Origin of the sequence: Nocardiopsis flavescens, from assembly GCF_900141985.1 — a bacterium.
In the GTDB taxonomy this organism is placed as follows: domain Bacteria; phylum Actinomycetota; class Actinomycetes; order Streptosporangiales; family Streptosporangiaceae; genus Nocardiopsis; species Nocardiopsis flavescens.
In genome coordinates this window covers 1-57671 of sequence record NZ_FQZK01000008.1, presented here as the reverse complement: position 1 = coordinate 57671, position 57671 = coordinate 1, and the positions used below count along the sequence as shown (strand labels likewise).

Below are 57671 nucleotides of genomic sequence, written 5' to 3'. Positions count from 1 at the left end.
CGACAGCCCGGCGCTGCGCCTGCTGTTCGACACCGGCAACGGCGTCGCCCACGGCTACGACGGCCCCGCCATGCTGCGCCGGATCGCCCCGCACGTGGCCCACGTCCACATCAAGGACGCGGTCCGCACCCCCGGCGGCGACACCGCCTACGTCCCGCCCGGCCGGGGCGAGGCCGGGGTCGAGGAGTGCCTGCGGATCCTGGCCGGGCACGGCTACCGGGGCGCCCTGTCCATCGAGCCCCACCTGCACCTGCGCCCCCACCTGCTCGCCCGCGGCGGCGACCCCGGCCGCGGCGACGTCGCCGCGTTCGTGGACTACGGGCGGCGCCTGGAGGAGCTGGCGCACCGCGTCTGGAGCGCGGAGGGGGTCCGGTGACCCTCACCGACGGCGACCTCTCCCTGCTGATGCGGCTGCTGGAGACGCCCACCGCCGGCCCGCTGGAGGTCGGCCCGGGCGGTCCGCGCCCCCGCCTGCGCCAGGCCCAGGACGACTACGCCCGGGCCGCGGCGCCGCTGGGCTTTCGCACCGTGCACCACGCCCCCGCAGGCCCCGGCGACCTGCGCCCGCCCGGGGTGCCCGCCGCGGTGCGCGAGGCCGCCGCCGACCCTGGCTTCCTGGAGTGCCAGCCCAGCCTGGTGCTGCGCCTGGGGCCCGACACCGTGCCGCACGGGCGCACCGCCATGTTCAACGTGCACCTGGACACCGTGGCGGGCGGCCCGCCCGCATCCCGCGAGGGGGACCTCGTCCGCGGGCGCGGAGCCGTCGACGCCAAGGGGCCCGCGGTCGCGCTGCTGGCGGGGGTGCGCGCCGCCCTGGAGCGCTCGCCCCGCCTGGGCCGCGACACGGCGGTCCTGGTCCAGGCCGTCGCGGGGGAGGAGGGCGGCGCCATGGGCGTCCTGGGCACCCGCCCCCTCGTCGCCCGCGGGTACACCGGCCGCCTCAACGTGTTCTGCGAGCCCACCTCCGGGCGGTACCTCACCCGCTCCACCGCGTCCATGACCGCCCGGGTGTCGGTGCGCGGCGACGACGCGATCGACGACCGCCCCCACACCGGGCACAACGCCTCGGTCCTGCTGGGGTTCCTGGCCCACCGGATGGGCCGGGCCCTGGACGCGCACGCCCGCGACGGGGCGGTGTGCGTGGCCGGACTGCACACCGGCACCCTGCACAACCGGGTGTACGGCAGCGGGGACCTGCTGTTCAACCTCTCCTACGCCGACGCCCGCGCGGGCCGGGACCTGGAACGGGCGGTGGCCGGCGCGTTCGACACCGCGCTGGAGGAGTTCACCGCCTCCTTCGCCTGCACCGCGCTGTTCGCCCGCACCGCCGCCGACGCCCGCGCCCTGACCCGCCTGGACTGGCCCAAGCGGGGGCTGCCGGTCCTGGACGACCGCGACCCCTGGGGCCGCGGCCTGCTGCGCCGCGCCGGGGTGCCGCCCTGGCCGGCGGACGAGCCCGCCTTCACCTGCGATGCCATCTGGATGGCCGGGGTCCCCGACGCCTGCACGGTCGTGCTGGGCCCGGGGGACCTGGCCGCCGACGGGGCGCACGGCGACGCCGAGCGCGTCCGGCTGTCCGACCTCGACGGGTTCGCCGACACGGTGGCCCGCCTGCTGACCGCCTTCACCGACGAGACGAACGGAGACCGGTGACCACCCTCTCGCACGAACCGCCCGGGGCCGCCCCGGCGGGGCCGCCCGTCCTGGCCGACCACGACTCCCTGCTCTCCTTCCTCACCGCCGTCTTCCGGGACCGGGGCCTGCACCCGGAGCGGGCCGCCGCCTCGGCGCGCGCCCTGTGCCACGGAGACCTGACCGGGATGGACTCCCACGGGGCCGCCAACCTCACCCGCCTCTACCTGCCGCTGCTCGACGAGGGCCGGGCCGACCCGCACGCCGAGCCCCGGGTCGTCACCGACCTGGGGGCCGCCGTGCTGCTCGACGCCCGCCGCGCCCTCGGGCTGTGGTCGGCCTCGGAGGCGATGGAGCTGGCCGCCTCCCGCGCCGAGCGCCACGGCGTCGGCGTGGTGGCGGTGCGCGGCGGCACCCACCTGGGCTGCGCCGGGTACCACGCGCTGCGGGCGGTCGAACGCGGCATGGTCGGCCTGGTCGCGAGCAACTGCGGCGGGCAGCGCATCGCCCGGCCCCCGGGCGGGGCCGCGGCCCTGCTGGGCACCAACCCGCTCAGCGCCGCCGCCCCCGCCGGGGGGCACCCGCCCTTCCTGCTGGACATGAGCACCACGGCGGCCCCCACCGGGCGCATCCGCCAGGCCGCCCGGGAGGGGCGGCCGGTCCCGGAGGGGCTGCTGTGCGACGACCGCGGAGCCCCGGTCACGGACCCGGCCGAGTTCGACGCGGGGCGGGCCCACCTGATGTGGCTCGGCGGGGAGCCCGGACGGTACAAGGGGTTCGGCCTCGGCCTGCTGGTGGAGGTGCTGTCCGCCGTCGTCTCCGGCTCCGGCCGCGGCCCCGCCCCGCAGGCCCTGGCCGGGGACGGCGGTCCCGGCGGCAGGGACGACGACATCGGCCACCTCCTGCTGGCCCTGGCCCCCGACGCCCTGCGCGAGGGGGCCCTGGGGGACGCGCGGGAGCTGTTCGGCACGGTGCTGGACTGCCCGCCCGCCGACCCCGCGGCGCCGGTCCGCTACCCCGGATGGCACGAGTACCACCTGGCGCGCGAGCGGCGCGAGCGGGGCGTCCCCCTCGCCGCGGGCCTCTACGCCGAACTCGCCGACCTGGCGGGGCGGACCGGCCTGGCCGCCCCCCTGGTCCTGGGGGAGGTCCGATGAGCCCGCTGCGCGTGGGAGTGGTGGGGCTGGGGGTGATCTCCCGGTTCCACCTGGAGGCGCTGGCGTCCTCCCCGGAGTGGGACCTGGCGGCCGTGTGCGACCTGGCACCCTCCCGGATCGCGTCCCCGCCGCCCGGCGCGGTCGGCTACACCGACCACGTCCGGATGCTGGAGCGGGAGCGGCCGGACGCGGTCGTGGTCACCGCGCCCAACGACGTGCACGCCCGGATCTGCGCGGACGCGATCGCCGCCGGCGCCGCGGTGTGCGCGGAGAAGCCGCTGGCCCTGGACCTGGCCGAGGGCGAGGCCCTGGACGCCCTGGCCCGGGAGCGGGGGGTGCCGCTGTTCACGGCGTTCCACCGCCGCTACAACTCCCGGTTCGCGGAGCTGCGGGAGCGGGTCGCCGGCCGCACGGTGACGGACGTGACCGTGCGCTACCTGGAGCGGATCGAGGAGCACGCCGGGGACGACACCTGGTACCTGGACCCGTCCCGGTGCGGCGGCGGCTGCGTCGCCGACAACGGGCCCAACGCCTTCGACCTGGTGGAATCCCTGCTGGGCCGGGCCGAGGTGGTCGGGGCCCGGGTGGAGCGCGACGCCGCGGGCGTGGACCGGCGGGCGGACATCGCCCTGGCGGCCGGGCCCGCTCGGGCCCGGGTGCTGCTGGACTGGTCACACCCCGGGGAGTGCAAGGACGTCGAGGTGCGCACCTCGGACGGGCGGGTGTGGACGGCCGACCTGCTGGCCGGGCGCCCCGCCTTCAAGGAGTCGCTGTGGCACGAGTACGAGGGCGTCGCCGCCGACTTCGCCGCCCGGGTGCGCGCGTGGCGGACCGGCGACGGCGCCGGGGTGTCGGCGCTGCGCCTGGTGGACGAGGCCTACCGCGCCGAGCGCCGGGAGAGGGTGGCGGGGTGAACCCGTACGAGGACGGGGCCAAGCGCCCGGTGACCGCCGTCCTGGTCAAGGTGCTGGTGCACCGCAGGACGGACCGGGGCATGCGGGTGGAGCCGTTCGCGAGCCGCTGCGTGCGCGCGGGCGAGGTGCACGAGCTGGTCGCCACCGACCACACCGAGACCGCGGAGGGGGCGCGGATCGACCGCGTGGGGTTCCTCGGCTTCGCCGAGATCACCGCCGCAGGGGTCCTGGACCGCGGCGACGAGGTGTGGATCGGCCCCCGCCGGGTGGGCGTGGTGCTGGGGTTCGACGCCTGCCACACGCCCAACCACTACAACGTCCTGATCCACGCCGACCCCGTTCCCACCGGACGCGACCTGGAGCTGCGTCCCGAGGAGCGCGTGGTCTTCCGGCAGGGGAGTGCGCGGGCCGTGGCCGCCCTCTTCTCCGCGCCCTTCGCAGAAAATGTCGAAGAATGTCCGATATAAAGTTTTGCGAATTTCGATGATCTTCCTTGGGAAGGTTTTTGCCGGTCCCTTGCGGGGGTAATATGAGAAAGGGATCGGGCGCCCGCTCGGGAGCCTCTCGATTCTCCTTTGGGGCATTCCCCTTTCCTTTCCAATTCCTTTTTTCAGGAGAGACCATGAGCGTCGCCACCAAGGCCAACGGCCGCCTCGAAGAGCGCTTCAACCTCTGGGACCACAACGGCAACGGCGTGATCGAGCGCTCCGACTTCGAGCAGGAGATCCAGGGCATCCTCGACCGCTTCGGCGCCGACCCCCAGGGTCCGGGCGCGGCCGGCCTGCGCGCCGCCTACCTCGGCCTGTTCGACCGCCTCGCCCGGGCCGCCGGCACCGAGCAGATGAGCAAGGACGACTTCATCAGCGCCGCCGAGAGCGAGATCGTCAGCCGCGGCAACGCCGGCTTCTCCGAGGTGCTCCAGCCCACCATCCAGGCCATCATGGGCATCGCCGACACCGACGGCGACGGCGAGATCAGCCCGGTCGAGCTGGAGCGCTGGTTCGCGGCGATCGGTCTGAGCGCCGACCAGGCCGGCGAGGCCTTCAGCCAGATCGACACCGACAACGACGGCCACCTCAGCGTCGGCGAGCTGGTCGCCGCGGTGCGCGACTACCACCTCGGCAAGAACGACATCCCGCTGCTGGGCGTCTGAGCCCCCTCGGGCGCAGACCTCCTCCCGGCCCGGCCGCACCCGGGTGCGGCCGGGCCCCGCACCCCCCTCCCCCGCCCCCTGCCTGGACGGAGCACATGAAGTCGACACTCACCTCCCCGACCTCCGGAGAACGGGACGGGGAGATTTCCGCCGTGCCATTCTTCGACCAATCGGAAACCTTTCGAAGAATATGGCCGGAGATCCGGAGTAATTGTATTCGGGTCCTGGACGACGGAAAATTCTCGCACGGTACCGCGGTCGCGGACCTCGAACGCGCACTGGAGCGGTACACCGGCGCCCGCCACGCCGTCGGCGTCAACTCCGGGACCGACGCGCTCGTCCTGCTGCTGCGCGCCGCCGGGCTGCGCCCGGGCGAGGAGGTGATCGTCCCCGCCTACACCTTCGCGGCCAGCGCCACCGCCGTCGTGCACGCCGGGGGCGTCCCCGTCTTCGCCGACATCGAGGAGCACGGGTACGGCATCGACCCCGACTCCGTCGCCGCCGCCGTCACCGACCGCACCCGCATGGTCATGCCGGTCCACCTCTTCGACCGCCTCGCCGACCTGCGCGGGGTGCACCGCGTCGCACGGACCCACGGGCTCACCGTGGTGGAGGACAGCGCCGAGGCCGTCGGCATGCGCGCCGGCGGCGCCCACGCCGGGCTCTCCGGGGCCGGCGGCGTGCTCTCCTTCTTCCCCGCCAAGACGCTGGGCGCCGTCGGCGACGCCGGGGCGCTGCTCACCGACGACGACGCCGTCGCCGAGACCGCGCGGATGCTCCGCCACCACGGCCGCTCCGGGCGCACCCTGGCCGCCTTCCCCGGCATCTCCAACCCGACCGTCGTCACCGGCGGCAACAGCAAGATGGACGACCTCCAGGCCGCCGTCCTGCTCGCCAAGCTCGACCGCCTGGACACCGACATCGAGCGCCGGGCCGTGCTCTCGCGCCGCTACGACGACCGCCTGCGCGGCCTGCCCGGCGTGCGCTCCGTCCCCGGCGACCTCCCCGTCCGGCCCGGCGAGAACCGGGTCGTCTACGTCCACCTCATCGAGGTCGACGACCGCGACGGCCTCGCCGCCCGCCTGGCGGACGCGGGCATCGGCACCGAGGTCTACTACCCCCGCCCCCTGCACCTGCAGCCCTGCTTCGCGCACCTGGGGTACCGGGCCGGCGACCTGCCCCGGGCCGAGGCCGCGTGCCGCTCCGCCCTCGCCCTCCCGCTCTACGCCGACCTGTCCGAGAGCGCCGTCGACCGCGTCTGCGACGAGATCGCGCGCCACCTCACCGGGGGGTCCCGATGACCGTGACCGCCGAGCGCCCCGCCGTCCCGTTCTTCGCGCCCGACCTCTTCGAGGCCGACCGCGAGGCCCTGCTGGAGGCGCTGTACGAGGTCGGCACCGACCCGGAGCAGAAGTTCATCCTGGGGCGGCGTACCGCCCGGTTCGAGGACGCGCTGCGCACCCGCCTGGGCTCCGCCGACGCCGTCGCCTGCTCCAGCGGGACCTCCGCCCTCACCCTGGTCCTGTCCGCCCTGGGCGTGGGCCCCGGCGACGAGGTGATCGTGCCCGCCTTCGGGTGCGCCCCGCTGGCGAGCACCGTCCTGTCGGTGGGGGCCGTCCCGGTCTTCGCCGACATCGACCCGGCCACCCTCACGCTGGACCCCGCCCGCGCCGAGGAGCTGGTCACCGACCGCACCCGCGCGCTGATGCCCGCGCACATGTTCTCCTTCATGGCCGACATGCCCCGCCTGCGCGACCTGGCCGCCCGGACCGGCCTGCGGCTCGTCGAGGACTCCGCCCTCGCCCAGGGCGGCGTGCTCCGCGGCACGCCCGCCGGGCGCTGGGGGGACGCCGGCGTCTACTCCTTCGTCCAGGTCAAGGTGTTCGGTATGCCCGGGGAGGGCGGGATGGTGCTCACCGACGACGCCGCCCTCGCCGGACGGGTGCGGATGCTGCGCAACCACGGCCAGGACGGCCGCAACCGCTTCCTGCACCACCACGTCGGCCACAACAGCCGGTTCGACGAGGTCATGGCCGCCTTCCAGCTGCACCGCCTGGCGGGCCTGGAGGAGCGCGTGGCCCGCCGCACCGCCATCTGCGACCACTACTCGCGGTCCTTCGCCGACCTGGCCGGGGCGGGCGTCACCGCGCCCCCCGCCGGCGGGGACGGCCGCTTCCCCTACGTGTACACGCTGCTGTGCGAGGACCGCGACGGACTGCGCGCCCACCTGGCCGCCGCGGGGGTGGACACCCACGTCTACTACCCGCGGACCCTGCCCGAGCAGCCGGCCTTCGCCCCGTACGCCCCCGCGGCGGGGGCCCCGCCCCGCGCCCGGGACGCGGCGCGCCGCAACATCTCCCTGCCCCTGTACCCGCACCTGGCCGACGCCCGCGTCGAGCAGATCGTCTCCGCGGTCCGCGCGTTCGCCCTCGGGAGGAAACCATGACCGACCACATGACCGCGCCGCCCGCCCCGGCGGGCGCCCCCGCGACCGCGCCCGCGCGCCGCCCCGGACCCGGCGTCTACGCCCGGCTGGCCAAGCTCGACATCGTCGACTACTACATCGGCCTGCCGCTGGTGTTCGCGATGACGCTGCCCCTGCTCGGCCCCGGCCCGGACACCCTCGGGTTCCTGCTGCTGGTGCTGCTCGCCGAGGTGGCCGTGGTGGCCGCCATGGTCTCCTTCGACGACGTCACCGGGTACCGCGACGGCTCCGACGCCGCCAACTACGGCTCCGACGCCGCCCGCCGGCGCCTGGCCCGCAAGCCCCTGGTGGCCGGGACCCTCACCGAGCCCCAGGCGCTGCGCTTCGGCCGCGCGGCCACCGTCGCGAGCGTCCTGCTGTGGACGGCCGTGGTGGCGCTGGCCCCGCACCGGCCGCTGTGGGCCGTCGTCGGCGCCGCGCTGTGCCTGGTCGCCTCGGTCCAGTACTCCTGGGGGCTCAAGATCAGCTACCGGGGCTTGCAGGAGGTCTTCCTGGTCGGCCTGGGCGTGGGCTGGGTCCTGGTGCCCTACGGCCTGCTCGTCGGGCACGTCGACGGCTTCGTCGTCGTGCAGGCGATCGTCTTCGGCGGCGGCCCGATGATCTTCGGCCTGTACTCCAACACCAACGACGCCGACGGCGACCGCTCCGCCGGGCGGATCACCGTCGCCGCGCGGGTCTCCCCGCGCACCAACGCGGCCTTCATCATCGGGATCACCCTGCTGGAGACGCTGCTCGTCACCGGCTCGCACCTGCTCGGCATCGCCCCCTGGTGGTTCCCGGCGGCCCTGCTGCCCGTCATCGCCCTGCGGGCCGTGCAGCTCTACACCGGGTTCGTCCTCGGGGACATCCTGCGCGCCCGGCGCACGGCCATCCACACCCACCGGGTCACGGTGGTGCTGCTCATCGCCGCCAACCTGGCCGCCCCGATGCTCCCGGCCACGCCGTGGTGACCGGCACCGACGTCATCGTGGTGGGCGCAGGGCCCGCCGGACTGGCCACCGCGCACCTGCTCGCCGCCGCCGGGCACGGCGTGGTGGTGCTGGAGGCCGCCGACGCCGTGGGCGGGCGGATGCGCACCCTGCGCGCCGACGGCCACCTCATCGACACCGGCGCGGAGATGATCCCGTCGGCCGACGCCTACCCGGCGACCTGGCGGCTCATCCGCGCCACCGGCCTGGACGCCGACCCCGGCGCCGTCCCGCTCGTGCGCGACGCCCTGTCGGTGTGGTGGCGCGGCCGGGCCCGGCGCCACGCCGGGCGCCCCCTGGGCCTGCTCACCGGCATGGGGCTCTCGCCCCGTGCCCGCCTGGACCTGGTGCGCCTCCAGCTGCGCCTGGCCCGGGCCGGGCTGGACCCCGAGCACCCCGAGCGCGCCGACCCCGGCGGGGAGACCGTCGCCGACCTGCTGCGCGACCACCACCCCCAGCTGCGCGAGCGGCTGCTGGGCCCGCTGGCCGCCGGGTTCTTCGGCTGGACCCCGCGGGCCGCCGCCGCCCCCTTCGCCGCCCACCTGTGCGCCGCCGGCAGCACCGCCACCTGGCGCACCTACCGCGACGGCATGGACACCCTCGCCCGGGCCCTGGCCGAGGGGCTCGACGTGCGCACCGGCCACCCCGTCACCGGGGTGAGCGCCGGCCCGGACGGCGTGCGCGTGGACTCCCCCCGGGGGACGCTCACGGCCCGGTCGGCGGTCCTGGCCGTCCCCGCCCCCGTCGCGGAGCGCCTGCACCCCGGCGCGCCCCCCGTGGAGCGCGCCTACCTGCGGGCCTGCGGGTTCGCGCCCATGCTCCGGCTGTCCGCGCTGCTGGACGCGCCGGTGGCGCCGCGCGGCGCGCCCCGGGGCTTCGCCGTCCTGGTGTCCGACGACCCGCTGCTGGGCGTGGTCACCCTCGACCACGCCAAGCACCCCGGCCGGGTGCCGCCCGGCCGCGGCATGATCTCGCTGATCACCCGCCCGGAGGGGACCGGCGCCCTGCTGGACGCCCCCGACGAGGAGGTGGGCCGCGTTCTGCTCGCCCGGGCCGAGCGCGTCCTGCCCGGTGTGACGGCGCGCGTGCGGCGCACCGTCGCGCACCGCTTCCGCCACGGGCTGCCGCTGCCGGGCCCCGAGGCGCTGGCCGCCCGGCCCGCGTTCACCGGACGGCCCCCCGCCGCCGTCGAGTACGCCGGGGACTGGACCTCGCTGCGCCCGTGCAGCGAGGGGGCGGTGGCGTCCGCGTTCACCGCCGCCGAGCGCACGGCGGCCTTCCTCGCCCAGACCCGCGAACCGACCCTGATCGAGGCATGATGCTACCGAGCAAGCCCCTCCACCTGGGGACCCTCTTCGACGACCTGGTCGAGCGGGGGTCCACCACCGCGATCCGGCTCAGCCGGCCCCTGGACGCCGCCCCCGAGGCCGGCCTGGAACTCGACGTGGCCGGCGCCGCCGGCCTGGTGCGCCGGTTCGCCGGGTGGTTCGCCCGGGCGGGCGTGCGCCCCGGCGACCGGGTGGCCATCGTCAAGCGCAACCACTGGGACTACGTGCTGCTGGCGTGCGCCGCCGCGCGGCTGGGAGCCGTGCCCGCCTCGCTGTCGGGCCACCTCGCCCCCGAGACCCTCGACACCCTGCTGCGGCGCCTGGGCCCCGCGCTGCTGGTCACCGACGCCGACCTGCTGCGCGCCGCCTACGCGGCCGGCCGCGACCTCGGCGGCCGGGCCTCCCGCACCCTGGTCGTGGACGGCGGTGTGGAGGGCACGCTGTCCCCGGCCGACGTCCGCGGCGGCACGGCCCCGCCCCCGCGCCGCCCGCACCTGGACGCGCCGCTGGCGGTCATGCACACCTCCGGCACCACCGGGACCCCCAAGCTCGTCGTGCACACCACCCGCACCCTCATGCGCAGGCTGGCCGGGTTCGAGGCGCACCGGTGGCCGGTCCTGGGCAGCCGCCGCGACGACACCGTCGCCACGTCCATCTCCTTCGCCCACGGCCGGGCCCTGGCCTGGACCGCGGCCGTGCTGTGGCTGCGCCCCGCGGCGGTCTCGCTCATCACCGACCCCGACTGGGACGAGGCGGGGCCGGCGCTGCACCGGCACCGGCCCACCACCCTGGAGGCCCAGCCCGCCACCCTGGCCCGCTGGCAGCGCCGCCTGAACCGGGAGGCGGCGGCGTTCGAGCGGGTGCGGCTGTTCGTCAGCACCTTCGACGCCGTGCACCCCTCCACCGTGCGCGCGTTCCTCAACGCCAGCGGGCGCCGGGCGCCGGTGTGGATGCAGGGCTGGGGGCAGAGCGAGACCGGCCCCCTGACCTTCCGCTTCTTCACCCGGCGGTCCCTGTCGGGCAGCCAGGACGTCGACCCCACCACCCGCGACCTGGGCCGCCCGGTGCCCGGCCGGACCCGGCTGCGCGCCGTCGACCCCCGTACCCTGCGGCCCCTGCCACCGGGGGAGACCGGCCTGCTGTACTGCCGCACCGAGGCGCTGTGCACCGGCTACGTCGGCGAGGAGGGCCGCTGGCGCGGCAAGCTCCTGGGCCAGTGGTGGAACACCGGCGACCTGGGGTCGATCGACCGCACCGGCGCGGTCCGGCTGGTCGACCGGGAGGTGGACTCCCTCGCCGAGGGCGGCTGCCTGGAGATCGAGGACGTCGTCGACGAGCGCCTGCCCCAGGTGCTGGAGTGCGTCGTGCTGGGGGTTCCCGACGGCCCGCCCGTCCCGGTCGTGGTCGTGGAGGGCGCGCCCCTGGACCCGGGGGTGTGGAAGGAGGCCGTGGCCGACCTGCCGGCGATGGCCGAACCCGTGGTCATGGGCTGGGACGACCTGCCCCGCACCGGCACCGGCAAGGTCCGGCGCGGGACCCTGCGCGAGCACCTGGGCCTGCCCCGCACCGCCGCCGGGACGGGACGCTGGACGTGACCGCCGCGACCGCGGCGGCCCCACCGCTGGCCGGTACCGCCGTCCGGGCGGCGGGGGACGCCCCGCCGCTGCGGGTCGCGGTCTCCCGGCTGCGGGCGCTGGGCTGCGCGGTCGAGGAGGAGCCCGGCGGCACCGCCCCGCCCGGCCTCGCCGGGCGGCTCCGCCTGGAGGGGACGGGCGCGGGGTGCGACATCGCGTGGTCGGAGCCCGGCGCCGGCCTGGAGGACGAGCGCGCCGTCCAGGCCGCCTGCGGCCTGGCCCACCTGCACGGGCGGGCCCGGGGCGGCCCCCGGTTCCTGCCCGTGGACTACGCGTCGGTGTGCGCCGGGGTGCTGGCGTCCCAGGCGGTCGCGGCGGCGGCCCTGGCCCTGGACCGGGGCGGGCACGCGCTGCGGGCCTCGGTGTCGGTGGCGGGGGCGGCCCTGCTCGCCGTCGCCCCCTACGCCGCCGCCGAGGCCGCCGCGCGCCGGGAGAGCGCGCCCGGCCCCGGCACGGGCACCGTCCCCGGGCAGCCGCCGCCGTTCCGCTCCGCCGACGGGGTGCGCTTCGAGGTCGAGACCCTGGACGCCGACGCCTGGCTGCGGTTCTGGGAGGCGCTGGGCGCGCCCCGGGAGGCCATCGCCGCCGGGTGGGCGCCCTTCCAGCGCCGCTTCGCCACCGCCGAGTGCCCCCTGCCCGCCGCCCTGTTCGCGGTGCCGGCCGCCCTGCCCTTCGCCGACACCGCCCGCACGGCCCGCGCCTGCGGGGTGGGCGCGGTCCCGCTGCGCCCGCCGGAGGAGGTCCGCGAGCGGGCGCCGGAGTCGCCGTGGCGGCTGGGCCCGACCGGGCCCGCCGGGGCCCTGCCGCCCGTGCCGCCCCCGGGGCGGGGACCCCTGGCCGGACTGCGGGTGGTGGAGGCCACCAACCGGGTCCAGGGACCGCTGGCCGGCCTGCTGCTGACCCTGCTGGGCGCCGACACCGTGCGCGTGGAGCCGCCCGGCGGCGACCCGATGCGCGGCGTCCCGCCCCTGGCCGGCGGGCTCTCCGCCCGCTTCGCCGCCCTCAACCACGGCAAGGGCGCCGTCGAGCACGACCTGGGCACCGCCGCGGGGCGCCGCGCCGCCGCCGCGCTGGCCGCCGGGGCGCACGTGTTCCTGTACAACTGGCCGCCCGGCCGGGCCGAGCGGTTCGGCCTGGGCGCCGACGGCCTCGCCGCCCGCGCCCCCGGCCTGGTGCACGTCCACGCCGACGGGTGGGCCGGGGAGGAGCCCGCGCCCGGCACCCCCGCCACCGACTTCCCGGTGCAGGCCCACGGAGGGGTCGCCCACCTGCTGGCGGACGGGGCCGGGCCCGCGCCGTCCCTGGTCACGCTCACCGACGTGCTCGGCGGGCTGCTCGCCGCCGAGGCGGCGCTGGCCGGGCTGCTGCTGCGTTCCCGCGCGGGCACCGGGGCCCGCGCCCGCACCGCCCTGGTGGACGCCGCCCGGCTGCTGCGCGCGGCCGGCCGGGGCACCGCCCACCTGCCCCGGACCGGCACCCCCGCGGCGGCCGACCCGGTGGCCGCGGCCGCGGCCTTCCCCGCGGCCTTCACGACAGTCCACGGGGTCGCCCTGCCCCGCGCCCCGTGGACGTTCGCCCCCGCGGGCGGGGGGAGCGGCCGGTGACCCGGCCGCCCCGCCCCGCTCAGCGGGGTGCGGGCCCCGCGCGGCCCGTGTCCCCACCGCCCCGTGCGCCCCGCGGAACCGCCGCGCGGGCGCACCGACTGGAGGAACGATGACCTGGACGTCCTCGACGGGACTGACCCTCACCGACCTCGTCCCGGCGATGCTGCGCGCCCGCTGGGTGCGGGAGGGCCCGTGTCCCGGGCGGGACCTGTACTCCCTGTTCCTGGACCGGGTGCGGGAGGACCCCGGCCGCGAGGCGGTGGCGGACGCGCGCGGGAGCGAGGACCGCGCCGGGCTGGCGGCGCGGGTCGGCCGGGCCGCCGCCCTGCTGCGCGCCGCCGGGTGCGGCGAGCGCGACGTCGTCGCCCTGCTGCTGCCCGACGGCCGCGACGCCCTGGCCGTCGAACTCGCCGTCGCCGCGCTGGGCGCGGTCTCCCTGCCGGTGCCCCACGGCCGCTCCGCCGCCGACGTGTCCTCCCTGCTCACACGGTCGCGGGCCGCCGCGGTGGTCACCGACCGCGAGGACGTGCGGGGCGCGCCGGTGCTGCGCGCGCGGCCCGGCGCCCTGGACCCGGACGGCCCGTACGCGGACGCGCGGGTCCCCGGGCCGGCCGCCCCCGACGCGGACTCGCCCGCCCGCATCCTCGTCTCCTCGGGGTCGGAGGGCGAGCCGACCATGATCGCCTACGGACACAACGCCATGGCCGGGGGCCGCGGCGCCTACGCCCGGGCCGTCCTGGGCGGGGGGGACGTCCGCCTGCTGCTCCCGGTCCCGCTGGCCTCCTCGTTCGGGTCGCTGGGCCTGGTGTCCCTGGTGCGGCTCGGCGCGACGCTCATCGTCCCGGGGGAGTTCGACCCCGACGCGCTGCTGCGCTCCGTCGGCCTGCACCGGCCCACCCACCTGGCCGGGGTGCCCACCATGCTGCGGCGGGTCGCCCTGGCGCGGGGGGAGGCCGACACCTCCTCGCTGCGGGCCCTGGTCTCCAGCGGCGCGCCGCTGCACCGGGAGGTGCGCGACCTGTGCGAGGAGCGCTTCGGGCGGCCCGTGGTCAACGTCTACGGGTCCACCGACGGGGTCAACTGCCACACCGCGGACGATCCCGCCGCCTGGGAGCCGGGGGTGGCCGGGCGGCCCGACCCGGACGTGTGCTCGATCCGGGTGTGCGACCGGCTGGGGCGTCCGCTGCCGCCGGGGGAGACGGGGGAGATCCTCGCCCGGGGGCCGATGACGCCCCTGTGCCACGTCGCCGACCCCGTGCTGGACGCGCGGCGCCGCACGCCCGGGGGGTGGGTGCGTACCGGCGACCTGGGCCGGATCGATGCCGACGGCACCCTGCGGGTGGTCGACCGGCTGCGCCGCAGCGTCATCCGCGGCGGCGTCACGCTCTTCCCCGCCGAGGTGGAGCGCGCCCTGACCGCCCACCCCGCCCTGGCCGAGGCCCAGTGCGTGCCGGTGCCCGACCCGGACCTGGGCGAGCGCGTGTGCGCCTGCGTCTGCCCGCTCCCGGGGGTGGACCCGCCCTCGCCCGGCGAACTGCTCTCCCACCTGCGCGAGGGGCACGGCGTGGACGTGCGCGCCCTGCCCGAGCACGTGGTGTTCCTGCCCGCCCTGCCGCTCGGCCCCACCGGGAAGGTGTGCACGGACACCCTGACCCGGATGGCCGCCGACGCGGTCCGCGGCCGACCGACCCTACTCTCAGGAGGCCTCCGATGACGGACACCGCCACCGCCGTACCCGGCTACGTCTTCGACAACCACAACAGGAACGCGCACGACCAGCACCGCTTCCTGGCCGCCGCCTACGACCCGCTGACCACCCGCAGACTCGCGGAGACCGGGGTAGGGCCGGGCTGGCGCTGCCTGGAGGTGGGGGCCGGGGGCGGCAGCGTCGCCCACTGGCTGGCCCGCCGGGTCGCCCCCGGCGGCTCGGTGACCGCCACCGACGTCAAGCCCGACCACATCGCCCCCGCCGAGGGCCTGGAGGTGCTGCGGCACGACATCGTGCGGGATCCGCTGCCCGAGGGCGCCTTCGACCTCGTGCACTCCCGCCTGGTGCTGCTCCACCTGCCCGAGCGGCTCCGCGTCCTGGACCGGCTGGTGCGCGCCCTCAAGCCGGGCGGCGTGCTCCAGCTGGACGAGTTCGACATCACCTACGGACCCTCCCTGCTCATGCCCGACGCTGGCGCCCGGGCGCTGTACGAGCGGTTCCTGGACGCCAAGGTCCGGCTGATGGAGCGGGCCGGGGCCGACCCGGCCTGGGGGCGCGGGGCCGCCGAGGCCATGCGCCGGGCGGGGCTGGTGGAGGTGGACGCGCACCCGCACCTGGAGCAGTGGGACGCCGGCTCCGCCGGGGTCCACCTGATCTCGCACCACACCCGCCACCTGCGCGACGCGTTCGTGCGGGAGGGGATGACCGACGGCGAGCTGGCCCGGGTGCGGGACCTGCTGGCCGACCCCTCGTTCCGGGCCTGCTCCTGCGTGACCTACTCCGTCCAGGGGCGCAAACCCCTGTGAGGCGCGGGCCGCAGGCCGGCGGCCCGCCTTCCGGTGCGGTGCGCACCGCGGGCCCCCGGGCCGCGGCGCGCGCCGCCGCGCGCCGGGTCAGCGCACCGGTGGGTCCGGGCGCGGCCCGTCCTCCAATGCCCGGTCGACGAGGTGCCCGGCCGCCCCGGTGTAGGCGGTCGGGTCCAGGAGGTCGGCGATCCGCTCCGGGGACAGCGCACCGGCGGTCGCCTCCGCCAGCAGGTCGGCCGGGCGTGTGCCCCCGGCGGCCCGCTGCGCCAGTCCTCCCGCCACCTCCCTGGCGGCGGCCCTGCCCAGCAGCGGAGCCAGGGCGGCGGCGACGCGCTCGGTCACCACCGCCCCCGCGGTCCGGTCCAGGTTGGCCCGCATCCGGTCGGCGTGGACCACCAGGCCGCCGGCGAGTTCGGCGCAGGCGTGCGCGGCGCCGCCCGCCAGCCGCAGGCAGTCGCGCAGCGGCCCCCACTCGGCGTGCCAGGCGCCGGCGGACCGCTCGTCCTCGCACACCGCGCACTGGTGCAGGACCGACGCCAGGGCCGGGACCCTCAGCGCGGCCGAGCGGATCAGCGTCGCCAGCACCGGGTTGCGCTTGTGGGGCATCGCGGACGACGCGCCCCGCCCGGCCACCGGCGGTTCGCCGACCTCGCCGATCTCGGTGCGGACCATGACCTGCACGTCAGCGGCGATCTTGCCCAGGGCCGAGGCCGTGCAGGACAGCGCCGATCCCAGGTCGGTCACGGGGGTGCGCAGCGCGTGCCAGGGCAGCGCCGGGACGTCGAGCCCCGTCTCCCGCGCGTACGCGGCGGTCAGCCGCTCGGCGTACCCGCCGGGATCCTGCCCGCCCGCGTACTCCAGGTATCCGGCGAGCGTCCCGGCGGCACCGCCCAGGGAGACCGGCGTGCGCACCGCGCCCAGCCGCTCGGCGGCGTCGCGCACGGACTGCCGCCAGCCGGCCGCCTTGAGCCCGAAGGTGGTGGGCACCGCGTGCAGGGCGAGCGTGCGCCCCGCCATCGGCGTGTCGCGGTGCGCGCGGGCCAGCTCCTCCAGGGCGTCCGCGGTGCGTCCGAGGTCGGCGACCACGAGCCGCACGGCCCGCGAGCACACGAGCATCGCCGCCGTGTCGAAGACGTCCTGGCTGGTCGACCCGCGGTGCACGTACTCGGCGGCCTCGGCGTCGTGCTCGGCCACCGCCCGGGTCAGCGCGCCCACCACGGCGATCACCGGGTTGGCGCTCTCCCGTGAGGCCAGCGCGATCTCCCGGACGTCGAGGCGGACGGAGCGGGCGACCGCGGTGACGGTCTCCGCGGCGTGCGCGGGCACCGTGCCCAGGCCCGCCTGGGCGCGGGTGAGCGCGGCCTCGGCCTCCAGCAGGGCGCGCAGCCACGCCGTGTCGCCGACCGCCTCCTCCACGGGGGTCCCCGCGTACACGGGGGAGAGCAGGCCGCTGTCGGGGCTCGGGTTCACGGGTCGGCCTTCCGTTGTGCGGGGGCGAGGGCCAGGGCGGCGCGGGCGATCGCGTCGGCGTCGGCCAGGGTCACCGAGTCCGCCCCGGGGCGGGCACCGACCGCCGTCGCCCAGTGCGCGCCCTCGGTGGGGACGCCGAAGGCGAACCGGCGCGGGTGGGCCCGCCCGCGGGCGTCGACCAGCCGCTGCGGGCGCCCGGTGACGTCCAGGCCGCCGCTCACGTGCGCGGGGCCCCCGGGGGTCGGCACCCGGTGGGGCGCGCCGGCGCCGGTCGAGGTCAGGTGCCGCAGCAGGGGGTCGGCCGTACGGCCCAGGTCGGGTTCGGGCAGGCGGGCCTCGACGAGGACCCGGGCGGTGACGCTTTCCCCGAGGGACGAACGGGCGGTGAACCCGGTCGCGTGCGCGCCCACGCGCATCCCCGGACCCAGGACGTCGAGTACCCCGGCCTCGATGAGCGCGGCCATCTCCTCCACCCGCGACAGCGGCGGGCCGATGGACAGGTGCGCGTTGAGCGGGGTGAACCACCCGTAGAGGTCGTCGCGGTGCGAGGCGCCGGTCAGGCCCCGGTGGTCGACGGCCCCCCGGATCTCGTTGCGCAGGTCGCGCAGCACGTCCAGGGCGGCCTTGACCGGGTCGTCGACGTTGCCGCCCCGGGCGGAGGCCGCGTCCCGGCGCAGGTGGTCCAGCAGCCGGGCGCGGTGGGAGGCGGGGCCGCCGCCGGTCGGAGAGGGGCGGCAGAGGCGGTTCCAGTCCCAGCGCCCGGTGATCCCCGCGCGGGACAGGACGTCCTCCCGCCGCTCGCGGGTGGGCGCGGACGCGTAGGCGTCGGCCAGGGACGCGCCGTCGCCTCCGCGGCGCGCCGCCAGCGCGCCGTAGTGGACGGCCTCGACCTCCCGGGCGATGAGCGGCCACAGGTCCGCCCGCAGGCTCAGCGGGCCCTGGGCGCGTTCGCGCAGGCCCAGGACGCGCCCGGGGGGCAGCAGCCGGGGCCGGTGGCGCGCCGAGGGGCCCTTCTGGTCGCGCCCCCGGGCGCGGTGGGGGATGCCGCGCCGGGAACCCGCCACCAGGCGGGGTTCGGCACCGCAGGGGCGGTACACCAGCCGGCCTCCGCGGCGCTCGTAGACTCCTCCGCGGCCCTCGGTGAGCAGCGCCATGTGGTCGAAGAAGGCCAGTCCCAGGCCCCGGAGGATGACGGTCTCGCCGGGGGCGACGTCCGACAGGTCGGTGTCGGCGGGGTTGGCCGGCGGCACGTGGAGCCGCCCCCCGGCCCCCGCCGGGGCCGCCTCCCGCGGATCGGGGGATGCGTCCGTGTGCCCCTGGCACAGGACGACCGCGTCCAGCCCGGCCAGCCTGCGGCCGTCGTCGAGCACCAGCACCTGCGGGCCCGCGTCGCCGTGCAGGGCGACCGCCCGGGCCCGGTGGACGTGCACGCGTACGTGTGCGGGGGCGCGGGCGACCACCCGGGCGAAGACGTCGGTGAGGTAGCGGCCGTAGAGGGCGCGCGTCGGGTACCCGTCGGCGTCCGGGGCGTCCCCCCTGCCGCGCGCCCACGCGTGGAGGGAGGGGCCGGGCTCCACCGGTCCCGCCATGGTGAGGCCGGCGTCGGTGAAGGCGGTGACCTGGGCGGCGACGGTGTTCATGAGCAGGTGGGGCGACTGGTCCACGCGCCAGACCCGCCCCGCGCCGGGCGGGTACGGGTCGACGGCGTGCAGGGCCACGGTCCGGTGGTGCGCGCGGGCGTTGGCGACCAGGCGTTCGAGGACCGCCAGCCCGCGCGGCCCCAGGCCCACGATGGCGAGCGCGAGCTCCGCGGTGTCGTGCGGCATGGTGGCTCCGCCGTCAGCGCACCGGCGGGGCCATGGCGGTGCCGACCCCCAGGCGGTTGTAGAGGTTGACCAGGCCGACGGAGGTGATCAGGGCGACCATCTCGCGCTCCGTCAGGTGGGCCGCGGCGGCGTCGTGGACCTCGTCGGTCAGACCGTGCTCGCCGAGCCGGGTGAGGGAGTCGGTGAGGTCCAGGACGGCGCGCTCGACGTCGGTGAACAGGTCGCCCGCCTCGCGCCAGGCCGCCACGAGCGCCACCCGCTGCGGGGAGTTCCCCGCCTCCAGGGACTCGCGGCCGTGCAGGTCGACGCAGAAGGCGCAGCCGTTGAGGACGGAGGCGCGGAGCTTGACGAGGCCGTGCAGGCCGGGGTCGAGCACGCCGTCCAGGACCGCGCCGAGGCGGACGAGTTCGGCGTAGGCCTCGGGGAGGTGGTGCGCCATCTGCGCGCGGGCGGTGCCCATGGTGTTCCTCGTGCTTCTGTCTCGGGGGCGCCGGCGGGGGCCGCCGGGCACAGGGAAGTTACCAAGGGTGACAGTGGCGGCGCGCTGGGTTTCCGAATGGTCGCTTGTGCGGCGTTCGGGTGGATCGGCGGTCGGGAGGGCGTGGGCTTGCACGAAAGTGAACCGTGGTTCATTATTAACATGAATGCTAGTTCACTTTAGGAGGCCGCCATGGCGGAGAAGAAGGTCGCGCTCGTGACGGGCGCGTCGTCGGGCATCGGGCGGGCCGCCGCCCTCGAACTCGGGCGCCGCGGGTTCGCCGTCTACGGCGGGGCGCGCCGGGTCGGCCGGATGGCCGACCTGCGCGCGCAGGGCGTGCGACCCCTCGCGCTGGACGTCACCGACGACGCGTCGGCCCGGGAGGCGGTGGCCGCCGTCGCCCGGGAGGCCGGGCGCCTGGACGTCCTGGTCAACAACGCCGGGTACGGCTCCTACGGGGCGGTGGAGGACGTCCCCCTGGAGGAGGGGCGGCGGCAGTTCGACGTCAACGTCTTCGGCGCGGTCCGCCTCACCCGGGCGGTGCTCCCGCTGATGCGGGAGCGGGGGAGCGGGCGGATCGTCAACGTCACCTCGGTCGGGGGGCGCGTCCACACGCCCCTGGGCGCCTGGTACCACGGCACCAAGTTCGCTCTGGAGGGCATGAGCGACGTGCTGCGCCTCGAACTGCGGCGGTTCGGCGTCGACGTCGTCGTGGTCCGGCCCGGCGGCACCCGCACCGAGTGGGGCGGCATCGCCGCCGAGCACCTCCTGGCGACCTCCGGCGACGGCGTCTACGGGGCCCAGGCGCGCCGCCTGGCCGCCGGGATGATGACCGGGTCCGCCGCGGAGCGCGTGCCCGAGCCCGCGGTGGTGGCGCGGGCGATCGCCGCCGCCGCGACCGCCCGCAGACCCAGGACAAGGTACGCGGCCGGGTACATGGCGCGGCGGATCCTGCTGTTGCGCGGGCTGCTGCCCGACCGCGCCTTCGATAGGCTCGTGGACAGGGCCCTGGCCGGAGCCTGACCGCCCGCCGCGGGCGGCGGGGACGGGGCCCGCAGAGCCCGGAGAGGGGGCGCGCGATGCGCGCGGACGCACGCCGCAACCTGGAGCGCATCCTCGACGCCGCCCGCGAGCAGATCACCGCGCACGGCCCCGACGTGTCCATGCAGCGGATCGCCCGCGCCGCCGGGGTGGCGGTCGGCACGCTCTACCGGCACCACCCGACCAAGACCCACCTGGTCCAGGCGATCCTCACCGAGCACTCCGCGGCCATCCTCGCCCGGGCCGAGGAGGCGGCGCGGTCGGCGTCCGCCCCGGGCGAGGCGATGGCCCGGCTGGAGGAGATGCTCGCGGACCTGCTGGAGGAGGCCGCGCGCAACCGGGCGGTCAAGGAGGCCGCGGCCGCCCTGGGCGCGGGCCGGGTCACGACGGAGCAGGAGGAGCGCGGCCGGACGGCCGTCGCCTCGCTGCTGCGCGCCGCCCTCGCCGACGGCGACCTGCGCCCGGGCGTCACCGCCGACGACGTCTACCTCATCATGGCCGCCGCCCCCGCCTCGCTGGACGGGGCGGCCCGCCGCCGCTGGCTGGAGATCGTCCTGGCGGGCATCGGCACCCGGCGCACCACCCTGGAGCCGTGAGCCCGCGGGCCCCCGGGGCGGTCCTCAGGCCACGGGGGCGCTCCGCTCGGCGCGGCGCTTCTCCATCCGCCAGACGATGAGGACGCCGATGACCTCGGCCAGCACGAACAGCAGCATGTAGGGGCCGCCCGCACCGGCCGAACGGTCCTGGCCGATTCCGCCGCCGGAGGAGAACACCGCGCCGATCCCCATGGCGAAGACGTTGTTCACCACGTGGAAGGCGATGGCTGGCTCCAGGCCCCGCCCGATCAGGGCCATGACGGCGGTGCCCCCGGCGAGGCCGAGGTAGTGGACGAACATCCACGGGTCGGCGCTGGTGTGCAGCAGGGCGAACAGCAGGCTGCTGAGAACGATCCCGGCCACCAGCGCCGGCCGCGCCGCCCGGAACCAGGACCCGTAGGAGGCGGTCAGCGCGCCGCGGAAGACGATCTCCTCGGCGGCGGCCTGGAACGGGGTCGTCAGCAGCACCACCGCGAGCAGCGCCACGGTGGTCCCGGTGACCGCGAACGCCGAGAGCGGGGACGGGTTGACGAGATGGACCGCGAGGTTCACCACCACCATGAGCAGGGCGAAGATCCCCGTGTAACCGAACAGGCGGCGCCGGCTGAACGCCCGGCCCACGGTGAGGAGGTCGGACCAGGAGACGCCGGCCGCCTTGGACATCACCAGGAGCACCACCGGGACGATACCGATGATCGCCAGGTTGGTCGCCAGGTACGTGAGCGGCGTCAGCGTCCTGTCCTGCGGGTCCTTGCCGAGCAGGCCGATCTCGACCACGGCCGCGGCGCCGGTCAGCAGCAGTTGCAGCAGGTACGTGGCGGCGACGACCGCCGCGGTCAGCAGCACCGGGACCCACCAGCGCATGCGCAGGTGCGCGCCGAAGGGCCGCGTGCGGTCTACGTGTCGGTCGTGTCGGTCGTTCGTGTCACGGATGGGAACACACCTTCGCATCGCACTCGGAGTCGGTCGTCGTGTGCGCGGCGACGCACGGTGTCGGTCCGGTTCCGCCGCGCTGACGGAATGCGTGTCCTCACACGGGCCAGCTAAACCACCGCGGCACGTTCCGGGGCGTACGGGACACGGCGGACGGCCCGTGTCCGGCCGCTCCGCGCGCCGCCGACCCGCGGCGGGGCGCGCACGCCGGCGGCGGTCCGTGGCCAGGGGGCCGGGCCCTGCCCGACGCGCACCCGACCCGGGGTCCGCGCTCCGCGCCGCCTGGGCCCGTGCGGCCCGGTCCCGGTCCCGCCGGCGGCTAGGAGCCCTCGGCCCGGGGCTCGGCCGCCACCGCGGTCCCGGCCCCGTCCCCGTACTCGCTGGCGGCCCAGGAGGCCAGCAGGCTCATCCGCTCGGCGGACGGGGAACCGGGCTCGGCCGCGTAGATCGTGAGCGTCAGCCCCGGTTCGGCCTCCATCTCCAGCCCCTCGTAGGCCAGGGTCATTTCCCCGACCACCGGGTGGTGGAACGTCTTGAACCCGGTGCCGTGCCGGCGCACGTTGTGCGCGCCCCACAGGCGGCGGAACTCCTCGCTGCGGGTGCCCAGCTCCCCGACCAGGTCGTGCAGCTCCTTGTTGCGCGGGTCGCGCCCCGCCTCGGTGCGCAGGAGCGCCACCGTCACCTCGGCGAACATCTCCCAGTCCGGGTAGAAGTCGCGCGCCCTCTCGTCCAGGAACGTGAACCGGGCGATGTTGGGCGGCGACCCCGGCATGGCGAAGGTGTCCTTGTAGAACGCCCGGGCGAGCGTGTTGGCGGCCAGGAGGTCCATCCGCCCGTTGCGCACGAACGCGGGCCCCGCGGTGACCGCGTCCAGCGTCCACTGCAGGCTCGGGTGCGGCGTCCAGCACCGGGGGTTGCGGCGCCTGCGCGGCCGGGCCACCGGGCTGGCCGCGTGGGCGAGGTCGAACAGGTGCGCGCGCTCCGCCTCGTCCAGGCGCAGCGCCCGCGCCAGGCTCTCCAGCACCTCGGGCGAGGCCCCGCTCAGGGAGCCGCGCTCCAGCCGGGTGTAGTACTCCACGCTGACCCCGGCCAGGGTCGCGACCTCGCTGCGGCGCAGGCCCTGCACCCGGCGGTTGGTCCCGGAGGGCAGCCCGACCTCGTCGGGCGTCACCCGCGCCCTGCGCGTCGTGAGGAACTCCCGGACCTCGGCTCGGTTATCCATGCACCCACGGTAAACCGCAGGTCGGGGCCGAAGGAGTCCCTGACGGTACCCCCATCGGCCGGGACTCCCTCACGCGCGGCGGCCGTGGTGTGGTGGAGGCGCAACCGAGCGAACGAGGATGAAGAGGACATGCGCGCTGTCGTCATGCACGCACCCGGGGACGTCCGGGTGGAGAACGTGGCCGATACCGAGATCATCGAGCCCACCGACGCGGTCATCCGCGTCACCGCCGCCTGCATCTGCGGTTCGGACCTGTGGCCCTACCGCGGGATCGAGGAGGTCGACGGGCCCGCGCGGATGGGCCACGAGTACATCGGCGTCGTCGAGCGGGTCGGCCCCGCGGTCCGGGACATCGGGGTGGGCGACTTCGTCGTCGGCTCCTTCGTGGCCTCCGACAACACCTGCGAGATCTGCGAGGCCGGGTTCCAGTCCCGCTGCGTCCACCAGGTGATGATGGGCGCCATCGGCACCCAGGCCGAGTACGCCCGCATTCCGCACGCCGACGGCACCCTGGTCAAGGTGCCCGGGGAGCCCACCGAGGCGCAGGCGCGCAGCCTGCTGGCCGCCTCCGACGTGCTGGGCACCGGCTGGTTCGCCGCCGTGGCCGCCGAGGCCGGCCCCGGCAAGACGGTGGCGGTGGTCGGCGACGGAGCCGTCGGGCTGCTGGGCATCCTGGCAGCGAAGCGCCTGGGCGCGGAGCGGATCATCGCCATGTCCCGCCACGCCGACCGGCAGGCGCTGGCCCGGCGCTTCGGCGCCACCGACGTCGTCGAGGAGCGCGGCGAGGCCGGCGTGGCCAGGGTCAGGGAGCTGACCGGCGGCTACGGCGCCCACTCCACGATCGAGGCCGTGGGCACCCAGGAGTCCATGATGCAGGCGATCCACTCCACCCGCCCGGGCGGGCACGTCGGCTACGTCGGCGTCGCGCACGGGGTGGAGCTGGACGGCATGGACCTGTTCTTCTCCACCGTGAGCCTGCTGGGCGGGCCCGCGCCGGTGCGCCGGTTCCTGCCCGAGCTGGTCGGCCTCATCATGTCCGGCGAGATCGACCCCGGGGCGGTCTTCGACCTCACCCTCCCGATCGAGGAGGCGGCCGAGGGCTACCGGGCGATGGACGAGCGCCGCGCCACCAAGGTGCTGCTCACGCTGTGACCGGTGCGCGGTGCGGCCCCGGGACGCGTCCCGGGGCCGCACCGCCGTTTCGGCGGACCACGTTGACCCTACATATCAACGAACGTTAGTTTGTTGGTATGTCCTCCGACTCCTGTGAACTCCTCTGCCTCGACCTGCCCCAGGCCGAGGCGGTCCGCGCGCGCGTGCCCGCCGGCGACCACATCCGGCCCGCCGCCGAGCGGGCCCGGGCCCTGGCCGACCCCACCCGGCTGCGCATCGCCCGCGCGCTGGCGGTGGGGGAGGAGCTGTGCGTGTGCGACCTGGCGTGGGTCTGCTCCTCCTCGCAGAACCTGGTCTCCCACCACGTGCGGCAGCTGCGCACCGCCGGCCTGGCGGCGTCGCGGCGCGACGGCAAGCTCGTGATGTACCGGCTCACCGACACCGGGCGGGCCCTGCTGGCGCTGCTGCTGCCCGAGGCCGAGGCCGCACCCGCGCCAGGGGAGGGCTGAGCCGTGTCCGACCTGTGCTGCGGTGACAACGGCGTTCCCGGGCCCTCCCGGAACCGCCGACCGCCGGATCCCGTGCCCGCTCCGGGTGCCCCGGCCGCCCCGGGGCGGGGCCCGGCCCCGGCCGCCTGTTCCTGCTGCGCGGACGGTGGCGGCGGCCACGGCAGCCCGGTCGCCGTTCCGGCTCCGGGTACCGTCGGCCCCGGTGGGGACGGTGGCAGCGGTCCGGGCCGTGCGCCCTCCGCCGCTGACTCCTGCGACGACGGCCGCCGCGCGGACGATGATCACGGTCGTGTCGCCGTCGGGTCCGCCGCTGCCGCCGACGACGGGTGCGGCGACCCCACCTGCGGGGCGCCCGCCGCCGAACCGGAGGAGGCACCGGGCGCCTGGTGGGACTCGGCCGCCCTGCGCTGGGCCGCTGCCGCCGGGGTCCTGTGGCTGGCCGGGCTGCTCGCCGGGTGGCTCACCGGAGCCCCCCTCCTCGCGACCGCGCTGTTCGCCGCCGCGGTCGCCGCCGGCGGGCGGACCTTCGTGCCCGGCACCCTGCGGGCCCTGGCCCGCGGAAAACTGGGCGTGGGCACCCTGATGACCGTGGCCATGGCCGGCGCCGTCCTGCTGGGCGAGGTCGGCGAGGCCGCCATGCTCGCCTTCCTGTTCTCCCTGGCCGAAGCCCTGGAGGACCACGCCGTGGCCCGCACCCGCCACGGCCTGCGCGCCCTGCTCGACCTGGTCCCGGCGCGGGCGACCGTGCTGCGCGGCGGGCGCGAGACCGCCGTCGCCCCCGCCGACCTGCGGCCGGGCGACGTGCTCCTGGTCCGCCCCGGGGAGCGGATCGCCACCGACGGTACCGTCCGCGCGGGCCGCTCCACCGTGGACACCTCCACCGTCACCGGCGAGTCCGTGCCGGTGGAGGCCGTCGCGGGCACCGCCGTGTTCGCCGGGACCGTCAACGGCGGCGGGGCGCTGGAGGTGGAGGCCACCGCGGCGGTGGCCGACAACTCCCTGTCCCGGATCGTGCACATCGTCGAGCGCGAACAGGCCCGCAAGGGCGCCGCCCAGCGCCTGGCCGCCCGGATCGCCCGCCCGCTGGTGCCCGGGGTCCTGGTCGCGGCGGCGCTGATCGCCGTGGCGGGCTCGGTGCTCGGCGACCCGGCGGTGTGGATCGAGCGCGCCCTGGTCGTGCTGGTGGCCGCCTCCCCGTGCGCCTTCGCGATCTCCGTCCCGGTCACCGTGGTCGCCGCGGTCGGTGCCGCGAGCCGGTCCGGCGTGCTGGTCAAGGGCGGGGCGGCCCTGGAGGCATTCGGCACCGTCCGGGTCGTGGCCCTGGACAAGACCGGAACGCTCACCCGCAACGCCCCCGCCGTGGTGGCGGTCGAGCCCGCCCCCGGGCGCACCCGCGACGAGGTGCTGGACGCCGCGGCGGCCCTGGAGGCCCGCAGCGAGCACCCGCTCGCCGCCGCGATCCTGGCCGCGCGCCCCGACCCCGTGCCCGCCCGCGACGTGGAGGCGGTGGTCGGCAGCGGCCTCACCGGGACCTCCGCCGAGGGGATCCGCCTGCGGCTGGGCCGCCCCGGCTACCTCGACCCCGGGCCCCTGGCCCCGGCCGTGGCCCGGCTCCAGGAGGAGGGGGCGACCACCGTCCTGGTCGAGGCCGGGGGAGAGGTGGTCGGCGCCGTCGCCATCCGCGACGAGCTGCGCCCCGAGGCCGTCGGGGCGGTCGCGGCCCTGCACCGGATGGGCGTGCGCACCGTCATGCTCACCGGCGACAACGGGCGCACCGCCCGCGCCCTGGCCGCGCGGGTCGGCGTCGGCGAGGTCCACGCCGACCTGCGGCCCGAGGACAAGGCGGCGCTGGTCGCCGGGCTGCGCCGCCACGGCCCGGTCGCGATGGTCGGCGACGGCGTCAACGACGCCCCGGCCCTGGCCGCCGCCGACACCGGGATCGCCATGGGGGCGATGGGCACCGACGTCGCGATCGAGACCGCCGACGTGGCCCTGATGGGCGAGGACCTGCGCGCCCTGCCCCGGGCCCTGGCGCACGCCCGCCGCTCCCGGCGGATCATGCTCCAGAGCCTGCTGCTGTCGGGCGGCATCCTGCTGGTCCTGGTCCCGCTGTCGGCGCTGGGGGTGCTCGGGCTGGCGGCGGTCATCCTCACCCACGAGCTGGCCGAGGTCCTGGTCATCGCCAACGGCGTCCGCGCCGGACGCCTCCCCGTTCGGGGCCGTGGAGCCGGGGACGCGGGACCCGCCGGGGCCGCCCGGGCCGTCGGCGCCCCGGCATCCTGACGCCGCGCGGGCCGGGTCGCTCGCGCCCCGGCCCGCGCGGGTCTCGGCCGGGGCGCTCGCGCCCTGCGGAGCGCGGTGCCGGGCCGGGTCGGCCGGGTCGTCCGGCAGGTGTCAGCCCGCCAGCCGTTCCGCGGCCAGCAGGACCGCCGCCGCGATCATCGCGCCGCCCGAGACACGGCCCACGGCCCGCGCCGCCCGCGGGCGCGCCGCCAGCACGGCCCGGGAGGCGTGGCCCACGACCAGGTAGACGACGGCACAGCCGAGCACGTGGACCGCGCCCAGGGCGAGGATCTGGACCGGGACCGGCCAGGGGGCGCCGGGGTCGGTGAACTGCGGAAGCAGCGCCAAGAACAGCAGGAAGACCTTGGGGTTGAGCCCGCTGACCCCCAACCCGCGGACCGCCCACCCCGCCCGGGGGGCGCCGTCCGCGTCCGGGGCCGCGCTCGGGACCGGGGGGCGCCGTCCGCGTCCGGGGCCGCGCTCGGGACCGGGGGGCGGGCGACCATGCCCGCCCCCAGCCAGAGCAGGTAGGCAGCGCCCGCCAGGGTCAGCGCCGACAACACAGAGGGGGAGCCCGCCACCAGGGTGCCCACCCCGGCCGCCACGACCAGGGCGGCCAGCAGGTGCCCGGCCAGCATCCCGGCCACGGCGGGCACGACGGCACGCCCGTGCAGCCCCGCCGCGACGGCGTAGGCCCAGTCGGCCCCCGGGGTCATCACGAACAGGACCGACACCCCCCAGAACGCCGCCACCGTCGCCGAATCCATCGCTTTGCCGCCTCCCCTGCCCGCGCCGGCCCCGGTCCGGGCCCGCTCTCACCTGGGAAGATTAAGGCGAAACACGCGCAATGTGCTTGCGACTTCTTGCGCTGAACGGCGATTTCAAGGGAAGATCTCGCGTATGGACGAGGTTGACAGGAAGATCCTTGCGGAGCTCCAGCGCGACGGGCGGCTCACGGTCACGGAACTGGCGGAGCGCGTCCGCCTCAGCGTCTCGCCCTGCCACCGCCGGGTGCGGGCGCTGGAACGGTCCGGGGTGATCAGCGGCTACCGCGCGCACCTGGACGCGTCCGCGCTGGGACTGGACTTCTCCGCGTGGGTGTTCGTGACGCTGCGGGAGGGGGACCGCGCGGCGGTGGGCGCCTTCGAGGAGGCCGTCGCCGGGGTGCCGCAGGTGGTCCAGGCCCAGCGGTTGTTCGGGGAGCCCGACTACCTGATCCGCGTGGTCGCGCGGGATCTGCCCGCCTTCCAGGCCCTGTACGACGAGCACCTGTCCGCGCTGCCCGGGGTAGGGCGCCTGACCTCCACCCTGGTCATGAAGGACCTCATCAGCGACCGCCCCCTTCCGCTCGGCCCCTGACCCGCCGCTCCGCGCTCCGGCCGCGCGGGCCGCCCCGGCCCCGGCCGTGCGCGGCCGGGGCCCGCCCGGTCCCTACCCCACCGGCTTGAGGGAGTGCACCAGGGAGAACAGGTCCTTGGGGTCGTCCGGGTCCGCCACCAGGTCGATGAACGCCTGGAGGTCCGTCCCCTCGGTGGAGTCCCGCAGGAACCGCAGCGCCGAGAAGTCGGCGATGGCGAAGCCGACCGAGTCGAACACCGTGATCTCGTCCCCGCTCTGGCGCCCCTCCTCCTCGCCCGTGAGCACCTTCCAGAACTCGACGACCGGGAAGTCCGGCTCCATCTGCTGGATCTCGCCCTCGATGCGGGTCTGCTCCGGGTACTCCACGAACACGCGCCCCCGCCGCAGGATCTCCGCGTCCAGCTCGGTCTTGCCCGGGCAGTCGCCGCCCACCGCGTTGACGTGCACCCCGGGCCGCACCTGGGCGGAGCCCAGCACCGTGTTGCGCGCCTTGTCGGCCGTGCAGGTGGTGACGACCTCCGCCCCGGCCACCGCCTCGTCGACGGAGGCGGCGTCGGTCACCCGGAACCCCAGCGGCTCCAGGTTGCGGCGCAGCTTGCCCACCGCCGCCGGGTCCACGTCGAACACGCGCAGCTCCTCGATGCCCAGCGCGGCGCGGAACGCCAGCGCCTGGAACTCCGCCTGCGAACCGGCCCCGACCATGGCCATGCACCGCGCGTCCGGGCGGGCCAGGGCCTTGGCGGCCATGGCCGAGGTCGCCGCGGTGCGCAGCGCGGTCAGCAGCGTCATCTCCGCGAGGAAGGTCGGGTAGCCGTTGTCCACGTCGGCCAGGACCCCGAACGCCGTCACCGTCTGGAACCCGCGGGCGGGGTTGAAAGGGTGCCCGTTGACGTACTTGAACGCGTAGGTCTCGTGGTCGGAGGTCGGCATCAGCTCGATGACGCCCAGGGGCGTGTGGCTGGCGATGCGGGGGGTCTTCTCGAAGTGGTCCCAGCGGCGGAAGTCCTCCTCCAGGTAGGCGATCATCCCGCCCATGAGGCGTTCGACGCCCTCGCGCCGGATCCACCGGGCCATGTTCGCGACATCGACGAACTGCGTCACTTCACTGCTCCTTACGCGGTGCCCGCCCGCGTGCGCCGCGGCGGCGATCCGTTCGTGTACAGGGGATTCGTGTACTGGGGAAAGAGGGGGCGCGCAGGTCCGGAGGGGCGGACCCCCGTGCCGGAGTGCGGCCGGCCCGGCGGGCCGGGCGGCGGGCGCTCAGGCGCCGGCGCCGCCCCTCCCGCGCACCGGCGGGGCCGCGACCGTGAACCGGTCGCGGTCCAGCACCTTGTCGCTCAGGCCCGCCCGGGCTCGGTACTCCCCGGTGAAGCCCAGGGACGCGTCCGTGGTCCCCGCCGCGCACAGCGCCGAGAGCGCCTCGTCCGCGGACAGCTCCGTGTAGCCCCGCGCGTCCGGGGCCCGGTCCGCGAACCGCTCGGCCCGCTCCCCGCCCAGGAGGTCGGCGGAGATCCTCGCGCAGCGCCGGATCAGCGGGACCGAGGCCGGCGAGGGTCGCACCGTCCACGTGTGCTCCCCGCGGACCGGCGTCGTGGTCAGGACCGTGCGCAGGCGCCGGGCGGCGAGCTGGGCGGCGTGGAGCATCACGACGCCCTCGGCCCCCGGGCCGACCGGCAGGACGAGGCGGGTGACGCCCCGGTCGTTGACCGCGGCGAGCAGCTCCTGCGGGTCGGGCGGGACGACGACCTCCTTGCTCTGCGGCCACACGTCCAGCGGGCTGTGGCGCCCGGTGAGGCCGCCCACGTGGAAGACGAAGAAGTCGGGGTACAGGTAGAAGTCGCTCTCCGCGGCGCGCATTTCCTCGTAGAACGCGCCCACGCAGGCCAGCAGCAGGGGCGCGGCCCGGAGCACGTCCCCGGGCTCCAGCGCCACGACGCCCAGGCGGTCCTGCGCGGTGAACCCCGGGAGGAGGTCGGCGAACCCCGCGGGGGCGCCGTCGCGGGTGTAGCCGAACTCGCCGGTCCGCAGCAGGTCAGCCGTGTGCATGGGCCTGCTCCCCGCTGTTCTTCTCCGCGGTCTCCAGCTTGAAGGTGACGGGGTATGCGGGGTCGGAGACGGCCGGGCGGTCGAGGCCGAACGCGTCGATGGGGTACGGGGTGGTGCCCTCCGTCTGGAGGTCGGCCAGGATGCGGCCGACGAGGCTGCCGAACTTGGCCGCGTGCCCCGCCCCGTTGAAGACCGCCACGTGCGGGTGGTCCGGCAGGGTGTCCAGCAGGAAGCCGCGGTCGGGGGTCATGTCGTAGACGCAGGTGCGGTGGGCCAGGGCAGGCCCGGCGGACCCGGGCAGGTGCTCGCGCAGGAACGCGGAGAGCAGCTCCCCCTCCACGTCGTCGCCCTCGAAGACCCGGTCCCCGCTCTCGATGAACCGGCTGCGCATGTCCCGGCCCAGCTTGGTGGCGGCCTCGCCATAGACCGGGAAGCCGTAGTAGGTGTCCGCTCCGCCGTGGTGGATCCAGACGGGGTGCCGCTCCGGGGTGAAGTCGCCCAGGTTCGGCCCGCTGAAGTAGCTGACCTGCTCCTGGGACAGGGTGAGGGGGAAGTCCAGGCCCAGGTCGGACATCAACGCGCCCATCCAGGAGCCGGCCGCCACGACCAGCCGGTCCGCCCGGACGGTCTCCGGGTCCCCGTCCGCGGTGCGGACCCGGACGCCGACGCCGTCCGCGGACAGCTCGACGCCGTCCACCGTCCCGGTGCGGAACTCCACCCCCGCCGCCAGGGCGAGGGAGGTGTGCGCGCTCACCGCGCGGCGCACGTCCAGGATGCCGGCGTCGGGCTGGTAGATGCCGCCGGTCTCGTCGGAGACCCGCCACTGCGGGAACCGCCGCCGGATGTCGTCCGCGGTGAGCCGCTCGTGGTCGAAGCCCAGGTCCTCCAGGACGCGCCGGGACCTCTCGATGTAGTCGTGCCCGGCCGTCCCCGCCTCGGCCAGGTCCAGCCCGCCGGTGGTGGTGACCAGGGGCAGGCCGCTCTCCCGCTCCACGTGGGCCCAGGCCTCGTACATGGCGTCGGTCAGGCCCGAGTACGCTGCGGAGGGATACACCCGCCGGATGATCCGGGAGTGGTCCCCGAAGGCGCCGTAGGGGTGGAGCATGCCGAACCGGTCGAGGACGAGAACGCGTTCGGCCCCCTGCCTGCTCAGCCAGTAGGCGGTGGCCGATCCGACGGTTCCGGCGCCGATGACGATGTGGGAATACCCCTTCGACATGGAAGCCCCCTGTTCTGCGCTGTCTGCACGTATGGACCCGGGTCCATGTTCTGCGGGGCCGTGCCGGGTTTCGACCTATAGAGATCGAAGGTTCCCCGGAGGCCGTGCGACAGATGTAGGAAAGCCCATGTGGGACTTTCAACGTCTGCCCGGTGCGCGGTACCGGCGGCGTTGATTGGATGGGGCGCATGGTTCACGGCATCACCGTCGACGGCTGCAACCCCAGCAACTGGGACGACCCCGGTGTGTACGACAGCCTCGCCCGCGGAAGGGTCACGGCGCTCAACGCCACGATCGCCATCTGGGAGGGCTTCGAGGAGACCGTCGACGCGACGGCCGCCTGGCACCGGCGCTTCCGGGAGCGGGCGGACACGCTGCTCCAGGTCAGGGGCAGCGCCGACATCGTGCGCGCGCATGAGACCGGCCGGACGGGGATCATCCTGGGCTGGCAGAACATCGCGCCCATCGGCAACGACATCGAGCGGCTCGAAGCCTTCCATGTGCTCGGCGTGCGCGTGGTGCAGCTCGCCTACAACGTCCGCAACCTGGTGGCGAACGGGTGCTACGAACCCCACGACGAGGGGCTCAGCCTCTTCGGGGTCAAGGCGGTGCGCAGGCTCAACGACCTGGGCGTCCTCGTCGACCTCTCCCACGTGGGCGACCGGAGCGCGCGGCACGCGATCGAGGTCTCCGAGGCCCCCGTCGCCTTCACCCACGCCCAGCTCCGCGAGTTCGCCGACCACCCGCGCAACAAGCCCGCGGAGCTGGTCCGGGCCCTGGTGGACCGGGGCGGCGTGATCGGGGCCAACGCCTACCCGCAGTTCCTCCCCGGGGGGTTCGACTCCACCCTCTCCGACTACCTGGACGGGCTGGAGCGGCTGGTCGAGGTGGCCGGCGTCGACCACGTGGGCATCGCCACCGACCAGTGCGAGGGCCGCGACGCGGACTTCTTCGCCTCCCTGGCGCGGCTGCACGGCACCACGCCCCACTTCGACGCGGGGCCGTACCGCCCCAACCCCTCGGTCGCCGGTCTGGAGACCAACGCCGAGATCCCCGACATCGCCTCCGGGCTGCGCGACCGGGGGCACACCCCCGAGGAGGTCGACAAGATCATGGGCGGCAACTGGATGCGCCTCTACCGAGAAGTGTGGGGTGCCTGATGGCCCGACGGCCCGAACCCATGTCCCTGGAGCGGGTGCGCGAACTCGTCGGCGAGCCGAGCGAGGCCGCCGTCGGCAAGGTGCGGGACCACGTGGACCACCACGTCCACCGCTTCATCGCGCACTCCCCGTTCGTCTGCCTGGCCACCGCCCACGCGGACGGCACCGCCGACTGCTCGCCCCGCGGCGACTACCCGGGGTTCGTCAAGGTGCTGGACGAGCGGACCCTGGCCATCCCGGACCGGGTGGGCAACAACCGCCTCGACACCTTCGAGAACCTCGCCACCGACCCGCGCATCGGGCTGGTCTTCCTGGTGCCCGGCCACCACGAGACGCTGCGCGTCAACGGCACGGCCTACCCCACCGAGGACCCCGACGTGCTCGCCCGCCTGGAGGCCGAGGGCAAGACGCCCAAGGTCGCCATCGTCGTCCGGGTGCGGGAGGTCTACCTGCACTGCGGGCGGGCTGTGCTGCGCTCGCGGATCTGGGACCCCGAGAGCTTCGCCCTGGCCGAGCTGGTCCCCACGCTGGGCGAGGTCATCGCCGACCGCCTGGGGAACCCCGCGGTCAGCGCGGACGCCATCGACGCGGACCTGGCCAGGACCGCCTACAAGACCCTCTACTGATGGGCGCCGCACCCGGGACCGCCCCCGTACTGGTCGTGGAAGAGGTCCGGCCCGTGGCCGAGGGCGTGCGCGCCGTCACCCTGCGCGCCCCCGACGGCGGGGCGCTGGCGCCCTGGACGCCCGGCGCCCACATGGACGTCGAACTCCCCAACCGGCTCAGGCGCCAGTACTCGCTCTGCGGCGACCCCGCGGACACCGCCCGCTACCGCATCGCGGTCAAGCACGAGGCGCTCAGCCGCGGGGCCTCGGAGTACGTCCACCTGTTCCTGCGGCCCGGCACCGCCCTGCGCGTCTCGGAGCCCCGGTCCACCTTCCCCGGGCGGACCGCCCCGGGCACCCTCTACATCGCGGGCGGCATCGGCATCACCGCCGTGCTGGCCATGTACCTGCGCGACGTCCGCGACGGCCGCGGCCCCGCCCTGCGCTACGCCGGGCGCGGCCGGGCGGGCATGCCCTTCCTGGACGAGCTGCCCGGGACCGGGGACGTCGTGGTCGCCGCCGCGGACGAGGGGCGCCGGCTCGACCTGGCGGCCCTGGCCCGGGACGCGGCGGACGGCACCGAGGTCGTCGCCTGCGGGCCGCCGCGCATGGTCGCCGCGGTCGAGGAGACCTTCGGCGCAGAGCGGTTCGGCCCGGTGCACGTCGAGCGCTTCCGCGCCGAGCCGCGGTCCTTCGCGGACGACGCCCCCTTCACCGCCGAGTGCGCGCGCAGCGGCAGGACGGTCGCGGTCCCCGCCGGGGAGACGCTCCTGGACGCGCTCCTGCGGGAGGACGTCGCCGTGGCGGCGGGCTGCCGCGAAGGGGTCTGCGGCTCGTGCGCGGTCACGGTCCTTGACGGCGAGCCCGAGCACCGCGACCTCCTGGGCGCGCCGCCGGGGCGCATGTACCCCTGCGTCTCCCGGAGCACGACGGAGAAGCTGGTCCTGGACCTGTGACTCGGTACGATCGGGAGATGGACGCCATCACGGAGCTGGCCGAGCGGCTCGCCCAGCGGATCAGGCGAAGTGTGGCCGTCGACGACACCGACCTGCGCCTGCTGGGGTCCAGCACCCACTTCGGGGACGCCGACCCCCTGCGCCTGACCTCCCTGGCCAACCGGCGCATCGAGGGGCCCGTGCGGGAGGCGACCTTCGCCGCCGGGTTCCCGCACTGGCGCTCGCCCCGGCGCGGCCGGGCCCTGGGGATCGAGGGACACGAGTACGACCGGATGGCCTTCCCGCTGCGCTCCCGGTACGGGCCGCTGGGGGTCATGTGGGTGATCCTGCGGGGCGAGGACGAGCTGTCCGACGAGGAGATGGCGCTGTGCGTCTCCGCGGCGCACGAGATGGAGCGCGTCCTGGCCTGGCAGCACCAGGACGGGCTGGAGTCCGCGCTGGAGGTCGAGGCCCTGCTGTTCGCCCTGCTCTCGGACGCGGAGCAGGACCGGGCGTCCGCCGCGCGCGACCTGACCGACCTGGGGTACTTCGAGAACGCGGACGAGGTCACCGCGCTCGCGGTCGTCGGCGCCGAGCCCTGGCCCGCCCGGACCGCCGACGAGCGGGCCGAGGTGCTGCGCCGCTCCCTGCGCCAGGCGGTCCAGCCGCAGTGGGACCGGTCGGCGGCCTTCGCCGTCGCCGAGGACCACGCCTTCCTGCTCGTCGGGGGCCGCGGCGCCGCGGCCCGGACGGACTGCGCCAGGGCCGCGGAGCGCGCCGCCGCCCGGGTCGCCCCGCTGGACGCCGGCCTCGCCGAGGGGCTCCGCTTCGGGGTGGGCTCGGCGGTCCCGCTCGCCGAGGCCTCGCGCTCCTACGACCACGCCCGCACCGCCGCCCGGATCGCGGTGGACCGCGGGCGCCCCGTCGCCTTCTGGGACGAGCACCCCCTGGAGACCCTGGTGGAGGCCGCCGTCCGGTCCCGGATCGACGCCTCGCTGGTCCCGGAGCTGGTCAGGGAGACGGTGGAGTCCCAGCCGGAGGAGCTGCTGCGGACGGTGGCGTGCTTCCTGGAGCAGGCCGGCAGCGTCGCCCGCACCTCGGACCTGCTGCACCTGCACCGCACCACCGTCTACTACCGCCTGCGCCTGTTCGAGAAGGAGACCGGGCTGTCGCTGGACGACGGCGGCGACCGATTCCTGCTCCAGCTCTGGCTGGCGGTCCGCGGCAGGGTCGGGCCCCCGCCCGGCCGCTGAACCGCCGCCGACCGCCGCGGCCCGCTGCCGCCGCCCCGCCGGGGCCGGGCCTGGGCGCCGCCGCGCACCCGGACCCGCCGACGCCGGACCCACCGGTGAAGGCCCGACCGAACCCCACTGCGGGAGGAAGAGCGTGGACATGGACTCAGGGGAGACGGGCGGCCCGCTGGCCGGCCTGAAGGTCGTGGAGGTCTCCAGCGTGGTGATGGCGCCGATGGCCGGGAGGCTGCTGGCCAAGCTGGGGGCGACCGTCGTCAAGGTGGAGCCGCCGGGCGGCGACGTGGTGCGCCGCATCGGCGCGAGCGCCGCGCCGGGGATGAGCGGTGCCGCGCACTCCCTGGGCGACGGCAAGTACAACATCGCGGTCGACATGAAGACCGACCGGGGGCGGGAGGAGCTGCGCGGGCTCCTGCGCTCGGCCGACATCGTCCTGACCAACCACCTCCCGTCCCGGCGCCGGGGCTACGGCCTGGACTGGGAGTCCGTGCGGGCCCTCAACCCGCGGGCGATCCTGTGCACGGCCCAGGGCTACGCCAGCGACTCGGAGCTGGCCGACACCCCCGCCTACGACGACACCGTCCAGGCCGCCTCGGGGGTGTGCGACGTGTACGCCAAGGCCGGGGACCGCCCGCGGTACGCGCCCTACGTGATGGCGGACAAGATCTGCGCGCTGACCATCGTGTACTCCGTCCTGGCCGCGCTCCACCACCGGGACGAGCACGGGGCGGGGCAGTGGGTGGACGTGCCGATGGTGGATGTCATGGCCGACTTCACCCTCACCGAGCAGCTCAACGACTTCTCCTTCGTCCCCCCGAAGGGGCCCGCCGGCTGGCACCGGACGCTGGCGCCCAGCCGCAGCCCGCACCGGTGCCTGGACGGGTGGGTGTGCGTCCTGCCGTACTCGGACCGCAACTGGCGCGACTTCCTGCGCGTCTCCGGCGCCCTCGCGGAGGGGGAGGAGGCGCCGTTCGCCACCAACCAGGAGCGCAACGAGAACATGGAGGAGGTGCAGGCCGCCATCGCCGCCTACGCGGCCGGGCGGACGACCCGGGAGATCCTGGGCGAGTGCGGGGAGGCGGGCATCCCCGTGCAGCCGGTGCGGACCCTGGAGTCCCTGGCCGGGGACGACTACCTGCGGGGGCGGGGGACGGTCGAGGAGGTCCGCCACCCCCTGGGGCACACGTACCTGCGGACCTCGCCCAACATCTCCTTCAGCGGGGCGCCGCTGCGGCCCGTGCGCCCCGCCACCGGGATCGACGCCGACCGCGAGGACGTGCTCGGGGACTGGTGACCGGTCCGGGTGCGCGGTGGCGCTCCCGCGAGCCCCGGGTCCGACCCCGGGGGACCCGTGCCCCGGCGGACAGCGACGGGTCGCCGCGGCGGCCGGTGCCGCGGTGCGAGGGCCGCTCTCCCGGGCGCCCGCGACCGGGAGAGCGGTCCTGGGAGGCGCCGGTGCGCCGCCCGGGGACCCCGTGGCGGGGTCGTGTCCCCCGACGTGGTGTGATGTCGTTCGACCCCGGCGTCACAGGGGCGACGGCCCGCTGACCAGCGGGCCGCCCCCGTGCCAACGGTCCGGCGTGCGCACACCGCTCGGCGGGACACCGTCCGCGGCGGCCGGTGCGCGGCCGGATTCCCGCCCTCCCGCGACCCGGGGCCGGGTGTCCGGCCCGGCGGGAGGCGGGACGGGACGGCGTCGGTCCGCACCCGGCCCGGGGACGCCCCGTAACCCGGCGGACTCGCGCCCGACCCGGGGGCGGGCTCGGTGCGTCCGCCCGGTCACCGGCCCCTACGGATGTCGAAGGCGTCCGGGGGAGCCTTCAACGCCTGCCCGGTGCACCCCTGCGGCGTTCCGGCTTGTATGGAGCCCCGGCCCACGGGACCGGGGCGCCGGGACCGGTCCCCGACCACGCGCGGGGCGGGCCGTTTCGACATCTGTAGGAGAGGCCGCCCCAGGTTTTCAACGCGTGAGCGGTGACCTTCTCCCCTGGACTTGCTTCCATTGAGACCCGGATCACACCTCAGGTGTCATCCGCACCCCATCGACCGAGAGGAACACCATGTCGAGAAGCCAGGGCAGGGGGAGACACGCGGTGCCGGCCCTCCTCTGCGCGGGGGCGCTCGCGCTCACCGGGTGCACCACGGGCGGCGACGGTGCCCAGGCGGGGACGGACACGATCCGGGGCGCGTGGATCGAGGACCCCACGACCTTCGACCCCGCCCTGACGCAGACCACGGACGACTACCGGGCGGTCCGGCTCGCCTACGACACCCTCGTGCGCCGGGACCTGGACGGCGAGTTCATCCCCGGCCTCGCCGAGTCCTGGGAGGTGGCCGCCGACGAGGTGACCCTGACCATCACCGAGGGGCGCACCTGCGCCGACGGCACCGAGATCACCCCCGCCGTCGTCGCCGACTCCCTGGCCTACCTCGCCGACCCCGCCACCAACTCCCTCCACACCAGCGGCGTCTTCGGCGGCGGCGAGGCGACCGTCACCGCCGACGAGGCCGCCGGGACCGTCACCATCGCCCTGGGCGAACCGCACTCGGAGGTGCTCCCCGGCCTCTCCATCCCGCAGGCCGGGATCATCTGCCCCGCCGGGCTCGACGACCTCGACGGGCTCGCCGCCGGAACCGTCGAGGGCGCGTTCAGCGGCCCCTACGTCCTCACCGAGTCCCGCACCGGCGTGAACTACCGCTTCGCGCTGCGCGAGGACTACGACGCCTGGACCGAGTACTCCGAGCCCCTCCCCGGCACCCCCGCCGCCACCCTCGAATTCGCCGTGGGCGCCGAGGACGCGGTGGCCAACCAGCTCCTCACCGGGGAGATCGACGTCGCGCCCATCGAGGCCGAGGAACTCGGCCGGTTCGAGGGCGACGACTCCTACACCTTCACCACCGCCGTCACCGGCGAGTACTACGTCATGTTCAACCACCGCGAGGGGAGCCCCTTCGAGGACGAGGAGCTGCGCCGCGCCGCGGCCCACCTCATCGACCGGGACGCCCTGCGCGAGATCGTCGACCCGGAGGGGTCGCTGATCGCGACCCTGGGCGACGAGAACATGCAGTGCGCCAACACCGACGAGTCGCTGCTGCTGGAGCAGGACATGGACGCCGCCGCCGAGGCCCTGGACGGCGTCTCCGTCGACGTGCTGGGCAGCCACGCCATCGGCCCCAACGGCGCCGCGACCATCTACCTCCAGGAGCAGCTGCGGGCGGCGGGCGCCGAGGTCGAGCTGCGCAACACCGACGTCGGCAGCTGGGTCAGCCAGATCTACGACGAGCCCGACACCTGGGACGTCACCGTGTACGCCACGGTCAACAACCTGGGCACCATCTCCTGGGGCCTCACCACCGTGATCGGCGCCCCCTACGGCGACGGCGGCCGCAACCTCACCCACTCCGACAACCCCGAGGCCGCCGAGGCCGCGGAGGCGGCCCTGACCGCCGCCTCCGAGGAGGAGATGTGCGGGCACTGGGAGACCGCCCAGCGCGCGGCGCTCGACGCGGTCGACTTCATCCCGCTGTCGACCGTGACCCAGTCGATCGTCGGCCGGGACGGGTTCTCCGTCGCGACCCCCGGAGGCCGCGAGGACGCGACCACCCTGCGGGTCCTGGACTGACACCCGACCGCGCCGCCCCGGGCGGACACCGGACCCCTCCCGGGGTCCGCCCGGGGCCCGAGCCGCTGAGAGCACCATGTACTCGATCCTGACCAGGCCGTGGCCGGCCTTCCTGCTGCGCAAGACCGCGGAGCTGCTGCTCGCCCTGGCGGCGCTGACCGTCATCACCTTCGCCATCGTCCACCTCATCCCCGGCGACGCCGCGCGCGTCGTGGCCGGAGTGGACGCCTCCCCGGAGCAGGTCGAGGCCACCCGGGTCCGCCTGGGCCTGGACCAGCCGCTCCTGGCACAGTTCTGGAACTACCTCGCGGGCCTGTTCACCGGCGACCTCGGCACCTCCTACCGCACCGGGCAGCCGGTCGCCGACGTGATCGCCGCCCGGCTGCCCTTCACCGCCTCCATCGCGCTGTTCGGCATCGCGGTCACCCTGGTCGTCTCCCTGGCGCTGGGGCTGGCGGTGGCCGGGCTGACCCGGGGCAACCGCAACCCCTGGCTCGACTCGGCCTTCGGCTGGACCACGGGCATCGTCCTGGCCCTGCCGGTCTACGTGATCGGCGCCGTGCTGATCGTGGTCTTCGCGGTGAACTGGCGGGTGCTCCCGGCCGCAGGCGCGGACTCGATGGCCTCCTACGTGCTGCCCACCGTCGCGATCGCCTCCGGGCCCATCGCGTCGATGTCCCGGCTGGTGCGCCGGGAGGCGGCCGTGGTGCTCGAACAGGACTACATGCGCACCGCGCGCGGCTGGCGGATCAGCACGTTCCGGCAGTTCGCCAAACACGCCGTCCCCAACCTCCTGGCCTCCACGCTGACCCTGTCCGGGCTCATCCTGGCCGGCATGATCGGCGGGGCGATCATCATCGAGAGCGTCTTCGCCTGGCCCGGCCTGGGCCGCGCCGTGGTCGAGTCCATCATCGACCGGGACTACCCGCTGACCCGGGGCGTCGTCCTCACGGTCGGCGCGGTCGCGGTGGCGCTCAACATCGCCATCGACATCGTCCTCGCCCTCGTCGACCCCCGCACCCTCCGAGCCGGGAAGGCCCTCGCATGAGCGCAGTCGTGACGGTCCCGACGCAAACCTCCCCGGACGGCGGCGGGCCCGCCCCGTCCCGGCGCACGCGCCGCCCGGGGGCCATGCTCACGATCGGTCTGGTCCTCATGGGCCTGCTGGTCCTGGTCGCGGTCGTGGCGCCCCTGGTCCTGGGCGACGCCGCCGGCACCCTGACCGACGACCGGCGCCAGGGGTCCTCGCCGGACCACCTGCTGGGCACCGACGAGTTCGGCCGGGACCTGCTCTCCCGGGCCCTGGTCGCCACCCGGCTCACCCTGGTCCTGACCTTCTCCGCCACCGCGATCTCTGTGGTGTTCGGCGTGGCCGTGGGCCTGCTGGTCTGGATGCTGCCCCAGCGGGCGCGCGATTTCGTCCTCACCGCCAACGCCGTCGCCGTGGCCTTCCCCGCCCTGGTGCTGGCGCTGGTCATCGCGGCGGTCCTGGGCCCGGGCGCGGTGTCGGCGACCATCGCCGTCGGCGTCGCCGGGATCCCCGCCTTCGTGCGGCTGAGCGCCAACATGGCGGCCCCGATCATGGTGCGCGACTACGTCTCCACGGCCGGGCTGCTCAACGTGCCGCGGCCGGTGATCCTCCTGCGCCACGTCCTGCCCAACCTCGGGGAGCCGCTGCTGGTGCTCAGCGCCAACAGCTTCGCCGTCACGCTGACCGAGCTGTCCGGGCTCTCCTTCATCGGCCTGGGCGTGCAGAACCCCGACTACGACTTCGGCCGCCTGCTCGCCGACGGGCTCCCCAACGCCTACACCCAGCCGATCCAGATCGTGGGCCCCAGCCTGATGCTCGTGCTCACCGGCGTGGCGGCGATGTTCATCGGCGACGGCCTGGCGGCGCGCAGCAACCCGCGCCTGCGCCGGCTGGTGCGCGGGCGCCTCAGCGGCACGCTGCGCAGGGCCGACGACATCTCCCGCGACCTGGCCGACGCCCACGCGCGCCGGGCCCGGGAGGACGCGCCGCGCGAACCGGCGGCACCGGCCGAACCGGTGCTGCGGGTCCGCGACCTGCGGGTGGAGACCGCCCAGGGCCGCCCCCTCGTCCGGGGGGTGTCCTTCGACGTCGCGCCCGGCGAGATCCTCGGCCTGGTGGGCGAGTCCGGGTCGGGCAAGTCGCTCACCGCGATGTCCGCGGCCGGGCTGGTGCCCGACGGCGTCAACGCCACCGCCTCGGTCCTGACCGCCGCCGGGCACGACCTGCTCGGCCCGGTCCGCGCCGCGGAGCTGGCCCGCGACGTCGCCCTCGTCTACCAGGACCCCGTCTCCACGTTCAACCCCGCGCTGCGGTTGGACGGCCAGCTCACCGAGGTCCCGCGGGTCCACCTGGGGATGGGCCGCCGGCAGGCCCGCCGGGCGCTGGCCGAGATGTTCGGCCGCCTGCGGATCAGCCGGCCCGAGAGCCGGGGCGCCCAGCACCCCCACGAGCTGTCCGGCGGGATGCTCCAGCGCGCCATGATCTCCTCCGCGCTGCTCACCGAGGCCACGCTCATCATCGCCGACGAGCCCACGACCGCGCTGGACGTCACGGTCCAGGCCGAGGTGCTCCGGCGGTTCGTCGAGGCGAGCGAGTCCCTGGGCGCGGCGGTGCTGTTCATCTCGCACGACCTCGGGGTCGTCGAGGCGCTCTGCGACCGGGTGCTGGTCATGAACGGCGGGGAGGTCGTGGAGGAGCTCACCCGCGACCGGCTCGCCCGGGGCGAGGCCGAGCACCCCTACACCCGGTCCCTGCTGGCCGCGGCGCGTTACGTGGAGCCCCCCGAGCCGGGCCGCGCGGGCGCGTCGGTCCGGAAGGCGGGCGCCTCCGGAGAGGGCGCCGTACGGGAGGACGGCGCCGCGCAGCGGGGCTCCGCGCGGGAGGGCGCCGCACGACGGGACCAGGCACGGGAGGACGGACCCGCGCAGTGGGGCTCCGCGCAGGGCGAGGACGCCGCGCAGCGCGACTCTGCACGGGACGACGGGCCCGAACGGCCCGCCGTGGAGGTCGACGGGCTCGGCGTGGTCTTCGGCTCGGGAGCGTCCCGGACCGACGCGCTGCGCGACGTCACCTTCACCGTCCCCCACGGCCGCTCCGTCGGCCTGGTGGGCGAGTCCGGTTCGGGCAAGTCCACCCTGGCCAAGGTGCTGGTCGGGCTGGTCCCGATCGGCGCGGGCCGGGTCGTCCTCGACGGGGAGCGGTTCGACCCCGCCACGCCCCGGCGCAGGCGCGACCCCGGCCTGCTCCAGCTCATCCCGCAGGACCCGTTCTCGTCCCTGAGCCCCCGGCGCACGGCCGGGCAGGCCCTCGCCGAGGCCCTGGACCCGCGGCGGGCCGACACCGGGCGCCACCGGGACGAGATCGCGGAGTGGTTCGAGCGGGTCGGGCTCCCGGCGTCCGCGGCGGACAGGTACCCGCACGAGTTCTCCGGCGGGCAGCGCCAGCGGATCGCCATCGCGCGGGCCCTGTGCGTGCGCCCCCGGATGGTGATCGCCGACGAGATCACCTCCGCGCTGGACCTGTCCGTGCAGGCCGAGATCCTGGAGCTGCTCGCGCGGCTGCGCGCCGAGCTGGACCTCACGATGCTGTTCATCTCCCACGACCTCGCCGTCGTCCGGCACGTCAGCGACGACGTCGCCGTGCTGCGCTCCGGCGAGCTGCGCGAGTTCGGCGGGGTCGAGCAGGTCTTCACCGACCCGCGGGACGAGTACACCCGCCTCCTGCTGGACTCCGTCCCCGGCGCCCCGGGCTTTCGGGTGCGGGACTGACCGCCCCGGCCGGGGCCGCGGAACACACGAGAAGGGAATCCATGAACGAGCAGGTCTTCGTCAACGCCAAGGTGTTCACGGCGCGCGGTGAGACGGACTTCGCCTCCGCCTTCCGCGTTAGCGGGGGTGTCGTCGAGTGGGTGGGGGAGACCGCCGAACTCGACGGGCGGACCGTGCGCGGCGCCCGCGACCTGGGCGGCCGCACGGTCCTGCCGGGGCTGCTGGACATGCACCTGCACCCCGGGATCATGGCCGACACCGCGGACGCCACCGAGTGCCTCCCGCCCCGGGTGGGCTCCCTGGCGGAGCTGGTCGCCGCCCTGCGTGCCTCGCCCGCGCGCGGGGCGGGGGAGGACGTGTGGATCCTGGGCACCGGCTACGACGAGACCAAGTACCCCGAGGGGCGCTCGCCGACCGCCGCCGACCTGGACCGCGTCTCCACCTCCCAGCCGGTGATGATCTGGCGCGCCGACCGCCACTCGGCGGTCTGCAACACCCGCGCGCTGGAGATCGCCGGGGTCACCGCGCTGACCCCGGACCCGCCGGGCGCCCGGTTCGAGCGCGACGCGTCGGGCCGCCCCGACGGCGTCCTCACCGAGCGGGAGGCCACCCTCGTGGTCAGCCGCCACATCCCGCAGCGCTCGGTCTCCGAGCGCGAGGACCTGCTGGCCGCGGTGGGGGAGCGGCTCTTCCGGCGCGGCATCGTCGGCGTCTGCGACCTGCTGGCCACCACCGTCCCCGACCCGTTGCCCGTGTACCGGGCGGTCGCCGCGCGGGCCCCGTTCCCGGACAGCGCGCTGTTCCTGGGCTGGGACCCGCAGGAGCCCCTCGCGGACCTGGACGAGGGGGAGCGGACCGGCTCCGCGCGGGTGGGCGGCGTCAAGGTGCTCATGGACGGCACCTACTCGAACCGGACCGCCTGGGTGTGCCGCCCCTACCCGGGCTCGGACGACCGCGGCCTGCGGTCGATCACCGACGACGACCTGTGGGCGGCGGGCGGCTGGGCCCGGCGCAACGGGGTGCAGCTGGCCGTGCACGCCATGGGCGACCGGGCCATCTCCCACGTGGTGGACGTCTTCGGCGACCAGGAGCCCTGGCTGGACGGCTGGCCCTCGGTGCGCATCGAGCACGCGACCCTCATGGCGCCGGAGCTGGTGCGGCGGCTGCGGGAGGCGCGGATGGACTTCGGCATCGCCACGCACACCATCTTCCTGTACTCGGAGTACGAGGCCTACGAGCACAACCTGCGCCCGGACCAGGTGCCGGACGCCTACCCCGTCAGGTCGCTGTACGAGGGGGTGGAGGCGCTGGCGCTGTCCTCGGACTGCCCGGCCACCGCGTGGAGCGAGGCCGACGACCCCTTCGTCTCCATCGAGGCCGCGGTGCGGCGCCGCGCCCACAACGGCGCCGACATCGGCGCGGCGGCCGCCGTGACGGTGCCCCAGGCGGTGCTGCTCTACACCGCCCGCGCCGCGCGGCTCACCCGCATGGACGGGCTGGGGACGCTCACCCCCGGCGCCCGCGCCTCGTTCGTGGTGCTCGACGCCGACGTGTTCACCGTCCCCGAGGAGGAGATCTCCCGGGTGGGGGTCGAGGAGACCTGGGCCGACGGCCGCCTCGTGTACCGCCGTGGACTGAGCGGGTCGCGCGCGGGCCGAAGGGGGCCGTAGGCACCTTGGCCCAAGGTGTTGAGCGACCGCACGGTCGCACTCCGTGTGCAATAAGGGGGTTTCGAAAAGGATTCGGGAACGCTCTCACAAGTGGTATCGGGTGTCAGTTATCCACTGCCGGTGGGGCGGGAGTGCCGGGCGGGAGAAGGGCAGGGGGAACCCGCCGGAGCCGCTGGCGCGGCCCCGGTCCCCTCGTTCCCCCTGGTCTGCGCGGGCTCATGAGGGGCACGCAGACTCGGAGGCACGAGGGGGTGCCTGGAGGCGCCCGGGATGTATGTGCTTCGGCAGAAGCCGTGGGCGGGACCGGCTTCCTATGCTGGGCCGTCCGTACCACCGAACCGAAAGTGACACCATGCCGCATACGGTGCCCCCCCGGCCGAAGCGCCCCCGGCCCCTACCTCCGCTGCGGCGGTCCGACCGGACCGCGGCCCTGGCCGGAAGCGCCCTTGCCGCCGTTCTGCTGACCGGATGCGCGACGGGCCCCGAGAGGAGCACCGCGGACGGCCCCGGCAACGCCGACACGGTCAGCGCGGTCACCGACAGCGCGCCCGCGCCAGGAGCCGGGATCGAGTGGCGCGACTGCACCGAGGCCGAACTCCTGCCGCCGCCCCTGGAGGGGGAGGAGCGGCCCGAGGTCGAGATCCCCGAGGAGATGCGGTGTTCCGAGGTCGCGATCCCCGTCGACCACGACGCCCCGGGAGGGCGCACGACCAGCCTTCAGGTCGCGATCCTGCCCCACACCGGCGAGGGCGAGAGCCGAGGTGCGGTCCTGTACGTGGCGGGCGGCCCCGCCAGCCCCGGCATCCCAGACCTGCCCCAGGAACTGGAAACCGTCGCCGAACTGCGAGAACACTTCGACTTCGTCGCCTGGAACCCGCGTGGGGTGATGGGTGAGACCGCCGAGTTCCTCCCCGCCGACGTGTGCGGTGACCAGGGGCCCGGGTACGTCGACGTCGCCACGGAGGAGGAGTTCGACGCGGTGATGGCCGAGCACCGGGCCGTCATGGAGGAGTGCCGTGACCGGGACCCGGAGATGTTCGACAACATGGACACGTTCCAGCACGTGGGGGATATGGAGTCCATCCGGGTCGCGCTGGGCGAGGAGAGGCTGAACCTGTACGCGCAGTCCCACGGAGGGGTGCGCGCGACCGCCTACGCCGACCTGTACCCCGAACGGCTGGAGTCGGTGGTCCTGGACAGCGTGGTGGACAACGTCTCCGACCCCGAGCTTCGGGAAATCGCGTTCACGACCGCGATGGAGACCCGGTTCCAGGACTTCGCGCGCTGGTGCGCGGACTCCGAGGAGTGCGCGCTGCACGGGCAGGACGTGACGGAGCGGTGGCAGGAGCTGCTCACGGGTGCCGCCGAGGAACCGCTGCCCGCGGACGGGATCGCCTACGGCCGCGCCGAACTCTCCCTGATGGGCGGAAATCTGGTCAGGAACGCGTTCTCCTGGCCACTGTTCTCCGAGGCGATCGAATCCGCCCTGGAGAACGGCGACTCCACCCGGTTCCACGAGACGGTCGGCGCGAGCTTCTACACGCCCAACGTCGTGGCCGCGGACATCTGCGCGGACGGCGGGCCCATCGAGGACTTCGCGGGCTACCAGGAGTACACCGAGCTCACGGTGGGCCTGTCGGAGAACCTCGGCCACGGCCGTGCCCTGCACCGGCTGCCCTGCGCGGCCTGGCCGCACGAGGGCGTCAACCCGCCCGGCCCGATCGGCACCGAGGGACTGCCGCCCTTCCTGATCCTGGCCTCGGAACTGGAGTTCTCCTACGCGGCCGCGATGACCGGTGAAATCCCGGGATCGGTCGCGGTCGAGGTGGAGGGCACCGGCCACGGCCTCTACTTCTTCGAGTCGGGCGACTGCGTGGTCGGGCACGTCCACCGCTACTTCGTGGACGGGGTCCTGCCCGAGGAACAGGCCTTCTGCGCCACGGACTAGGCACTGTTCCTTGAACGGGTCAGGTCACGGAGCCGGATCGAGGCCGGCTGCACGGTCCTGTCGCGCGGCCCGCTTGTCATAGCGGGTCGCGCCCGCCCGGTTCTGCTTGAGCAGGTCGATCGCCCGCTCCACCGTGTCGCGGCCGCGGTAGGCCACCCGGTCGAAGACCGGGGCCCACCGCCCGCCGAACCTGTGCGCCGGCGGTGTTCGCTCCGGTCACGGGGTTGGGCGATGGTCGCTTTGATCTTGCGTGTGCGCAGGCGGACCCGGTCGGCCTTGCCGGAGTGGGCCTTGTCTCCCAGGACCCGGTCCGGGCGGGTGCGTGGACGGCCGGTGCCGCGGGGCAGCAGCAGCGATGCCGTCAGGGGTTCGAACACGGGGCTGTCCCCGCGCCGGCCGGGGCTGGTGGCCGGTACCAGCGGGTGCCGGTGCTGGTCGGCGATCAGAGGGATTTCGGTGGTCCACCCGCCCTGGGAGCGCACTTACGCCCCGGACGGGCGAAGGCCCCCGCCTGCCGGGTCCTCGCGGACCGGGAGACGGGGGCCGTTCCGGCCGCCTCGGCGGCGGCCGGGGGCGCTCAGGCGGAGTGCTCCTCGACGGCGGGGGCCGGGGCCGCGTCGCCGTCCTCCACCGTGGTCGCCTTCACCAGGGTCTCGGGCAGGTACCAGATGCCGACCACGCCGATCAGGCTGAGCACGACCAGGTAGCCCGCGACCAGCCACGGGGTCCCCCCGCCCACGGACACCAGCCAGGTCGCCACCATGGGCGCCGTGCCGCCCGCGACGGCGGCGGGGATCTCACGGGACAGCGCGATGCCGCTCCACCGCATGCGGGTGGGGAAGATCTCGGCGATCATCGCGGCGGAGACGCCGATGGTCGCGCCCTGGATCACCGCCAGGCCCAGGATGAGCCCCAGCGCCACCAGCACCGAGTTCTCGGTCTGGTACAGCATGAACATCGGGTAGGCGAAGACCACGCCGAAGATCGCCGCGCCCATGAGCAGGGGCTTGCGGCCGATCCGGTCGGCCAGCGCGCCCGCGGCCAGGGTCGCCGGGATGGTGAGCAGCATGGCGGTCAGCAGGCCGACCAGGGCGTGCGTGGGGTCCACGTTCAGCGTCCCGGTGGTGTACGACACCGAGAAGGTCTGCACGATGTAGACCCACGGCAGGGCGAAGACGAACAGCGCCATGCCCGCCAGCAGGAAGCGCCAGTGCCCCCGCACCGCCTCGACGACGGGCGCGCGGCCCGCGGACTCGCCGCTCTCCTCGGCCGCCTCGAAGGCGGCGGTCTCCTTGACCCGGAAGCGGAAGTACAGGGCGATGCCCACGATCACCACGCTGGCCAGGAACGGCAGGCGCCAGCCCCAGGCGAGGAACGCCTCGCTCGACATCGTGGCGGTGAGGATCGCGAACGTGCTCGTGGCCAGGGCCATGCCCACGTAGACGGAGGCGCCCGGGAATCCGGCGGTGAAGGCGCGCCGGCCGGTGCCCGCGGACTCGCTGGCCATGGTCATGGCCCCCGCGAACTCCGCGCCGGCCCCCGCGCCCTGGAAGATCCGCAGCACGATCAGCAGGACCGGCGCCCACAGCCCGATCGACTCGTAGGTGGGCAGGACGCCGATGAGGGTCGTGGCGCCGCCCATGATCAGCAGCGTGACCAGCAGCGTCCCCTTGCGGCCGATCCGGTCGCCGTAGTGCGCGAGCAGCAGGCCGCCGAAGGGGCGGGCCAGGAAGCCCACGGCGAAGGTGGCGAAGGCGCCCAGCGTCCCGGCGAGGTCGCTCCCCCCGAAGAAGAGCGGCGCGAAGACCAGGGCCGCGGCCAGTCCGTACAGCGTGAAGTCGTACCACTCGATGACGGTGCCGACGGAACTGCCGATGACTGCCCGCCGCCGCTGCTGGCGTGAATCCAAACCGGCACGATCGATGTCGTGTGAGACGGCCATGCTTCTTCTCCCTTGCGCCTTCGTACCACCGCGGCGGGCGCACGGCCCCATGCCGTGGTTCCGGTGCCCGCCGGGGCGTCGATTCACGTTAGTGTCGGGCGTCACATCCGTGATATGTGTCTTTCCTACATCGAGACGCTCGTTTGATGAGTTCTCATTCCACCCTCTAGTGTCCCGTGGAGGTGGTCGTGGGGCAGCGACCAGAGACCGGCCCGTCCCTCGGGGACCCGCTTTCCGCCCGGGAGGACGCCGTCGCCGCGCTGGTTTCGGCGGTCACCGGCACCGAGCCCGGCAGCGCGGCCGGGGTCCCGCGGGCCCTGGCCGCCCTCGGACTGGGCGAGGCGGCCGTGCGGGACCTCTCCGAGCGGATCACCCTGGGCAGGCGCGAGCTGGTGCGCCTGCGCCGCCGCGAGTACGAGCTGGGGGTGCTGTTCTCCAGCGCCCGCGAGCTGGCCGCCGAACGCGACGGCGACGTGCTGCTGGAGAAGACCGTCGACCGGGCCCACCAGATGATGGGCAGCGACCTGACCTACCTCTCCGAGTACGACCCGCAGACCCGCGAGCTGTTCGTGCGCAAGACCATCGGCTCCGTCTCGCCCGACTTCCGGGCCCTGCGGGTGCCGCCCGGCAAGGGCCTGGCCAGCCTGGTGGTGGAGCGCAAGGCGGCCGTGTCCGTGCCCCGCTACACCGACTTCGAGACCGGCCGCCACGAGGCGGGCATCGACGCGGCGGTGACCGCGGAGGGCATCGTCGCCATGCTCGGCGTCCCCATGCTGGCCGACGACGAGGTCCTGGGGGTGCTCTTCGTGGCCACCCGGGAGGAGCACGCGTTCACCCCCGAGGACACCGCCCTGCTCACCGCGCTCGCCGACCACGCCTCGGTGGTGCTCCAGACCGCGCGCATGCTGCGCAGCCTGCGGCGCGCCGAGGACGAGTCCCGCCGGGCGCTGGGCCGCCTCACCGAGCACATGACCCAGCGCGACCGCGCCCACGCCGTGCACCGCAAGCTGGTGGAGGCCGTGCTGACCGGCGGCGACTTCGGCACCGTCTCGGCCACGCTCGCCGAGGAACTGGCGCGGCCCGTCCTGCTCAGCGACCAGGCGGGCAACCTCCTGGCCGAGGCGGGCGAGGGCCTGGCCGGCGTCGGCGTCCTCCAGGACCACGGGATGCGGCGGGCGGTGCGGCGCAGCGCCGAGTCCGGGCGCCTCATCGAGCTGGAGGACGGCGGCCCCGTGGAGGGGGTCGCCGCGTTCGCCGCGGGGGAGCGCCACCTGGGCACCGTCTTCCTGGGCCGGGGCGGCTTCCCCCTCAGCGACGTGGACGCGCGCACCGTCGAGCGCGCCGCGCAGGTGTGCGCCCTGCTCTTCCTCTCCCGCGAGGCCGTCGCCGAGGCGGAGTACCGCGTGCACGGCGAGCTGATCGCCGAACTGCTGTCGGCGGACCCCGAGCGCCGCCGCGACGCCCTGGCCCGGGGCCGCCAGCGCGGTATGGACGCCGCCGACTTCACCTCGCTCCTGGCGCTGTCGGTCCCCGCCGGGCAGCGCGCCCGCGCGGTGCGCCGGGCGGTCAAGCTGGCCCCGGCGCCCTCGCTGGTGGGGGAGCACCAGGGCCTGGTCGTCATCCTGGGCAGGCCCGGCCTGGAGGACCGTGCCGAGGAGATCCGCCGCGGCGTCGCCCACCACACCCGGGACGAGGTGCTGGGCGTGCTCCCGCCGCCGGGCGAGCCCGGCACGCAGTTCCCCCTGGTCAAGAAGACCGTGCGGCTGCTGGAGGCGCTCGGGGTCTCCGACTCCCTGGCCCACACCGGCGACTACGTCCCCTACGCCGCGGTCTTCGACGCCGACGCGCCCGTGATGACCCACTTCCTCCAGCGCACCCTGGGGGAGGTGCGGCGCTACGACGCCGAGCGGGGCACGGAGCTGCTCCCGACCCTGCGGGCGTTCGTCCACCACGGGGCCAGCCCCACCCGGACCGCGCGCGCCCTCAACTTCCACGTCAACACCATCCTCCAGCGGCTCGAACGGCTGGACCGGGTGCTGGGCGCCGGGTGGCGCGACGACGAGGACTACTTCCGGATCACCCTGGCGGTGCGCATGGACGAGCTGCGGGAGCGGCTGGTGGGCGGCGGCGGATGACCGCGGCATGGAGGTCCGTCACATCGACTCGGGCTCATCCTGTGCTCTTCGACCATGCGCTGAGTCACAAACCGGTCATAGTCTCACCACCGAGTATGAGAACGGTGTCCGGCGCTCCCGCCGGGCGCCGTGTGCCAGGAGGTGGATTCTTGCCGGTCAACAGTCGTATCCCGAAGCTCCGCGAACTCAGTGTCCAGGAGCGCCGATCGAGGATCGCCGAGCACGCCGGGGCCGACACCGCGGGCTTCGACCCCGCCGACGGCATCGGCGTCGAGCAGGCCGACCAGATGATCGAGAACGCCGTCGGGGTGTTCGGCGTCCCGCTGGGCGTGGCCACCAACCTGACCGTCAACGGCCGGGACTACCTCGTCCCCATGGCGATCGAGGAGCCGAGCGTGGTGGCCGCCGCGTCCAACGCGGCGCGGATGGCGCGCGGCCTGGGCGGGCTGCGGGCCTCCACCACGGGCCCGGTGATGATCGCCCAGATCCAGATCGTGGACGTGCCCAACCCGGAGGCCGCGCGCTTCCGCGTCCTGGAGGCCCGCGAAGAGGTCCTCGCCCGGGCCGACGAGCAGGACCCCGTGCTGGTGGAGCTGGGCGGCGGCGCCCGGGACCTGGAGGTCCGCGCGGTCCCCACGGCCTCGGGGACGCACCTCGTCGTCCACCTCGTCGTGGACGTGCGCGACGCCATGGGCGCCAACGCGGTCAACACCATGGCCGAGGCGCTGGCCCCGCGCCTGGCGGAGCTGGCCGGGGGCCGCCCGCTGCTGCGCATCCTCAGCAACAAGGCGGACCGGCGGCTGGTGCGGGTCCACGGCGAGTTCGACGCCGAACTGCTGGGCGGGGAGCGGGTCGTCGACGACATCGTCCTGGCGAGCGACTTCGCCTCCGCCGACCCCTACCGGGCCGCCACCCACAACAAGGGCATCATGAACGGCATCTCCGCCGTCGTGCTCGCCACCGGCAACGACACCCGTGCCGTCGAGGCCGGGTGCCACGCCCACGCCGCGCGGGACGGCGCCTACACCGCCCTGTCGCGCTTCGAGAAGAACGCGGCCGGCAACCTCGTGGGCACGCTGGAGGTGCCCATGGCCGTGGGCCTGGTGGGCGGCGCCACCCGGGCGCACCCCACCGCGCGGGCCGCCATCAGGCTGCTGGGGGTCGCCACCGCCGTCGAACTCGGCGAGGTGGTCGCCGCCGTGGGCCTCGTGCAGAACCTGGCCGCCTGCCGCGCCCTGGCCGCGGAGGGCATCCAGCGCGGCCACATGGCCCTGCACGCGCGCACCCTGGCGGTCTCCGCCGGGGCCGCCGGTCCGGAGATCTCCGAGGTCGCGGCCATGATGGTGGCGGCGGGCCGCATCCGCGAGGAGTACGCCCGCCAGGTGCTCGGCGAGCTGCGGGGGACACCCGCGTGAGTGCCGCGCAGGACGCTTTCCGGGCCTGTCGAGGGCACCGGTACGAAGACAGGGAGTGAGTCCTCTTTGAACACCACGCCGCAGACCACGGGCCCGTTCGCCGCGGGGGCGCTCGACGGGATCGTCGTGCTGGACCTCTCGCGGGTGCTGGCCGGGCCCTACGCCGCCCAGATCCTCGCCGACATGGGCGCCACGGTCATCAAGATCGAGAACCCGGCGGACCCCGACGTCTCCCGCGGCTTCCCGCCCTACCTCAGGACGGAGGAGTCCGAGGAGGGCGGGGAGGCGAAGGAGTTCAGCGGGTACTACGGGCAGTACAACCGCGGCAAGCTCGGCCTGACCGTCAACCTCGCCCACGAGGACGGCAAGCAGGTCCTCAAGGACCTGGTGGCCGGGGCGGACGTGCTGGTGGAGAACTTCCGGCCCGGCACCATGGAGAAGCTCGGCGTCGGCTACGACGTGCTCCGCGAGGTCAACCCCAAGCTGGTGTACGCCGCCATCTCGGGGTACGGCCACACGGGGTCGCGCAGCCGCCGCCCGGCGTTCGACAGCACCGCCCAGGCCGCGGGCGGGATCTGGTCCATGAACGGGTTCCCCGGCATGCCCCCGGTCCGCGTCGGCGTCACCATCGGCGACCTGTCGGCCTCGCTGTTCTCCGTGATCGGCATCCTGGCCGCGGTCCGCCACGTCGAGCACGGCGGCGGCGGGCAGAAGGTCGACGTCGCCCAGGTGGACAGCATCATCGCGCTGACCGAGACGGCCGTGGTCGACTACACGGTCGACGGCAAGACGCCCGAGCCCGCGGGCAACGAGCACGCCTGGGTGCGGCCCTACGAGCTGTTCGACTGCGCCGACGGTCAGGTGTTCTTCGCGGGATACACGGACAAGCTGTGGCGGGTCAGCTGCGAGCTGTTCGGCAGCCCCGAGGCCGCCGGGGACCCCGAGATCGACACCATGCGCAAGCGCTTCGACAAGGAGGTGTACGACCGCAAGGTCAAGCCCCTGATCGCCACCTGGTTCCGCGACCGGACCCAGGCGGAGCTGGAGGAGCTGGCCGGCGACATCGTCCCGCTGACCGCGCTGCGCACCATCGCCGACGTCGTGGAGGACCCCGGCACGGCGGAGCGGGACATGGTCGTCGAGGCGGACTACGGGGACCTGGGCCGCCTGCGGATGTTCGGCCAGCCGATCAAGCTGAGCGAGACGCCCGCCGACCCGGCGCGGACCGCCAACCACCTGGGGGAGCACTCCGAGCAGGTGCTGTCCTCCTTCGCGGGGTACACGCCGGAGCGCATCGCCGAGCTGAGGAAGGGCGGGACGGTCTGATGGGCGGGGAGGGCGTCACGCGCGTCCAGCGCCTGGACCCGGCGCCGGTGGAGGAGTACCGGGGCACCTTCGCCCCGCACCTGCCGCGGCTGGAGCCGGGCGACCCGCTGCCCCCGGGCTGGGAGGGGCTGTACTTCCCCTTCGACTCGGGCATGGGCGGGCTGCGCCCGGACGGCACGCCGCTGGACGACGTGCTGCCGGAGATCGACCTGCCGCGCCGGATGTACGCGGGGGAGGACACCGTCTTCCTGCGCCCGCTGCGGGTGGGCGACACCGTCGAGCAGCGCGTGCGCGCCGGGCGGGTCGAGGAGAAGCGCGGCAAGAGCGGGCGGCTCGTGTTCGCCGACATCGAGCGGGAGTACCTGGTGGACGGCGAGCCGGCCGTCCGCAGCACCTGGCACGACGTCTTCCTGGAGGAGAACGCGCCCGCGCCGCCCCCGCGCTACGCGGAGCCCGAGGGGGAGCGGTTCCACCGGACCACGCCGGACACCCGGCACCTGTTCCGGTTCTCCGCGATCACCTTCAACACGCACCGCGTCCACTACGACCGCGAGTGGGCGCGCGGGGCGGAGGGGCTGGAGGACCTGCTCGTGCACGGCCCGCTGACCCGGCTGCTCATGCTGGACGCCGTGGTGTTCGGGGACGGGCGGGAGCCGCGCGGGACGCCCTCGCGCTACGGGTTCACCGCGACCGCGCCGCTGTTCGTCGACCGCGAGATCACGGTCGGGGTGACGGACGGCGGGGAGTCCGCCCGCGCGGTGGCGGTGGCCGACGACGGACGCCTCGCCGCCAGGGCCACCGTCCACTGGTGAGCACGGGCCGGTCCCGCCACGGGGGCGGGACCGGCCCGCGGCCGTGGCGGGAGGCGTCGCGGGTGTCCCGCCGTCCGCTCTGCGCGGCGGGGGCGGTGTGGAGAGGGCCCTCCAGGGGGGCCGCCCCCGGGACGTGGCGGAACGGGCTCGCCCGGGGGCGCCCCGGTCGCTACGGGGCGGGGCGCTCGGCCAGACGGGCCGTCCGCAGCAGGACCGCGACGAACTCCGGGATCAGCGCGGGCGGGAAGAAGTGGCCCATCCCGGGGTAGACGTGCAGCTCCGCCCGGGGCATCGCCTCGGCGATATCGACCGCGGCGCACCAGTGGAGCACGTGGTCCTCGCGCCCGTGGATCACCGCCGTGGGCACGTCCACGGACCTGAGCAGCGCGAGGCGCTCGGGCGCGCGCTTGAGCGCGCTCCACTGCCGGGGGGCGCCGTCCGGAGCGTAGTTCCGCTCATAGGACTGCGTGACGTAGCGCCGGGTCTCGTCCTCGTACCACCGGCTCTCCCCCCAGAGGTCGCCGTGCGGCATGAACGCCCGCTGTCCCGCGAGCGCGTTCGCCAGCAGTTCGTCCAGGGGGAAGCGGGGCTGCGGGGAGTTCAGCTCCTCGCGCTCGCCGTGCAGGATGTACCGCCCGTCCCGCCCGGGGATCGAGTAGAACAGCCCCAGGCTGCGCACCCGCTCCGGAGAGCGGATCGCCAGCATCTGCGCGATCATCCCGCCCATCGAGCGCCCGGCGACGTGGGCCGACGCCAGGCCCGCGTGGTCCATGACGGCCTCCACGTCGTCGGCGAAGTCCTCCAGCCCGTAGCCGCCGTCGATGTCCTCCGGGCCGCCGAAGTGCGTCGACAGCCCCGAGTCGCGGTTGTCGAAGGCGACGACGAGGAACCCCGCCCCGACCAGCTGCTCGATGAAGTCCGGCGCCCAGCCCACCATCTGGGTGAACCCTCCCTCGACCAGGACGAGGGGCGTGTCGGAGGGGTTCCCGGAGATCTCGTAGTAGATCTCGCCTCCGGGGATGGGGGCGTAGGGCATGGCGCTGTTCCTCACCTCGGTTCGACTGGCCACAGCCTACGGTTCTCCCATGCGCGTTCTCTTGTGCGACGGCCACAGGGCTTTCGGTGATCCTGTGCCCGTGCCACAACCGACGGATCGGGATATTCCGCGGCCGCAGCGCCGGCCGCGTGCCGCCCGTGCCGGTCCGCCGCGCCGCGTGGCGCCGTGCCGTCCGGCGTCCCGTGTCCGGTGCGCCGGGGACTCCGCCGTGCAGCGCGTTCGGTCACCGCCCCTCACTAGGGTGGGCGTGCCCCAGAGCCGCCCTCCCCGGTGAGGAACCCATGCCGCAGACCGCCGAACCCACGCCCCAGGCCCGCGCGTGGGCGTCCCGCACCGCCGCCGAGCATGGCTTCCCGGACAGGGCCGAGGACATCCTCGCCCGGCTGCACCTGCCCGGGCTGCCCGAAGCCGTCACCGACCTGCACACCCGGGTCCGCGAGAACGCCGAGAAGTCCTACCGGGGACCCCGACTCGCCCCCCTGCTGCCCGAGGGGCGCGGCCCCCGCGCCGTCACCGACCCGATGGACGCGGACCTGCTCGGGAATATGCACCTGTGGTGCCTCCTGGTCACCGGACAACGGTCGGCGTACTACGCCGGTGAACTCCCGCTGCTCAAGTCCGACAGGCTGTACGGCAGCCTGGCCGACCACCTGCTGGGCGCGTCGGGACCGTGGAACGAGGCACGGACGGCACTGCTGCTCGACGCCACCCTGCTCGGCCTGATCCCCCTCCGCAGCTGCCTCCGGATCTGTGAGGCCCTCGACGACGCCGTACTGGAACCCCACCTGGAACGAGTGCGTGCGCTGCGCACCCTCGCCTACACCCGGGCGGCCCGCTACCGGACCCGGGCCAACCCGGTCATGGACGCGCTCCAGATCCGTGCCCTGGCACTCCTGCTGCGCCTGGGAGACCCCCGCCCCATGGGCGAAGTGTTCCCCGCGGGCGACCTGTTCGGCGACCTGCTGCGCGACGAACACCCCGGCCTGTACGCGACCCCGGGCCTGGCCGACCTGTTCGTCCACCTGCTGACCCCGCCCGGAACACACCCCGGAAAAAAGTGGCGGCTCCGGACCACCGGCCTCCTGAACGCCCTGGAAGACCCGGCGGCGACCGTCCGGGCCCTGCTCACCCTCGTGCCGGGCCTCCCCGGAGCCCCGGCCGAGAGCGGCGAGGCCCAGTCCCCCTACCTGCGGCCCCACGTCCACGACATCCTCAACGGCGTCGTCCGGTGCGTCGACCTGCTGCCCGAGGCGTCGGTGCCGTGGGCGGTACAGACCCTGGAACCGGTGGCGGTGTTCACCGGCACGGGGCCCGGAGGGTCCAAACTGCTGCGGGCGGAGCGGATGGCCACCGCGGTCGTGAAGGTCCTCGGCCTGCGCGGCGGCGAACCCGAGAGGGACGCCCTGATCCGGATCCGCGCCCAGGTCACGAAGAAGACCCTGCTCAGGTCCATCGACGGGGCGATCGCGCAGATCGCCGCCCCCGCCGGGGCACCGCCTGCCGGCGGCCCCGCCTAGGGCCTGTTTGGGAATCTTCGTGTAAGCGGATGAAAGCACCAAAGCAGTAACAGCGGGCATGTCGCCCAGCACATGAGCGAAGCCTCCGGTAGACGGGTCAACGACCAAGAAGACAAGTCCGCCGGAGGCTTCGTGCCGACCCTACCCGGCTCCGGGCGCGGTGACCTCACCGACGCCCAGTGGGCCCTGCTCCAACCGTTGCTGCCGGCCCCGGCGAGAGGGCGCCCGCCCCTGCGCTGCAAACGCACTCTGGTCAACGGCATCCGCTGGCGGGTGCGGGCCGGCGCTCCCTGGCGCGACCTGCCCGAACGCTACGGCCCCTGGCAGACGGTCTACGCCCTGTTCCGCCGCTGGAGCCTGGACGGCACCTGGGCGCAGATCCTGGCCTCTTTGCAGTCGATCGCCGACGCGGCGGGCCTGATCCCCTGGCAGGTCAACGTCGACTCCACCATCGTGCGCGCCCACCAGCACGCCGCCGGGGCCCTGAAAAAGGGGAAGGGCAAGATCACGAAACGGACGAGCCCGCCGACCACGCCCTGGGGCGCTCACGCGGTGGGTGGACCACCAAGATCCACCTGGCCTGCGAGCAGGGTCAAAAGCCCCTGGCAGTAGTGATCACCGCCGGGCAGCGGGGGGACGCCCCGCAGTTCGAACCGGTCATGGACCGCGTCCGCGTCGCGGGGCGGGGCCGGTCGGGGCCGGCGCGCACCCGCCCGGTGCGGGTGCGCGCCGATAAGGCCTACAGCTCGAAGGGGATCCGTTCCTACCTGCGCAGACGCAAGATCAAAGCGACGATTCCCGAGCCTCGGGACCGGGTGCGCAACCGCAAACGCAAGGGGCGGCGCGGGGGGCGCCCGCCGGGCTTGGACAAGGCCGATTATCGGGCCCGGCACGCGGTGGAGTGCGGGATCAACCGGCTCAAACGCAACCGGGCGGTGGCCACGCGCTATGACAAGCTCGCCCTTCGCTACGAGGCCACCGTCCAGATCGCTGC

Annotated in this window: 47 protein-coding genes and 1 pseudogene (1 of these 48 running past the window's edge); 36 read left to right on the top strand and 12 right to left on the bottom strand. The window is 75.3% G+C overall.

The genetic code is table 11. The annotated features are described in order from the left end of the window. From BUE45_RS14935 to BUE45_RS14870, 14 genes are all read left to right on the top strand, one after another. A protein-coding gene (locus BUE45_RS14935) for a sugar phosphate isomerase/epimerase family protein (protein WP_073379933.1) crosses the window boundary here: on the top strand, window positions 1-376 show its end. The gene continues 503 nt to the left of window position 1, outside the view; the window shows 376 of its 879 coding nt (coding positions 504-879); its start codon lies off the left edge, out of view; its stop codon occupies window positions 374-376. Then, window positions 373-1653, top strand: a complete 1281-nt coding sequence (locus BUE45_RS14930) for a M20/M25/M40 family metallo-hydrolase (RefSeq protein ID WP_245833208.1) — start codon at window positions 373-375, stop codon at window positions 1651-1653. The genes BUE45_RS14935 and BUE45_RS14930 overlap by 4 nt, the downstream gene beginning before the upstream one ends. Further along, window positions 1650-2789, top strand: coding sequence for an Ldh family oxidoreductase (locus tag BUE45_RS14925; RefSeq protein WP_073379932.1), 1140 nt, complete (start codon window positions 1650-1652; stop codon window positions 2787-2789). The genes BUE45_RS14930 and BUE45_RS14925 overlap by 4 nt, the downstream gene beginning before the upstream one ends. Then, a complete protein-coding gene (locus BUE45_RS14920) occupies window positions 2786-3703 on the top strand; it encodes a Gfo/Idh/MocA family protein (RefSeq protein WP_073379931.1) in 918 nt (305 codons plus the stop codon). Before BUE45_RS14925 ends, BUE45_RS14920 begins: the two co-directional genes overlap by 4 nt. Beyond that, on the top strand, window positions 3700-4170 hold the full coding sequence (locus BUE45_RS14915) for a DUF6917 domain-containing protein (RefSeq protein ID WP_073379930.1): 471 nt from the start codon (window positions 3700-3702) through the stop codon (window positions 4168-4170). Before BUE45_RS14920 ends, BUE45_RS14915 begins: the two co-directional genes overlap by 4 nt. Before the next feature lie 155 nt (window positions 4171-4325). Next, window positions 4326-4856, top strand: a complete 531-nt coding sequence (locus tag BUE45_RS14910; RefSeq protein ID WP_073379929.1) for an EF-hand domain-containing protein — start codon at window positions 4326-4328, stop codon at window positions 4854-4856. 152 nt (window positions 4857-5008) lie between these two features. Beyond that, window positions 5009-6157: a DegT/DnrJ/EryC1/StrS family aminotransferase gene (locus BUE45_RS14905; RefSeq protein WP_245833206.1), complete on the top strand. Its 1149-nt coding sequence runs from the start codon at window positions 5009-5011 to the stop codon at window positions 6155-6157. Further along, a complete protein-coding gene (locus BUE45_RS14900; RefSeq protein WP_073379927.1) occupies window positions 6154-7302 on the top strand; it encodes a DegT/DnrJ/EryC1/StrS family aminotransferase in 1149 nt (382 codons plus the stop codon). Before BUE45_RS14905 ends, BUE45_RS14900 begins: the two co-directional genes overlap by 4 nt. Then, complete coding sequence (locus BUE45_RS14895) at window positions 7299-8291, top strand: UbiA family prenyltransferase (protein WP_073379926.1); 993 nt, start codon at window positions 7299-7301, stop codon at window positions 8289-8291. The genes BUE45_RS14900 and BUE45_RS14895 overlap by 4 nt, the downstream gene beginning before the upstream one ends. Next, window positions 8288-9628 carry a protoporphyrinogen/coproporphyrinogen oxidase gene (locus BUE45_RS14890; protein ID WP_073380058.1) on the top strand — a complete coding sequence of 447 codons (1341 nt, stop codon included), beginning with the start codon at window positions 8288-8290 and terminating at the stop codon, window positions 9626-9628. The genes BUE45_RS14895 and BUE45_RS14890 overlap by 4 nt, the downstream gene beginning before the upstream one ends. Next, a complete protein-coding gene (locus BUE45_RS14885) occupies window positions 9625-11232 on the top strand; it encodes a class I adenylate-forming enzyme family protein (protein ID WP_178378547.1) in 1608 nt (535 codons plus the stop codon). The genes BUE45_RS14890 and BUE45_RS14885 overlap by 4 nt, the downstream gene beginning before the upstream one ends. After that, complete coding sequence (locus BUE45_RS14880) at window positions 11229-12875, top strand: CoA transferase (protein WP_245833203.1); 1647 nt, start codon at window positions 11229-11231, stop codon at window positions 12873-12875. The genes BUE45_RS14885 and BUE45_RS14880 overlap by 4 nt, the downstream gene beginning before the upstream one ends. A gap of 109 nt (window positions 12876-12984) precedes the next feature. Then, window positions 12985-14589 carry a class I adenylate-forming enzyme family protein gene (locus BUE45_RS14875; RefSeq protein ID WP_073379924.1) on the top strand — a complete coding sequence of 535 codons (1605 nt, stop codon included), beginning with the start codon at window positions 12985-12987 and terminating at the stop codon, window positions 14587-14589. After that, window positions 14586-15389: a class I SAM-dependent methyltransferase gene (locus BUE45_RS14870; RefSeq protein WP_073379923.1), complete on the top strand. Its 804-nt coding sequence runs from the start codon at window positions 14586-14588 to the stop codon at window positions 15387-15389. Before BUE45_RS14875 ends, BUE45_RS14870 begins: the two co-directional genes overlap by 4 nt. 87 nt (window positions 15390-15476) lie before the next feature. Here BUE45_RS14870 and pcaB read toward each other — a convergent pair whose 3' ends face one another. From pcaB to BUE45_RS14855, 3 genes are read right to left on the bottom strand one after another with little or no spacing between them, the layout of a single operon-like run. Further along, the gene (gene pcaB, locus BUE45_RS14865; protein ID WP_073379922.1) at window positions 15477-16859 is read right to left on the bottom strand and encodes a nitrosuccinate lyase; all 1383 of its coding nucleotides are present in this window, start codon (window positions 16857-16859) and stop codon (window positions 15477-15479) included. Beyond that, window positions 16856-18685 (bottom strand): FAD/NAD(P)-binding protein, encoded by a 1830-nt coding sequence (locus tag BUE45_RS14860; protein WP_073379921.1) that lies wholly within the window; start codon window positions 18683-18685, stop codon window positions 16856-16858. The genes pcaB and BUE45_RS14860 overlap by 4 nt, the downstream gene beginning before the upstream one ends. Window positions 18686-18698: 13 nt before the next feature. Then, window positions 18699-19145 carry a carboxymuconolactone decarboxylase family protein gene (locus tag BUE45_RS14855; protein WP_073379920.1) on the bottom strand — a complete coding sequence of 149 codons (447 nt, stop codon included), beginning with the start codon at window positions 19143-19145 and terminating at the stop codon, window positions 18699-18701. A gap of 210 nt (window positions 19146-19355) precedes the next feature. Here BUE45_RS14855 and BUE45_RS14850 point away from each other — a divergent pair, with 210 nt between their 5' ends. Both BUE45_RS14850 and BUE45_RS14845 read left to right on the top strand, forming a co-directional pair. Next, entirely contained in the window at window positions 19356-20186 is an 831-nt protein-coding gene (locus BUE45_RS14850) for an oxidoreductase (RefSeq protein ID WP_073379919.1), read from the top strand. 56 nt (window positions 20187-20242) lie between these two features. Further along, complete coding sequence (locus tag BUE45_RS14845) at window positions 20243-20800, top strand: TetR/AcrR family transcriptional regulator (RefSeq protein ID WP_073379918.1); 558 nt, start codon at window positions 20243-20245, stop codon at window positions 20798-20800. Between the two features lie 24 nt (window positions 20801-20824). Here BUE45_RS14845 and BUE45_RS14840 read toward each other — a convergent pair whose 3' ends face one another. Together BUE45_RS14840 and BUE45_RS14835 are read right to left on the bottom strand one after the other, a co-directional pair. Further along, entirely contained in the window at window positions 20825-21664 is an 840-nt protein-coding gene (locus BUE45_RS14840; RefSeq protein ID WP_073379917.1) for a CPBP family intramembrane glutamic endopeptidase, read from the bottom strand. A gap of 388 nt (window positions 21665-22052) precedes the next feature. Beyond that, window positions 22053-22955 carry a helix-turn-helix transcriptional regulator gene (locus BUE45_RS14835; RefSeq protein ID WP_073379916.1) on the bottom strand — a complete coding sequence of 301 codons (903 nt, stop codon included), beginning with the start codon at window positions 22953-22955 and terminating at the stop codon, window positions 22053-22055. 129 nt (window positions 22956-23084) lie between these two features. On the opposite strand from BUE45_RS14835, the gene BUE45_RS14830 reads away from it, so the two are divergent. From BUE45_RS14830 to BUE45_RS14820, 3 genes are all read left to right on the top strand, one after another. Then, window positions 23085-24107 (top strand): zinc-dependent alcohol dehydrogenase family protein, encoded by a 1023-nt coding sequence (locus BUE45_RS14830; RefSeq protein WP_073379915.1) that lies wholly within the window; start codon window positions 23085-23087, stop codon window positions 24105-24107. A 98-nt stretch (window positions 24108-24205) separates the two neighbouring features. Next, window positions 24206-24577, top strand: a complete 372-nt coding sequence (locus BUE45_RS14825; RefSeq protein ID WP_073379914.1) for an ArsR/SmtB family transcription factor — start codon at window positions 24206-24208, stop codon at window positions 24575-24577. 3 nt (window positions 24578-24580) lie between these two features. Then, the gene (locus BUE45_RS14820; protein ID WP_073379913.1) at window positions 24581-26860 is read left to right on the top strand and encodes a heavy metal translocating P-type ATPase; all 2280 of its coding nucleotides are present in this window, start codon (window positions 24581-24583) and stop codon (window positions 26858-26860) included. A gap of 111 nt (window positions 26861-26971) precedes the next feature. On the opposite strand, the gene BUE45_RS33840 is transcribed toward BUE45_RS14820, so the two are convergent. Continuing rightward, window positions 26972-27250, bottom strand: a complete 279-nt coding sequence (locus BUE45_RS33840) for a LysE family transporter (RefSeq protein WP_281256349.1) — start codon at window positions 27248-27250, stop codon at window positions 26972-26974. A gap of 170 nt (window positions 27251-27420) precedes the next feature. Further along, window positions 27421-27576: pseudogene (locus BUE45_RS33835) on the bottom strand (LysE family translocator); the annotation flags it as partial. Between the two features lie 184 nt (window positions 27577-27760). Here BUE45_RS33835 and BUE45_RS14810 point away from each other — a divergent pair. Next, window positions 27761-28219 carry an Lrp/AsnC family transcriptional regulator gene (locus tag BUE45_RS14810; RefSeq protein ID WP_073379912.1) on the top strand — a complete coding sequence of 153 codons (459 nt, stop codon included), beginning with the start codon at window positions 27761-27763 and terminating at the stop codon, window positions 28217-28219. Window positions 28220-28291: 72 nt separating this feature from the next. Here BUE45_RS14810 and BUE45_RS14805 read toward each other — a convergent pair whose 3' ends face one another. The 3 genes from BUE45_RS14805 to solA form a co-directional block, all read right to left on the bottom strand. Beyond that, a complete protein-coding gene (locus BUE45_RS14805) occupies window positions 28292-29320 on the bottom strand; it encodes an ornithine cyclodeaminase (protein WP_073379911.1) in 1029 nt (342 codons plus the stop codon). A gap of 159 nt (window positions 29321-29479) precedes the next feature. Then, on the bottom strand, window positions 29480-30265 hold the full coding sequence (locus BUE45_RS14800) for a hypothetical protein (RefSeq protein WP_073379910.1): 786 nt from the start codon (window positions 30263-30265) through the stop codon (window positions 29480-29482). After that, window positions 30252-31484, bottom strand: a complete 1233-nt coding sequence (solA, locus tag BUE45_RS14795) for an N-methyl-L-tryptophan oxidase (protein WP_073379909.1) — start codon at window positions 31482-31484, stop codon at window positions 30252-30254. The genes BUE45_RS14800 and solA overlap by 14 nt, the downstream gene beginning before the upstream one ends. A gap of 188 nt (window positions 31485-31672) precedes the next feature. Between solA and BUE45_RS14790 the strand changes: the two genes are divergently transcribed. From BUE45_RS14790 to BUE45_RS14745, 10 genes are all read left to right on the top strand, one after another. Further along, window positions 31673-32644, top strand: a complete 972-nt coding sequence (locus tag BUE45_RS14790) for a dipeptidase (RefSeq protein ID WP_073379908.1) — start codon at window positions 31673-31675, stop codon at window positions 32642-32644. Continuing rightward, a complete protein-coding gene (locus BUE45_RS14785) occupies window positions 32644-33270 on the top strand; it encodes an MSMEG_1061 family FMN-dependent PPOX-type flavoprotein (RefSeq protein WP_073379907.1) in 627 nt (208 codons plus the stop codon). The genes BUE45_RS14790 and BUE45_RS14785 overlap by 1 nt, the downstream gene beginning before the upstream one ends. Then, window positions 33270-34205 carry a PDR/VanB family oxidoreductase gene (locus tag BUE45_RS14780; protein WP_073379906.1) on the top strand — a complete coding sequence of 312 codons (936 nt, stop codon included), beginning with the start codon at window positions 33270-33272 and terminating at the stop codon, window positions 34203-34205. The genes BUE45_RS14785 and BUE45_RS14780 overlap by 1 nt, the downstream gene beginning before the upstream one ends. Window positions 34206-34222: 17 nt before the next feature. Beyond that, on the top strand, window positions 34223-35437 hold the full coding sequence (locus BUE45_RS14775) for a PucR family transcriptional regulator (protein WP_073379905.1): 1215 nt from the start codon (window positions 34223-34225) through the stop codon (window positions 35435-35437). A gap of 139 nt (window positions 35438-35576) precedes the next feature. Next, window positions 35577-36728, top strand: coding sequence for a CaiB/BaiF CoA transferase family protein (locus BUE45_RS14770; RefSeq protein WP_245833250.1), 1152 nt, complete (start codon window positions 35577-35579; stop codon window positions 36726-36728). Window positions 36729-37527: 799 nt separating this feature from the next. Beyond that, window positions 37528-39057, top strand: a complete 1530-nt coding sequence (locus BUE45_RS14765; protein WP_073379903.1) for an ABC transporter substrate-binding protein — start codon at window positions 37528-37530, stop codon at window positions 39055-39057. Window positions 39058-39133: 76 nt separating this feature from the next. After that, on the top strand, window positions 39134-40105 hold the full coding sequence (locus BUE45_RS14760; protein WP_073379902.1) for an ABC transporter permease: 972 nt from the start codon (window positions 39134-39136) through the stop codon (window positions 40103-40105). Window positions 40106-40188: 83 nt separating this feature from the next. After that, window positions 40189-42855, top strand: coding sequence for an ABC transporter ATP-binding protein/permease (locus tag BUE45_RS14755; protein WP_218619545.1), 2667 nt, complete (start codon window positions 40189-40191; stop codon window positions 42853-42855). A gap of 41 nt (window positions 42856-42896) precedes the next feature. Continuing rightward, window positions 42897-44525, top strand: a complete 1629-nt coding sequence (locus tag BUE45_RS14750) for an amidohydrolase (RefSeq protein ID WP_073379900.1) — start codon at window positions 42897-42899, stop codon at window positions 44523-44525. 364 nt (window positions 44526-44889) lie between these two features. Further along, window positions 44890-46473, top strand: coding sequence for an alpha/beta fold hydrolase (locus tag BUE45_RS14745; RefSeq protein WP_073379899.1), 1584 nt, complete (start codon window positions 44890-44892; stop codon window positions 46471-46473). Window positions 46474-47050: 577 nt separating this feature from the next. Here BUE45_RS14745 and BUE45_RS14735 read toward each other — a convergent pair. After that, window positions 47051-48415 carry an MFS transporter gene (locus tag BUE45_RS14735; protein WP_073379898.1) on the bottom strand — a complete coding sequence of 455 codons (1365 nt, stop codon included), beginning with the start codon at window positions 48413-48415 and terminating at the stop codon, window positions 47051-47053. A 188-nt stretch (window positions 48416-48603) separates the two neighbouring features. Here BUE45_RS14735 and BUE45_RS14730 point away from each other — a divergent pair, with 188 nt between their 5' ends. The 4 genes from BUE45_RS14730 to BUE45_RS14715 all read left to right on the top strand — a co-directional run bounded on the left by BUE45_RS14730 (window position 48604) and on the right by BUE45_RS14715 (window position 54103). Continuing rightward, a complete protein-coding gene (locus BUE45_RS14730) occupies window positions 48604-50550 on the top strand; it encodes a helix-turn-helix domain-containing protein (RefSeq protein ID WP_084737343.1) in 1947 nt (648 codons plus the stop codon). Window positions 50551-50699: 149 nt separating this feature from the next. Then, window positions 50700-51965, top strand: a complete 1266-nt coding sequence (locus BUE45_RS14725) for a hydroxymethylglutaryl-CoA reductase, degradative (protein WP_073379897.1) — start codon at window positions 50700-50702, stop codon at window positions 51963-51965. Between the two features lie 66 nt (window positions 51966-52031). Further along, a complete protein-coding gene (locus BUE45_RS14720) occupies window positions 52032-53291 on the top strand; it encodes a CaiB/BaiF CoA transferase family protein (protein ID WP_073379896.1) in 1260 nt (419 codons plus the stop codon). Further along, the gene (locus tag BUE45_RS14715; protein WP_073379895.1) at window positions 53291-54103 is read left to right on the top strand and encodes an FAS1-like dehydratase domain-containing protein; all 813 of its coding nucleotides are present in this window, start codon (window positions 53291-53293) and stop codon (window positions 54101-54103) included. The genes BUE45_RS14720 and BUE45_RS14715 overlap by 1 nt, the downstream gene beginning before the upstream one ends. A 169-nt stretch (window positions 54104-54272) precedes the next feature. On the opposite strand, the gene BUE45_RS14710 is transcribed toward BUE45_RS14715, so the two are convergent. Further along, the gene (locus BUE45_RS14710) at window positions 54273-55139 is read right to left on the bottom strand and encodes an alpha/beta fold hydrolase (protein WP_073379894.1); all 867 of its coding nucleotides are present in this window, start codon (window positions 55137-55139) and stop codon (window positions 54273-54275) included. A gap of 302 nt (window positions 55140-55441) precedes the next feature. Here BUE45_RS14710 and BUE45_RS14705 point away from each other — a divergent pair, with 302 nt between their 5' ends. Further along, entirely contained in the window at window positions 55442-56677 is a 1236-nt protein-coding gene (locus BUE45_RS14705; RefSeq protein ID WP_073379893.1) for a hypothetical protein, read from the top strand. Window positions 56678-56809: 132 nt separating this feature from the next. Then, window positions 56810-57671 (top strand): IS5 family transposase gene (locus BUE45_RS31285; RefSeq protein ID WP_218619507.1). Its coding sequence is split into 2 segments (ribosomal slippage), with 863 coding nucleotides annotated over them: window positions 56810-57200 and window positions 57200-57671; the frame shifts between segments, so codons are not numbered across the junction. This gene is flagged as partial in the annotation.

Excerpts from the sequence above, each read along its gene's own strand:
- BUE45_RS14910 (WP_073379929.1), top strand. The coding sequence starts at position 4,326 with ATGAGCGTCGCCACCAAGGCCAACGGCCGCCTCGAAGAGCGCTTCAAC.
- BUE45_RS14810 (WP_073379912.1), top strand. The coding sequence starts at position 27,761 with ATGGACGAGGTTGACAGGAAGATCCTTGCGGAGCTCCAGCGCGACGGG.
- BUE45_RS14710 (WP_073379894.1), bottom strand. The coding sequence starts at position 55,139 with ATGCCCTACGCCCCCATCCCCGGAGGCGAGATCTACTACGAGATCTCC.
- BUE45_RS14885 (WP_178378547.1), top strand. The coding sequence starts at position 9,625 with ATGATGCTACCGAGCAAGCCCCTCCACCTGGGGACCCTCTTCGACGAC.
- BUE45_RS14705 (WP_073379893.1), top strand. The coding sequence starts at position 55,442 with ATGCCGCAGACCGCCGAACCCACGCCCCAGGCCCGCGCGTGGGCGTCC.
- BUE45_RS14755 (WP_218619545.1), top strand. The coding sequence starts at position 40,189 with ATGCTCACGATCGGTCTGGTCCTCATGGGCCTGCTGGTCCTGGTCGCG.
- BUE45_RS14900 (WP_073379927.1), top strand. The coding sequence starts at position 6,154 with ATGACCGTGACCGCCGAGCGCCCCGCCGTCCCGTTCTTCGCGCCCGAC.
- BUE45_RS14855 (WP_073379920.1), bottom strand. The coding sequence starts at position 19,145 with ATGGGCACCGCCCGCGCGCAGATGGCGCACCACCTCCCCGAGGCCTAC.
- BUE45_RS14780 (WP_073379906.1), top strand. The coding sequence starts at position 33,270 with ATGGGCGCCGCACCCGGGACCGCCCCCGTACTGGTCGTGGAAGAGGTC.
- BUE45_RS14830 (WP_073379915.1), top strand. The coding sequence starts at position 23,085 with ATGCGCGCTGTCGTCATGCACGCACCCGGGGACGTCCGGGTGGAGAAC.
- BUE45_RS14850 (WP_073379919.1), top strand. The coding sequence starts at position 19,356 with ATGGCGGAGAAGAAGGTCGCGCTCGTGACGGGCGCGTCGTCGGGCATC.
- BUE45_RS14835 (WP_073379916.1), bottom strand. The coding sequence starts at position 22,955 with ATGGATAACCGAGCCGAGGTCCGGGAGTTCCTCACGACGCGCAGGGCG.
- BUE45_RS14760 (WP_073379902.1), top strand. The coding sequence starts at position 39,134 with ATGTACTCGATCCTGACCAGGCCGTGGCCGGCCTTCCTGCTGCGCAAG.
- BUE45_RS14870 (WP_073379923.1), top strand. The coding sequence starts at position 14,586 with ATGACGGACACCGCCACCGCCGTACCCGGCTACGTCTTCGACAACCAC.
- BUE45_RS14825 (WP_073379914.1), top strand. The coding sequence starts at position 24,206 with ATGTCCTCCGACTCCTGTGAACTCCTCTGCCTCGACCTGCCCCAGGCC.
- BUE45_RS14875 (WP_073379924.1), top strand. The coding sequence starts at position 12,985 with ATGACCTGGACGTCCTCGACGGGACTGACCCTCACCGACCTCGTCCCG.
- BUE45_RS14750 (WP_073379900.1), top strand. The coding sequence starts at position 42,897 with ATGAACGAGCAGGTCTTCGTCAACGCCAAGGTGTTCACGGCGCGCGGT.
- BUE45_RS14775 (WP_073379905.1), top strand. The coding sequence starts at position 34,223 with ATGGACGCCATCACGGAGCTGGCCGAGCGGCTCGCCCAGCGGATCAGG.
- BUE45_RS14840 (WP_073379917.1), bottom strand. The coding sequence starts at position 21,664 with ATGCGCTGGTGGGTCCCGGTGCTGCTGACCGCGGCGGTCGTCGCCGCC.
- solA (WP_073379909.1), bottom strand. The coding sequence starts at position 31,484 with ATGTCGAAGGGGTATTCCCACATCGTCATCGGCGCCGGAACCGTCGGA.
- BUE45_RS14895 (WP_073379926.1), top strand. The coding sequence starts at position 7,299 with ATGACCGACCACATGACCGCGCCGCCCGCCCCGGCGGGCGCCCCCGCG.
- BUE45_RS14735 (WP_073379898.1), bottom strand. The coding sequence starts at position 48,415 with ATGGCCGTCTCACACGACATCGATCGTGCCGGTTTGGATTCACGCCAG.
- BUE45_RS14790 (WP_073379908.1), top strand. The coding sequence starts at position 31,673 with ATGGTTCACGGCATCACCGTCGACGGCTGCAACCCCAGCAACTGGGAC.
- BUE45_RS14920 (WP_073379931.1), top strand. The coding sequence starts at position 2,786 with ATGAGCCCGCTGCGCGTGGGAGTGGTGGGGCTGGGGGTGATCTCCCGG.
- BUE45_RS14770 (WP_245833250.1), top strand. The coding sequence starts at position 35,577 with ATGGACTCAGGGGAGACGGGCGGCCCGCTGGCCGGCCTGAAGGTCGTG.
- BUE45_RS14715 (WP_073379895.1), top strand. The coding sequence starts at position 53,291 with ATGGGCGGGGAGGGCGTCACGCGCGTCCAGCGCCTGGACCCGGCGCCG.
- BUE45_RS14860 (WP_073379921.1), bottom strand. The coding sequence starts at position 18,685 with ATGCCGCACGACACCGCGGAGCTCGCGCTCGCCATCGTGGGCCTGGGG.
- BUE45_RS14800 (WP_073379910.1), bottom strand. The coding sequence starts at position 30,265 with ATGCACACGGCTGACCTGCTGCGGACCGGCGAGTTCGGCTACACCCGC.
- BUE45_RS14845 (WP_073379918.1), top strand. The coding sequence starts at position 20,243 with ATGCGCGCGGACGCACGCCGCAACCTGGAGCGCATCCTCGACGCCGCC.
- BUE45_RS14785 (WP_073379907.1), top strand. The coding sequence starts at position 32,644 with ATGGCCCGACGGCCCGAACCCATGTCCCTGGAGCGGGTGCGCGAACTC.